The 53,074-nt window shown below is 58.6% G+C and carries 66 protein-coding genes, 1 tRNA gene and 6 pseudogenes (1 of these 73 cut by a window edge); 43 read left to right on the forward strand and 30 right to left on the reverse strand.

The window, feature by feature from the left end; genetic code table 11:
• Positions 1-160: 160 nt before the first annotated feature.
• Positions 161-316, reverse strand: a pseudogene (locus AACY08_RS25490) (SDR family oxidoreductase); the annotation flags it as partial.
• Here AACY08_RS25490 and AACY08_RS25495 point away from each other — a divergent pair.
• From AACY08_RS25495 to rarD, 3 genes and pseudogenes are all read left to right on the forward strand, one after another.
• A pseudogene (locus AACY08_RS25495) lies at positions 314-763 on the forward strand (substrate binding domain-containing protein); the annotation flags it as partial. The pseudogenes AACY08_RS25490 and AACY08_RS25495 sit on opposite strands and share 3 nt — an antisense overlap.
• A gap of 80 nt (positions 764-843) precedes the next feature.
• Positions 844-1,854, forward strand: a complete 1,011-nt coding sequence (locus AACY08_RS25500; RefSeq protein WP_339471942.1) for an aldo/keto reductase — start codon at positions 844-846, stop codon at positions 1,852-1,854.
• 306 nt (positions 1,855-2,160) lie between these two features.
• On the forward strand, positions 2,161-3,042 hold the full coding sequence (gene rarD / locus AACY08_RS25505; protein WP_339471943.1) for an EamA family transporter RarD: 882 nt from the start codon (positions 2,161-2,163) through the stop codon (positions 3,040-3,042).
• A 55-nt stretch (positions 3,043-3,097) separates the two neighbouring features.
• Here rarD and hppD read toward each other — a convergent pair whose 3' ends face one another.
• Together hppD and AACY08_RS25515 are read right to left on the reverse strand one after the other, a co-directional pair.
• Entirely contained in the window at positions 3,098-4,174 is a 1,077-nt protein-coding gene (gene hppD / locus AACY08_RS25510) for a 4-hydroxyphenylpyruvate dioxygenase (RefSeq protein ID WP_339471944.1), read from the reverse strand.
• Between the two features lie 245 nt (positions 4,175-4,419).
• Positions 4,420-5,313 (reverse strand): DMT family transporter, encoded by an 894-nt coding sequence (locus AACY08_RS25515; protein ID WP_339471946.1) that lies wholly within the window; start codon positions 5,311-5,313, stop codon positions 4,420-4,422.
• 107 nt (positions 5,314-5,420) lie between these two features.
• Between AACY08_RS25515 and AACY08_RS25520 the strand changes: the two genes are divergently transcribed.
• From AACY08_RS25520 to AACY08_RS25530, 3 genes are all read left to right on the forward strand, one after another.
• Positions 5,421-6,290: a LysR family transcriptional regulator gene (locus tag AACY08_RS25520; protein ID WP_339471948.1), complete on the forward strand. Its 870-nt coding sequence runs from the start codon at positions 5,421-5,423 to the stop codon at positions 6,288-6,290.
• Positions 6,291-6,388: 98 nt separating this feature from the next.
• The gene (locus AACY08_RS25525; protein WP_339471949.1) at positions 6,389-7,930 is read left to right on the forward strand and encodes an EAL domain-containing protein; all 1,542 of its coding nucleotides are present in this window, start codon (positions 6,389-6,391) and stop codon (positions 7,928-7,930) included.
• A gap of 198 nt (positions 7,931-8,128) precedes the next feature.
• Positions 8,129-8,494, forward strand: a complete 366-nt coding sequence (locus AACY08_RS25530) for a histone-like nucleoid-structuring protein, MvaT/MvaU family (RefSeq protein ID WP_339471950.1) — start codon at positions 8,129-8,131, stop codon at positions 8,492-8,494.
• 112 nt (positions 8,495-8,606) lie between these two features.
• On the opposite strand, the gene AACY08_RS25535 is transcribed toward AACY08_RS25530, so the two are convergent.
• On the reverse strand, positions 8,607-9,143 hold the full coding sequence (locus AACY08_RS25535; RefSeq protein WP_339471951.1) for a DUF4946 domain-containing protein: 537 nt from the start codon (positions 9,141-9,143) through the stop codon (positions 8,607-8,609).
• Between the two features lie 195 nt (positions 9,144-9,338).
• Here AACY08_RS25535 and gloA point away from each other — a divergent pair, with 195 nt between their 5' ends.
• Entirely contained in the window at positions 9,339-9,860 is a 522-nt protein-coding gene (gene gloA, locus AACY08_RS25540) for a lactoylglutathione lyase (RefSeq protein WP_339471952.1), read from the forward strand.
• Positions 9,861-9,911: 51 nt separating this feature from the next.
• Here the strand turns inward: gloA and ahpF are convergent, their stop codons facing one another.
• The 3 genes from ahpF to AACY08_RS25555 form a co-directional block, all read right to left on the reverse strand.
• Complete coding sequence (gene ahpF, locus AACY08_RS25545) at positions 9,912-11,477, reverse strand: alkyl hydroperoxide reductase subunit F (RefSeq protein WP_339471953.1); 1,566 nt, start codon at positions 11,475-11,477, stop codon at positions 9,912-9,914.
• A gap of 123 nt (positions 11,478-11,600) precedes the next feature.
• Positions 11,601-12,164, reverse strand: coding sequence for an alkyl hydroperoxide reductase subunit C (gene ahpC / locus AACY08_RS25550; protein ID WP_339471954.1), 564 nt, complete (start codon positions 12,162-12,164; stop codon positions 11,601-11,603).
• A 145-nt stretch (positions 12,165-12,309) separates the two neighbouring features.
• Positions 12,310-13,242: a site-specific integrase gene (locus tag AACY08_RS25555; RefSeq protein WP_339471956.1), complete on the reverse strand. Its 933-nt coding sequence runs from the start codon at positions 13,240-13,242 to the stop codon at positions 12,310-12,312.
• Positions 13,243-13,412: 170 nt separating this feature from the next.
• Between AACY08_RS25555 and AACY08_RS25560 the strand changes: the two genes are divergently transcribed.
• On the forward strand, positions 13,413-14,420 hold the full coding sequence (locus AACY08_RS25560; protein WP_339471957.1) for a DNA-binding protein: 1,008 nt from the start codon (positions 13,413-13,415) through the stop codon (positions 14,418-14,420).
• Here the strand turns inward: AACY08_RS25560 and gorA are convergent, their stop codons facing one another.
• Positions 14,421-15,779: a glutathione-disulfide reductase gene (gene gorA / locus AACY08_RS25565; protein ID WP_339471958.1), complete on the reverse strand. Its 1,359-nt coding sequence runs from the start codon at positions 15,777-15,779 to the stop codon at positions 14,421-14,423.
• Positions 15,780-15,884: 105 nt separating this feature from the next.
• Positions 15,885-16,724, reverse strand: coding sequence for a UTP--glucose-1-phosphate uridylyltransferase GalU (gene galU / locus AACY08_RS25570; protein WP_046068218.1), 840 nt, complete (start codon positions 16,722-16,724; stop codon positions 15,885-15,887).
• Between the two features lie 307 nt (positions 16,725-17,031).
• Here galU and AACY08_RS25575 point away from each other — a divergent pair, with 307 nt between their 5' ends.
• The 11 genes from AACY08_RS25575 to AACY08_RS25625 all read left to right on the forward strand — a co-directional run bounded on the left by AACY08_RS25575 (position 17,032) and on the right by AACY08_RS25625 (position 25,904).
• Positions 17,032-17,217, forward strand: a complete 186-nt coding sequence (locus AACY08_RS25575) for a hypothetical protein (RefSeq protein WP_049713265.1) — start codon at positions 17,032-17,034, stop codon at positions 17,215-17,217.
• A 515-nt stretch (positions 17,218-17,732) separates the two neighbouring features.
• Positions 17,733-18,242, forward strand: a complete 510-nt coding sequence (locus AACY08_RS25580; RefSeq protein ID WP_339472016.1) for a fimbrial protein — start codon at positions 17,733-17,735, stop codon at positions 18,240-18,242.
• Positions 18,243-18,291: 49 nt separating this feature from the next.
• Positions 18,292-18,852: a fimbrial protein gene (locus AACY08_RS25585; RefSeq protein WP_339471959.1), complete on the forward strand. Its 561-nt coding sequence runs from the start codon at positions 18,292-18,294 to the stop codon at positions 18,850-18,852.
• Positions 18,853-18,871: 19 nt separating this feature from the next.
• Positions 18,872-21,475 carry an outer membrane usher protein gene (locus AACY08_RS25590; RefSeq protein ID WP_339471960.1) on the forward strand — a complete coding sequence of 868 codons (2,604 nt, stop codon included), beginning with the start codon at positions 18,872-18,874 and terminating at the stop codon, positions 21,473-21,475.
• Positions 21,472-22,230: a fimbria/pilus periplasmic chaperone gene (locus AACY08_RS25595; protein WP_339427516.1), complete on the forward strand. Its 759-nt coding sequence runs from the start codon at positions 21,472-21,474 to the stop codon at positions 22,228-22,230. The genes AACY08_RS25590 and AACY08_RS25595 overlap by 4 nt, the downstream gene beginning before the upstream one ends.
• 21 nt (positions 22,231-22,251) lie before the next feature.
• Positions 22,252-22,824, forward strand: coding sequence for a fimbrial protein (locus AACY08_RS25600; protein WP_339471961.1), 573 nt, complete (start codon positions 22,252-22,254; stop codon positions 22,822-22,824).
• Positions 22,825-22,834: 10 nt separating this feature from the next.
• The gene (locus AACY08_RS25605; protein ID WP_339471962.1) at positions 22,835-23,329 is read left to right on the forward strand and encodes a fimbrial protein; all 495 of its coding nucleotides are present in this window, start codon (positions 22,835-22,837) and stop codon (positions 23,327-23,329) included.
• Between the two features lie 13 nt (positions 23,330-23,342).
• The gene (locus AACY08_RS25610; RefSeq protein ID WP_339471963.1) at positions 23,343-23,822 is read left to right on the forward strand and encodes a fimbrial protein; all 480 of its coding nucleotides are present in this window, start codon (positions 23,343-23,345) and stop codon (positions 23,820-23,822) included.
• A gap of 11 nt (positions 23,823-23,833) precedes the next feature.
• Positions 23,834-24,382: a fimbrial protein gene (locus tag AACY08_RS25615; protein ID WP_339471964.1), complete on the forward strand. Its 549-nt coding sequence runs from the start codon at positions 23,834-23,836 to the stop codon at positions 24,380-24,382.
• A 101-nt stretch (positions 24,383-24,483) separates the two neighbouring features.
• Complete coding sequence (locus AACY08_RS25620) at positions 24,484-25,455, forward strand: fimbrial protein (RefSeq protein ID WP_339471966.1); 972 nt, start codon at positions 24,484-24,486, stop codon at positions 25,453-25,455.
• A gap of 167 nt (positions 25,456-25,622) precedes the next feature.
• A complete protein-coding gene (locus AACY08_RS25625) occupies positions 25,623-25,904 on the forward strand; it encodes a hypothetical protein (RefSeq protein ID WP_339471967.1) in 282 nt (93 codons plus the stop codon).
• Positions 25,905-25,913: 9 nt separating this feature from the next.
• On the opposite strand, the gene AACY08_RS25630 is transcribed toward AACY08_RS25625, so the two are convergent.
• Positions 25,914-26,144 (reverse strand): hypothetical protein, encoded by a 231-nt coding sequence (locus AACY08_RS25630; RefSeq protein WP_339416238.1) that lies wholly within the window; start codon positions 26,142-26,144, stop codon positions 25,914-25,916.
• Between the two features lie 269 nt (positions 26,145-26,413).
• A complete protein-coding gene (locus tag AACY08_RS25635; protein ID WP_314567286.1) occupies positions 26,414-26,767 on the reverse strand; it encodes a hypothetical protein in 354 nt (117 codons plus the stop codon).
• A 213-nt stretch (positions 26,768-26,980) separates the two neighbouring features.
• Here AACY08_RS25635 and AACY08_RS25640 point away from each other — a divergent pair, with 213 nt between their 5' ends.
• The 4 genes from AACY08_RS25640 (at position 26,981) to ada (ending at position 29,263) form a co-directional block, all read left to right on the forward strand.
• Positions 26,981-27,283: a DUF1883 domain-containing protein gene (locus tag AACY08_RS25640; RefSeq protein ID WP_027606593.1), complete on the forward strand. Its 303-nt coding sequence runs from the start codon at positions 26,981-26,983 to the stop codon at positions 27,281-27,283.
• A 20-nt stretch (positions 27,284-27,303) separates the two neighbouring features.
• Positions 27,304-27,471, forward strand: coding sequence for a hypothetical protein (locus AACY08_RS25645; protein ID WP_098467678.1), 168 nt, complete (start codon positions 27,304-27,306; stop codon positions 27,469-27,471).
• 4 nt (positions 27,472-27,475) lie between these two features.
• On the forward strand, positions 27,476-28,141 hold the full coding sequence (gene alkB / locus AACY08_RS25650) for a DNA oxidative demethylase AlkB (RefSeq protein WP_339471969.1): 666 nt from the start codon (positions 27,476-27,478) through the stop codon (positions 28,139-28,141).
• 75 nt (positions 28,142-28,216) lie between these two features.
• Entirely contained in the window at positions 28,217-29,263 is a 1,047-nt protein-coding gene (gene ada / locus AACY08_RS25655; protein ID WP_339471971.1) for a bifunctional DNA-binding transcriptional regulator/O6-methylguanine-DNA methyltransferase Ada, read from the forward strand.
• On the opposite strand, the gene AACY08_RS25660 is transcribed toward ada, so the two are convergent.
• The gene (locus AACY08_RS25660) at positions 29,260-29,760 is read right to left on the reverse strand and encodes a CGNR zinc finger domain-containing protein (RefSeq protein WP_339471972.1); all 501 of its coding nucleotides are present in this window, start codon (positions 29,758-29,760) and stop codon (positions 29,260-29,262) included. The genes ada and AACY08_RS25660 overlap by 4 nt on opposite strands.
• Between AACY08_RS25660 and AACY08_RS25665 the strand changes: the two are divergent.
• The 8 genes and pseudogenes from AACY08_RS25665 to AACY08_RS25700 form a co-directional block, all read left to right on the forward strand.
• Positions 29,747-30,430, forward strand: a pseudogene (locus AACY08_RS25665) (alpha/beta fold hydrolase); the annotation flags it as partial. The gene AACY08_RS25660 and the pseudogene AACY08_RS25665 sit on opposite strands and share 14 nt — an antisense overlap.
• Before the next feature lie 109 nt (positions 30,431-30,539).
• Complete coding sequence (locus AACY08_RS25670) at positions 30,540-31,598, forward strand: NAD(P)H-dependent flavin oxidoreductase (RefSeq protein WP_339471973.1); 1,059 nt, start codon at positions 30,540-30,542, stop codon at positions 31,596-31,598.
• Between the two features lie 119 nt (positions 31,599-31,717).
• On the forward strand, positions 31,718-32,476 hold the full coding sequence (modA, locus tag AACY08_RS25675; RefSeq protein WP_339471974.1) for a molybdate ABC transporter substrate-binding protein: 759 nt from the start codon (positions 31,718-31,720) through the stop codon (positions 32,474-32,476).
• The gene (gene modB, locus AACY08_RS25680) at positions 32,477-33,157 is read left to right on the forward strand and encodes a molybdate ABC transporter permease subunit (RefSeq protein WP_339471975.1); all 681 of its coding nucleotides are present in this window, start codon (positions 32,477-32,479) and stop codon (positions 33,155-33,157) included.
• A 5-nt stretch (positions 33,158-33,162) separates the two neighbouring features.
• A complete protein-coding gene (gene modC / locus AACY08_RS25685; protein WP_339471976.1) occupies positions 33,163-34,242 on the forward strand; it encodes a molybdenum ABC transporter ATP-binding protein in 1,080 nt (359 codons plus the stop codon).
• A gap of 78 nt (positions 34,243-34,320) precedes the next feature.
• Positions 34,321-35,358 carry a DNA topoisomerase IB gene (locus AACY08_RS25690; RefSeq protein WP_339427525.1) on the forward strand — a complete coding sequence of 346 codons (1,038 nt, stop codon included), beginning with the start codon at positions 34,321-34,323 and terminating at the stop codon, positions 35,356-35,358.
• A gap of 124 nt (positions 35,359-35,482) precedes the next feature.
• On the forward strand, positions 35,483-37,105 hold the full coding sequence (locus AACY08_RS25695) for an ABC-F family ATP-binding cassette domain-containing protein (protein WP_339471977.1): 1,623 nt from the start codon (positions 35,483-35,485) through the stop codon (positions 37,103-37,105).
• A 69-nt stretch (positions 37,106-37,174) separates the two neighbouring features.
• Positions 37,175-37,879 (forward strand): YoaK family protein, encoded by a 705-nt coding sequence (locus AACY08_RS25700; RefSeq protein ID WP_339471978.1) that lies wholly within the window; start codon positions 37,175-37,177, stop codon positions 37,877-37,879.
• Positions 37,880-38,022: 143 nt separating this feature from the next.
• Here AACY08_RS25700 and AACY08_RS25705 read toward each other — a convergent pair whose 3' ends face one another.
• On the reverse strand, positions 38,023-38,376 hold the full coding sequence (locus AACY08_RS25705) for a hypothetical protein (protein ID WP_065873021.1): 354 nt from the start codon (positions 38,374-38,376) through the stop codon (positions 38,023-38,025).
• Between the two features lie 225 nt (positions 38,377-38,601).
• Here AACY08_RS25705 and AACY08_RS25710 point away from each other — a divergent pair, with 225 nt between their 5' ends.
• Positions 38,602-38,817 carry a hypothetical protein gene (locus AACY08_RS25710; protein ID WP_065873020.1) on the forward strand — a complete coding sequence of 72 codons (216 nt, stop codon included), beginning with the start codon at positions 38,602-38,604 and terminating at the stop codon, positions 38,815-38,817.
• 152 nt (positions 38,818-38,969) lie between these two features.
• Here AACY08_RS25710 and AACY08_RS25715 read toward each other — a convergent pair whose 3' ends face one another.
• From AACY08_RS25715 to AACY08_RS25725, 3 genes are all read right to left on the reverse strand, one after another.
• Positions 38,970-39,281 (reverse strand): AzlD domain-containing protein, encoded by a 312-nt coding sequence (locus AACY08_RS25715; protein ID WP_339416217.1) that lies wholly within the window; start codon positions 39,279-39,281, stop codon positions 38,970-38,972.
• Positions 39,278-39,973 (reverse strand): AzlC family ABC transporter permease, encoded by a 696-nt coding sequence (locus AACY08_RS25720; RefSeq protein WP_339471980.1) that lies wholly within the window; start codon positions 39,971-39,973, stop codon positions 39,278-39,280. The genes AACY08_RS25715 and AACY08_RS25720 overlap by 4 nt, the downstream gene beginning before the upstream one ends.
• Before the next feature lie 71 nt (positions 39,974-40,044).
• A complete protein-coding gene (locus AACY08_RS25725) occupies positions 40,045-40,260 on the reverse strand; it encodes a hypothetical protein (RefSeq protein ID WP_025856028.1) in 216 nt (71 codons plus the stop codon).
• A gap of 177 nt (positions 40,261-40,437) precedes the next feature.
• Between AACY08_RS25725 and AACY08_RS25730 the strand changes: the two genes are divergently transcribed.
• The 4 genes from AACY08_RS25730 to AACY08_RS25745 all read left to right on the forward strand — a co-directional run bounded on the left by AACY08_RS25730 (position 40,438) and on the right by AACY08_RS25745 (position 43,266).
• Positions 40,438-40,794 carry a metalloregulator ArsR/SmtB family transcription factor gene (locus tag AACY08_RS25730; RefSeq protein WP_339471981.1) on the forward strand — a complete coding sequence of 119 codons (357 nt, stop codon included), beginning with the start codon at positions 40,438-40,440 and terminating at the stop codon, positions 40,792-40,794.
• A 19-nt stretch (positions 40,795-40,813) separates the two neighbouring features.
• The gene (locus AACY08_RS25735; protein ID WP_339471982.1) at positions 40,814-42,097 is read left to right on the forward strand and encodes an arsenic transporter; all 1,284 of its coding nucleotides are present in this window, start codon (positions 40,814-40,816) and stop codon (positions 42,095-42,097) included.
• Between the two features lie 13 nt (positions 42,098-42,110).
• A complete protein-coding gene (locus AACY08_RS25740; RefSeq protein WP_339471983.1) occupies positions 42,111-42,581 on the forward strand; it encodes an arsenate reductase ArsC in 471 nt (156 codons plus the stop codon).
• 73 nt (positions 42,582-42,654) lie between these two features.
• Positions 42,655-43,266 carry a LysE family transporter gene (locus tag AACY08_RS25745; protein WP_339471984.1) on the forward strand — a complete coding sequence of 204 codons (612 nt, stop codon included), beginning with the start codon at positions 42,655-42,657 and terminating at the stop codon, positions 43,264-43,266.
• 76 nt (positions 43,267-43,342) lie between these two features.
• On the opposite strand, the gene AACY08_RS25750 is transcribed toward AACY08_RS25745, so the two are convergent.
• Positions 43,343-44,035 (reverse strand): tellurite resistance TerB family protein, encoded by a 693-nt coding sequence (locus tag AACY08_RS25750; protein ID WP_339471985.1) that lies wholly within the window; start codon positions 44,033-44,035, stop codon positions 43,343-43,345.
• Positions 44,036-44,160: 125 nt separating this feature from the next.
• On the opposite strand from AACY08_RS25750, the gene AACY08_RS25755 reads away from it, so the two are divergent.
• Positions 44,161-44,688, forward strand: coding sequence for a DinB family protein (locus tag AACY08_RS25755; RefSeq protein WP_339471986.1), 528 nt, complete (start codon positions 44,161-44,163; stop codon positions 44,686-44,688).
• On the opposite strand, the gene AACY08_RS25760 is transcribed toward AACY08_RS25755, so the two are convergent.
• On the reverse strand, positions 44,660-45,133 hold the full coding sequence (locus AACY08_RS25760) for a GFA family protein (RefSeq protein ID WP_339471987.1): 474 nt from the start codon (positions 45,131-45,133) through the stop codon (positions 44,660-44,662). The two genes, AACY08_RS25755 and AACY08_RS25760, sit on opposite strands and share 29 nt — an antisense overlap.
• A gap of 195 nt (positions 45,134-45,328) precedes the next feature.
• Here AACY08_RS25760 and AACY08_RS25765 point away from each other — a divergent pair, with 195 nt between their 5' ends.
• Positions 45,329-45,610 carry a hypothetical protein gene (locus tag AACY08_RS25765; protein ID WP_339471988.1) on the forward strand — a complete coding sequence of 94 codons (282 nt, stop codon included), beginning with the start codon at positions 45,329-45,331 and terminating at the stop codon, positions 45,608-45,610.
• A 59-nt stretch (positions 45,611-45,669) separates the two neighbouring features.
• Complete coding sequence (locus tag AACY08_RS25770; protein ID WP_339436383.1) at positions 45,670-45,840, forward strand: hypothetical protein; 171 nt, start codon at positions 45,670-45,672, stop codon at positions 45,838-45,840.
• 164 nt (positions 45,841-46,004) lie between these two features.
• Here AACY08_RS25770 and AACY08_RS25775 read toward each other — a convergent pair whose 3' ends face one another.
• The 3 genes from AACY08_RS25775 to AACY08_RS25785 form a co-directional block, all read right to left on the reverse strand.
• Complete coding sequence (locus tag AACY08_RS25775; protein WP_339471989.1) at positions 46,005-46,217, reverse strand: hypothetical protein; 213 nt, start codon at positions 46,215-46,217, stop codon at positions 46,005-46,007.
• 231 nt (positions 46,218-46,448) lie between these two features.
• Positions 46,449-46,820, reverse strand: a complete 372-nt coding sequence (locus tag AACY08_RS25780; RefSeq protein WP_339471990.1) for a hypothetical protein — start codon at positions 46,818-46,820, stop codon at positions 46,449-46,451.
• A 79-nt stretch (positions 46,821-46,899) separates the two neighbouring features.
• Entirely contained in the window at positions 46,900-47,211 is a 312-nt protein-coding gene (locus AACY08_RS25785; protein WP_339439044.1) for a hypothetical protein, read from the reverse strand.
• 122 nt (positions 47,212-47,333) lie between these two features.
• Between AACY08_RS25785 and AACY08_RS30690 the strand changes: the two are divergent.
• Positions 47,334-47,669 (forward strand): annotated as a pseudogene (locus AACY08_RS30690) (hypothetical protein); the annotation flags it as partial.
• Positions 47,670-47,752: 83 nt separating this feature from the next.
• Here AACY08_RS30690 and AACY08_RS25790 read toward each other — a convergent pair.
• Both AACY08_RS25790 and AACY08_RS25795 read right to left on the reverse strand, forming a co-directional pair.
• Positions 47,753-48,028, reverse strand: a complete 276-nt coding sequence (locus AACY08_RS25790; RefSeq protein ID WP_339439046.1) for a hypothetical protein — start codon at positions 48,026-48,028, stop codon at positions 47,753-47,755.
• Between the two features lie 225 nt (positions 48,029-48,253).
• Entirely contained in the window at positions 48,254-48,628 is a 375-nt protein-coding gene (locus tag AACY08_RS25795) for a hypothetical protein (RefSeq protein ID WP_339471991.1), read from the reverse strand.
• Positions 48,629-48,733: 105 nt separating this feature from the next.
• Here AACY08_RS25795 and AACY08_RS30695 point away from each other — a divergent pair.
• Together AACY08_RS30695 and AACY08_RS25805 are read left to right on the forward strand one after the other, a co-directional pair.
• Positions 48,734-48,865, forward strand: a pseudogene (locus AACY08_RS30695) (DUF4224 domain-containing protein); the annotation flags it as partial.
• Positions 48,859-49,035: pseudogene (locus AACY08_RS25805) on the forward strand (integrase); the annotation flags it as partial. The pseudogenes AACY08_RS30695 and AACY08_RS25805, both read left to right, overlap by 7 nt.
• Positions 49,036-49,159: 124 nt before the next feature.
• On the opposite strand, the gene AACY08_RS25810 reads toward AACY08_RS25805, so the two are convergent.
• The 4 genes from AACY08_RS25810 to AACY08_RS30700 form a co-directional block, all read right to left on the reverse strand.
• Positions 49,160-49,246, reverse strand: a tRNA-Leu gene (locus AACY08_RS25810).
• A 220-nt stretch (positions 49,247-49,466) separates the two neighbouring features.
• Positions 49,467-49,739, reverse strand: a complete 273-nt coding sequence (locus tag AACY08_RS25815; protein WP_339471992.1) for a hypothetical protein — start codon at positions 49,737-49,739, stop codon at positions 49,467-49,469.
• Between the two features lie 47 nt (positions 49,740-49,786).
• On the reverse strand, positions 49,787-49,984 hold the full coding sequence (locus AACY08_RS25820) for a hypothetical protein (protein ID WP_339439050.1): 198 nt from the start codon (positions 49,982-49,984) through the stop codon (positions 49,787-49,789).
• Between the two features lie 168 nt (positions 49,985-50,152).
• Positions 50,153-50,323 carry an imm11 family protein gene (locus AACY08_RS30700; RefSeq protein ID WP_445261433.1) on the reverse strand — a complete coding sequence of 57 codons (171 nt, stop codon included), beginning with the start codon at positions 50,321-50,323 and terminating at the stop codon, positions 50,153-50,155.
• A 203-nt stretch (positions 50,324-50,526) separates the two neighbouring features.
• On the opposite strand from AACY08_RS30700, the gene AACY08_RS25825 reads away from it, so the two are divergent.
• Positions 50,527-51,132 carry a cysteine hydrolase gene (locus tag AACY08_RS25825; RefSeq protein WP_339436386.1) on the forward strand — a complete coding sequence of 202 codons (606 nt, stop codon included), beginning with the start codon at positions 50,527-50,529 and terminating at the stop codon, positions 51,130-51,132.
• 70 nt (positions 51,133-51,202) lie between these two features.
• Here the strand turns inward: AACY08_RS25825 and AACY08_RS25830 are convergent, their stop codons facing one another.
• The 3 genes in view from AACY08_RS25830 to pstB are tightly spaced (at most 27 nt apart) and all read right to left on the reverse strand, a layout consistent with a single transcriptional unit that may run on beyond the window.
• Positions 51,203-51,793 carry a hypothetical protein gene (locus tag AACY08_RS25830; protein WP_339471993.1) on the reverse strand — a complete coding sequence of 197 codons (591 nt, stop codon included), beginning with the start codon at positions 51,791-51,793 and terminating at the stop codon, positions 51,203-51,205.
• Entirely contained in the window at positions 51,793-52,491 is a 699-nt protein-coding gene (locus AACY08_RS25835; RefSeq protein ID WP_339471994.1) for a hypothetical protein, read from the reverse strand. The genes AACY08_RS25830 and AACY08_RS25835 overlap by 1 nt, the downstream gene beginning before the upstream one ends.
• Before the next feature lie 27 nt (positions 52,492-52,518).
• Positions 52,519-53,074 carry the 3' portion of a phosphate ABC transporter ATP-binding protein PstB gene (gene pstB, locus AACY08_RS25840; protein WP_339416337.1) on the reverse strand. The gene runs 206 nt beyond the window's last position, so the window shows 556 of its 762 coding nt (coding positions 207-762); its start codon lies off the right edge, out of view; it ends in the stop codon at positions 52,519-52,521.

The raw sequence follows: 53,074 nt of genomic DNA on the forward strand, positions 1-53,074 counted from the left end.
AGAAAGAAGCCGTGATCGGCAGATGCGCGCCTTGGAACGCAAGGCACGCAAACTGGGATTGCAGCTGGTTAAAGCGGCTTAAATTTTAAGAGCAAAAACAATGAGTTAATTTTTGTTTGATAAGAGCAGGCTTGCCTGCTGCCACATGTTTGTCCGGCGTTTACAGCTGGCCGTCGATGTCGATGACGGCGCCGGTCAGAAAGCCGTTCTCCATGGCCACTACATACCCCGCCGCCACTTCTTCGGCCTGCCCTACCCGGCCGACCGGCAACCCACCGCCCGCCTTGGCAAACATGGCCAGACGCTGGTCTTCAGCCTCGTGGCACTGCCGGTGGTGCCCGATCACCACCGCATCCCCTGTGCCAGCCCGGATTACCTGGCACGCCACGGCACGCCCGGAACACCGGCCGATCTGGCGCAACACAACACGCTGCGCTACATGCGTCAGGGCCGGGCCAACAGTACCTGGTACTTTCGCCAGGGTGCGCTGCTTCAGGAGGTCGAGGTCACGGGCGATTACTTGAGCGATGACGGCGAAATCGTCCGGCGCTGGGCGTTGGCCGGTCACGGCATCGCCTACAAAGCCAATCTGGATATTGCCCGCGACATCAAAGCTAGTCGGCTGGTGCCCTTGCTGCCTGATTGGCAAGGCGAACCGACGCCGTTCAACCTGATGTGCCCCCACCGCCTGCAAGTATCGGAACGTGTGAAGGTACTGCATCGTTTTTTACATGTGCGTTGTCAGGCCTTGCTGAGCACATGAAGAAACGCGTAGAGGGCTTGTCCCAGAGCCTTTGAGTCTGGTATTGCAGGGGGCACGTTTCCCGACTTGAGGAGTCACCCATGATTTACCGCACATTGGGCCAATCCGGTTTGAAGGTCAGCGCCTTGACCCTGGGCACCATGATGTTTGGCGAACAGACCAACACCGAAGACTCGCTGCGCATCATCGACAAGGCCTGGGACCAGGGCATCAATTTTATTGACACGGCGGACGTCTACACGGGCGGACGCTCCGAGGAAATCGTCGGCGAAGCTATCACCCGGCAACGTCAAGACTGGATCGTGGCGTCCAAAGTCGGGTTCGGCCCGCCGGACGGCCTTCCCAACCGCAGCGGCCTGAGTCGCAAGCACATTTTCAACGCACTGGAAGCCAGCCTCACGCGCCTGGACACTGATTACCTCGACATCTATTACCTGCACCGCGAGGACCACAACACGCCGCTGGACGTGACGGTGTCGGCGATAGGCGACCTGATCCGCCAGGGCAAGGTCCGTTACTGGGGCTTGTCCAACTATCGGGGCTGGCGCATTGCCGAAGTGATTCGCGTGGCCGAACGCCTGGGCGTGGACAAACCCGTGATCAGCCAGCCGCTGTACAACATCGTCAACCGCCAGGCCGAAGTCGAGCAGATCACCGCCGCGGCGGCCTACGGTTTGGGCGTGGTGCCTTATAGCCCACTGGCGCGGGGCGTGCTCAGCGGCAAATATGCCCCGGACGTGGCCCCCGAAGTCGGCAGCCGCGCGGCGCGCCAGGACAAACGCATCCTGGAAACAGAATGGCGCGTGGAGTCCCTGCGCATCGCCCAGCAGATCCAGCAATACACCCAAGGGCGCGGCGTCGGGATTATCGAGTTTGCAATTGCCTGGGTGTTGAACAACTCGGCGGTGAGTTCGGCGATTGTCGGGCCACGCACCGAGGCGCAGTGGGATGCCTACATAGGCGCCCTGGATGTGAAGATCACGGCGGAAGATGAAGCGTTCATTGATTCGCTGGTGACGCCGGGGCATTCGTCCACCCCCGGCTTTAATGATGTGGGGCACTTCGTCTCGGGCCGAGCAGCGCGCGCTTAGGCTATTGAGCCTTTTTGTGGTGAGCACAAGATCAAATGTTGGAGCTGTCGAGCTTTAGCGAGGCTGCGATGCAGGCGCTGCGGTTCATCAGGCACATCGAGGTGATCCCTTCGCTGCCCCGCTAAAGCTCGACAGCTCCCACATTCCACCTGCTTCGCCTGCAAGACCGGGCTCAATTTATGGGCCGCCGCGAGAAATTTTCCTGAAAACCGCCCCAAAACAGAGCAACCCTCTCCCGCCAAAAGCACCATAATCTCCCTCCTGAAATCCCCCCTCTTGTGTATCAATGGTTTTCGCGAGGACAGTGTGTCTAAAGGTGTTGTGTTATCGGTCTTGGCCTCGGTGTTGTTTGCCGTGATGTATTACTTCACATCATTGCTGACCCCCTTGAGCGGCCTGGAAATTTTCGGCTGGCGCATGTTGCTCACCGTGCCCTGCATGACGGTATTCATGATCGTCAGCGGCGAATGGCGACGGGTGTGGGAGTTGGTGCGGATGTTGGCGGACCGGCCGCGCTTGATTGCCGGTGTGTTGGTGTCTTCGGCCTTGCTGGGCGTGCAGTTGTGGCTGTTCATGTGGGCGCCGTTGAACGGGCGCAGCCTGGATGTGTCGGTGGGTTACTTCCTGTTGCCACTCACCATGGTGCTGACCGGCCGCCTGGTGTGGGGCGAGCAGCTTTCGTACTTGCAGCGGGTCGCGGTATTTTTTGCAGGCCTTGGGGTGCTCAACGAGTTGTACCAGGCCGGTGGTTTCTCTTGGGCAACGTTGGTGGTGGTCATCGGCTACCCGGTGTACTTCGTCGTGCGCAAATACCTTAAGACCGATCATCTGGGTGGGCTCTGGCTGGATATGGCGCTGATGCTGCCGGTGGCCTGGTGGTTTGTGCAGAGTGGCGAGCAAGGTTTTGCGGTGTTGGATGCCTACCCGAAGTTGTACGCGTTGATTCCACTGCTGGGGCTGATCAGTGCGTCGGCGCTGGTGAGCTACATCATCGCCAGTCGTTTGCTGGCGTTCAGCCTGTTCGGGCTGCTCAGCTACGTAGAGCCGGTACTGTTGCTCGGTGTGGCGCTGATCTTGGGCGAAGGGATCAAGGGCGGCGAATGGCTGACCTACATTCCGATCTGGCTGGCGGTGATGGTGCTGGTGTTTGAAGGGTTCAAGCACTTGGTACGTCATCGCAGAGCCTGATTGGCAGGCATTAAAAAGCCCGGCCGAGGTTGTCCTCGGCCGGGCTTTTTTACACTTAGTCGGCGGTCAACACACCACGGCGTACTTGGTCGCGCTCGATCGACTCGAACAACGCCTTGAAGTTGCCCTCGCCAAACCCATCGTCGCCCTTGCGCTGGATGAATTCGAAGAACACCGGTCCCATCAGGGTTTCCGAGAAAATCTGCAGCAGCAGGCGCTTATCGCCCTCAACCGAAGAACCATCGAGCAGGATGCCGCGTGCTTGCAGTTGATCCACTGGCTCGCCGTGGTTCGGCAAGCGGCCTTCAAGCATTTCGTAGTAAGTGTCCGGCGGCGCGGTCATGAAGCGCATGCCGATCTTCTTCAATGCGTCCCAGGTCTTGACCAGGTCGTCAGAGAGGAACGCCACGTGCTGGATGCCTTCGCCATTGAACTGCATCAGGAACTCTTCGATCTGCCCGGCCCCCTTGGACGACTCTTCGTTCAGCGGGATGCGGATCATGCCGTCCGGCGCGCTCATGGCCTTGGAGGTCAGGCCGGTGTATTCGCCCTTGATGTCGAAGTAGCGCGCTTCACGGAAGTTGAACAGTTTCTCGTAGAAGTTGGCCCAGTAGGCCATGCGCCCGCGATAAACGTTGTGGGTCAGGTGGTCGATGACCTTGAGACCGGCGCCTTGCGGGTTACGCTCAACACCGTCGAGAAACACAAAGTCGATGTCATAGATCGAGCTGCCTTCGCCGAAACGGTCGATGAGGTACAGCGGCGCGCCGCCAATGCCTTTGATCGCCGGCAGGTTCAATTCCATCGGGCCGGTTTCGATATGAATCGGCTGCGCCCCCAGCTCAAGCGCGCGGTTATAGGCCTGTTGCGAGTCCTTGACGCGGAACGCCATGCCGCACACCGACGGGCCGTGCTCGGCCGCAAAGTACGAGGCAATGCTGTTGGGTTCGTTGTTGAGGATCAGGTTGATCTCGCCCTGGCGGTACAGGTGCACGTTCTTGGAACGGTGGGTCGCGACTTTGCTGAAGCCCATGATCTCGAAGATCGGCTCCAGGGTGCCTGGCGTCGGCGACGCGAATTCGATGAATTCAAAGCCCATCAGGCCCATTGGGTTTTCGTATAGATCTGCCATGATTTGGCGCCTCATCATTCTTGTTTAGTGACGGTTTCAATTGCCAGCAAGGATGAGAGGCACGGGCGGCGCACAGGAGAGGCCTCGCACACTGCGGGCGAGGAAATCACCAAAGATGAGGGGGGAGCCGAGTAGCTTCATGGTGTCATCAGTCTCTGACGGCCGAGGCTTGCGTGAGCGCAAGTCATATTCTTGTATGCGTAAATCGATTCTACACAGCGTAACCGTATTTGTCCGTACTCTTATCAAATCCCCAACGCCCTGGCACGTGCAAGGGGTTTATTGCACAGATAGATGCCCAGCAGGATCACCGTACCACCGGCCAGCATCGGCGCAGTCAATGGCTCGCCCAGCAGCAAAGCGCCAGAGATCACGGCTGTCAGCGGGTTAAGCGCGATAAATACGCCGGAACGTGTCGCGCCGATTTGGCGGATGCCATCGTAATAGCCGATATAGGCCAGCGCCGAACCCAGCACGCCCAGGTACGCCAGGCTCAGTACTTGCGGGGCATGCAGGCTGCCAATCGCCTCGACCGAGACGCGGCCCATGATCAGCGTGGTCGCGGTGAGCATCAGGGTGCCCAACAGTATCGACCACGTCACCGTCTGTAGCGGCCCGAGGCTCTGGTTCAACCCTCGGGAAAACAGCGAGTAGACGCCCCACCCCACTACGCACCCGAAGATCAGCAAATCCCCGCGCCAAGTGTTGTTCGCTTCGCTCAGCACGTGAGGATTGCGACTGACGATGACCAGGGCGGCGCCCGTCAGGCATAACGCGATACCCAGGATTTTGCGGGTGTTCAGGCGATCCTTGAATAACCACCAGGACGCCAGGCCGATCACCGCCGGGTTCAACGCCACGATCAATGAAGCCCGCGACGCATTGATGTAGTGCAACCCGTAGAAGAAACACACGTTGTAGAAAAAGATACCGAAAAAACCCAGCATCACCAGTTGTCCCATCTGCCTTGGGCTTGGATGGGCCAATGGGATGCGCGCAAATCCCATGAACACCAGCAATGCCAGGCTGGCCAGCAGAAACCGCAGGCTGGCCGCCAGTAGAGGGTCGACCGCCGCGCCCAGGTAGCGACCGGCCACGAAGGTACCGCCCCAAATCATGGTGACGGCAGCGAGCTTCATATAAGTGATGCGATCCGGGGGTAAATGCACAGGCTGAGGCTCTAATGGCTTGAGGGTTGGCCCATTCTTCTGGTAATACATCATCATCGTAAAATGAGTAATTACTCATGACCCTGACCCAACTCGAAATATTCTCCCAGGTGGCCGAGCTGCAAGGCTTTACCAGCGCGGCCCACCGACTGGGTATCAGCCAGTCGGCGGTGTCCCATGCAATCAAGGGCCTGGAACAGGAACTGGGTGTGGCGTTGTTCAGACGTCACCAGGCTCAGGTGGAACTCAGTGATATTGGCGCGCAATTGCTCGGACGCGCCCGGGCAATGCTTGGTCTGGCGAACACCTTGCAACAGGAAGCGGCGGATGCGCGGGGCATGAAACGCGGGACGCTGCGCATCGGTTCCTTTGGACCGACGGCCTCGAATCACCTGTTGCCGAAGATCCTCAGCCAGTTCCGCCTGGCGTACCCAGGCATTGAAGTGCATGTGGACGAAGGGCCGGACAGGCAGGTTATCCAATGGCTCGACGAGCGCCGTATCGATATTGGCTTTGTGGTGCTGGAACAGGAACGCTTTGATACCTTCGCCCTGTTCGAGGACCAGATGGTTGCGCTGCTGCCCGCCGACCATCATCTGGCCGCGTGCGAACAGGTTAGCCTCAAGGACTTGTGCAACGAACCGTTCGCCCTGACTGAGGCCGGCTCCACTGAAATGGTGGTGCGGCTGTTCAACGAGGCGCGGCTGACGCCAAACGTGCGCTATCGCTGCTCACAGTTGCTGAGCACGCTGGAAACCGTCAGCCGGGGTGAGGCCGTGAGCGTGGTGGCACAAGCCTCCTTGCCGAAGGGGTGCGACCAGCGTTATGTGCAGTGCGCGCTGTCACCGCGTGTGCCACGCCACGTGGGCCTGGCGGTACTGGACCGGCGCCAGTCTTCCCCCGCAACCCTCGCCTTTATCCGCATTGCCCAAGGCCTGGAACTGTAGCGCTGGCTACTGGCCAAATGGCTAGGCACCACGAGCTTATTTGGGCCAAGCCAACTATCATCGACTGAATCTGACCCAGGCAACAGGCCGTTCACTTCATGCCCCTGACCGTTAACGGCCCGCGAAAACGCGCCACGCGTTACTTGATCACGTCCTTGAGTGCCTTGCTGCCGATTGCACTCGGGGTGGTCATCCTGCACTGGCAAGCCGAACGCACCCTGCAGCAAAGCACCGCCCAGACAGCCCAGGAAGCCCTGCGCCAATTCGACTTGATGCTCGATAACACCGCACTCGCCGCCCAGGCCTTGCTGCCTTTGGCGGGGCAACCTTGTGACAGCAGTACGCAGTTGGCCCTGCGCGAACAGGTCACGCGTCGGCCGTTTGTGCGCGCGACCACCTTGTCCTGGCAGAAAAATATCTATTGCAGCTCGCTGTTTGGCGATAAATACGCGTCACCGGTCAATCCGGATGACTACGTCGACGGCCGCTTATGGCTGATGAATGGCAACCCGGTGACGCCGAATACCGCTCTACTGGTTTACCGGTTGGTCGACGGCGACAAGGCCGCTTTTGCGTCGATTGATGGCTATCACCTGACCAACGCTCTGCGCTTGATCAGCCGTTACGCCTACCTGGTCCTGCAAGTTGGCCCGAATTGGCTAGGGGCTGATGGCAAGGTGCATAACACCGCCATACCCTTTTTTGCGGTGGCGCATCATGAATTGGTATCCGATCGCTATCACTACCGCGTCACCGCTGGCATGCCGACAGGTGAAGTGTGGCGGTACATGCAGGCCCGGTATGCGGCCTTGTTCAGCCTGGTGGTGTTCTTTGGCGTGCTGGCGGGCGCATTGGCGCATTGGCTGCAAAAGCGCTCTTCAGCGCCGACCCAGGAACTGCAACGGGCGCTGGGCGCCAATGAATTCATTCCGTATTTCCAGCCAGTGGTGCGCGGTGATACGCGCGAGTGGGCCGGCTGCGAAGTGTTGATGCGCTGGCAACACCCTAAGGAAGGCCTGGTGCGTCCTGACCTGTTCATCCCCCTGGCCGAGCATTCGGGCCTGATTGTGCCGATGACCCGCGCCCTGTTGCGTCAGACCGCCGCGCAACTGGCGCCGCAGGCCGCGCGCTTCACCCCTGGCTTTCATATCGGCGTAAATATCACCTCACGCCATTGCCAGGACCTGGCACTGGTGGATGACTGTCGGGAGTTTCTCGCCGCGTTCCCCGTGGGCCAGGTAACGCTGGTGCTCGAACTGACCGAACGTGAGTTGATCGAGCCCAGCGATATCACGCGGCGCTTGTTCGACGCGCTGCATGAACTGGGCGTGATGATTGCCATCGACGACTTTGGCACCGGTCATTCCAGCCTGGGTTACTTGCGCAACTTCAATGTGGACTACTTGAAGATCGACCAGAGTTTTGTCGCCATGATCGGCGCCGATGCACTATCACGGCATATTCTGGACAGCATCATAGAACTGTCTGGCAAGCTCGACTTGGGCATCGTTGCGGAGGGTGTGGAAACCGCTGAACAGCGTGATTATCTAGCCACTCAAGGTGTGGATTTCCTGCAGGGCTATCTGTTCGGAAGGCCTTTGCCCTGCGATGAATTTATTAAATCCCTGGCCAGCCATTGAATAGCCGCACACGCGATGCTCTGAAATAATGTTATTTAGACAAAAGACATGATTTACTCGCAGCGGATTAACTACTACAATTTTTCCTGCCTGTGCAGAACTCGCAGGACGACTTCTTTCTTGGGTCGCCTTAAAGCGCTTGGCTTATAGCTTTGTCTGCAGTTGATATCAGCCAACAACATTATTGGAGTACAGATTTTGTCCAGACTCGCCGAATTTCGCGCAGCAGAAAAAGCCCTTCAAGAGCAGCTTGCCCAGCTGGAATCCCTGAAGAACGACGCCGGCCTGAAGAAAGAAATCGAATTCGAAGAAAAGCTTCAAGCCCTGATGAAGAGCTATGGCAAAGGCCTGCGAGACATCATTTCCATCCTTGATCCAAACCCTGGCAAGTCCAGCGCTGCTGCCGCTACCGCACCAAAACAGCGCCGTGCACGCGTGGTCAAGGTTTACCAGAACCCGCACACCGGTGAGCTGATCGAAACCAAAGGCGGCAACCACCGTGGCCTCAAGGCCTGGAAAGAACAGTACGGCGCCACCACTGTAGATTCCTGGCTGCGCGGCTGATCACACCGCACTAACAAAGAGCCCCGCTTATGCGGGGCTTTTTTATTTCAGCGGCTCGAAACCGAACTTAAATAACGTTTCATCATGTTCATGATCGATGGGCATTACATACTTAAAGTTTCAGGCTATCGCGCACCGAACTGACTTCGTCCTTGCTTGCTTCGTATGCTTCGGCCTGCCCCGCGTATGAAAAAACATACGCCTTATCGGCATCAACCGCGCCGACCAATGTTTGCGAAAGCACGTGACGCCCGTTTTCGGTTATCACACAAGTAGTTTCCAGCGCTTCCAGACGGCTCAATGTTGTAGGGCGCATCTTGCTGCATACACTTTGATAACCGCCCTTGGCAAAATCTTTCTGAATCGACTTGCGCATCTCCAGCAGTACACCTTGAAGATTAACAGTGTGCCCCGCGTCAATCGGTGTGCCGGTCAACTCCATGACCATCAAGGTCGCGCCATTTTCATCGTTCTTGATCGCCCGTTGCCGAGAGACAGGCCGAGGTTTACCGGGCGTGTCGCCATCGTGCGTCACCTCTTCGATTTGCCAGCCGCTGGGCCAATGGACCTCAGGGTCGGCCGCCAGTACGAAAGGACTGCCCAACAGCAAACACACAGCGCTCAACAACGGTTTACGAAGTTCGATCATTGCGAAAAACACCCAAGGTTCAAGCGCCAAAGTTTGAGCCCCAGCCCCACTGGTCGCAAGGCCTGCGTGGCCTTTTTCATTTGGCGCGCGGCGCAGGCCTTGCGTATCATGGCCTGGCTGCACGGATGCCAGCCGCAAGCCAAGGACCTGCTCACATCTTAGAGCCGCGTTTGCCCCATTTTTTCTGGAGGGCCCATGAGCCTGCACGAACTGAACACTTTCCCGGGCGTCACTGCCCAACCTGACACCGCCACCACGAACTTTGTGTTCAACCACACCATGCTGCGGGTCAAGGACATCACCAAGTCGCTGGACTTCTACACGCGCGTCCTGGGCTTTTCGCTGGTTGAGAAACGCGACTTCCCGGAAGCCGAGTTCAGCCTGTATTTCCTGGCCCTGGTGGACAAATCCCAGATCCCGGCCGACGCTGCCGAACGTACCCAGTGGATGAAGTCGATCCCAGGTATCCTGGAGCTGACTCACAACCACGGCACCGAAAACGACGCCGACTTCGCCTACCACAACGGCAACACCGACCCGCGTGGCTTTGGCCACATCTGCATCTCGGTACCGGATATCGTCGCGGCCTGTGAGCGTTTCGAAGCCCTGGGCTGTGACTTCCAGAAGCGCCTGAGCGATGGTCGCATGAAAAGCCTAGCGCTCATCAAGGACCCTGACGCTTACTGGGTTGAGATCATTCAGCCAGCACCGATGTAAACGAAAAAACCCCATGATGGCTCATGGGGTTTTTCATTTTCGGGCTGGAATTTACGCTGGCGCAGAGGTACGAATCAGGTGATCGAAAGCACTCAGCGAAGCTTTGGCGCCCTCGCCCACTGCAATCACGATCTGCTTGTAGGGCACAGTCGTTACGTCGCCGGCAGCAAACACACCTGGCAATGAAGTCTCTCCACGCGCATCGACGATGATCTCACCGCGGGGGGTCAGCTCTACGGTGCCTTTGAGCCAGTCGGTGTTGGGCAGCAAACCGATCTGTACGAAGATACCTTCGAGGTCGATAGTCTTGAACTCGCCGCTGTCGCGATCCTTGTACGCCAAACCGGTGACTTTCTGGCCATCGCCTTTCACTTCACTGGTCAGTGCACTGGTGATCACGTCAACGTTCGGCAGGCTGTAAAGCTTGCGCTGCAATACAGCGTCGGCGCGCAACTTGCTGTCGAACTCAAGCAAGGTCACGTGGCTGACGATCCCGGCCAGGTCGATGGCCGCTTCAACGCCGGAGTTACCGCCGCCGATCACTGCCACACGCTTGCCCTTGAACAACGGACCATCGCAGTGCGGGCAGAAACACACGCCTTTAGCCTTGTATTCCTGCTCACCCGGCACACCCATTTCGCGCCAGCGAGCACCGGTGGCCAGGATCACGGTTTTGGACTTGAGGGTCGCACCGCTTTCGAAGCGAATCTCATGCAACTCACCGGCGTTTTTCGCAGGGATCAGGCTGCTGGCACGCTGCAGGTTCATGATGTCCACGTCGTACTGACGGACATGGGCTTCAAGCGCACTGGCCAGTTTCGGGCCTTCGGTTTCCTGTACCGAGATAAAGTTCTCGATGGACATGGTGTCCAGTACCTGCCCACCAAAACGCTCAGCCGCCACGCCGGTACGAATGCCTTTACGTGCGGCGTAGATCGCAGCCGCAGAACCGGCCGGGCCACCGCCGACAACAAGGACATCAAAGGCGTCTTTGGCGCTGATTTGCTCGGCGGCTTTTTCGATACCGCTGGTGTCGAGCTTGGCGAGAATCTCTTCCAGGCCCATGCGGCCCTGGCCGAAGTTCACACCATTGAGGTACACGCTCGGCACTGCCATAACCTGGCGTTCGTCGACTTCAGCCTGGAACAACGCCCCGTCGATAGCGACGTGGCGGATGTTCGGGTTAAGCACAGCCATCAGGTTCAGCGCCTGGACCACGTCCGGGCAGTTTTGGCACGACAGCGAGAAGTAAGTTTCGAAGCTGAACTCGCCTTTAAGGGCGCGAATCTGTTCAATCACTTCGACACTGGCCTTCGACGGGTGGCCACCGACTTGCAGCAGGGCCAACACCAACGAAGTGAATTCATGGCCCATGGGGATACCGGCGAAACGCAGGCTGATCTCGGCACCCGGGCGGTTGATGGAGAACGAAGGCTTACGCGCATCATCGCCATCGGTTTTCAGGGTAATCAGCGTAGTGAGGCTGACGACGTCCTGTAGAAGAGCAAGCATTTCCTGGGATTTCGCGCCGTCGTCGAGGGAGGCAACGATCTCGATCGGCTGGGTAACCCGCTCCAGGTATGACTTCAACTGAGCTTTAAGATTGGCGTCCAACATACGGGCGATTTCCTTGAATTCTGGGTATAAAAAAACGCCCGAGCGAATCTCGCCCGGGCGTTTTTGAGGGCGGTTGCAGCTTACTGGGTAGGTGCGGAATACCGCCCTTGATGCTTCACAGACTTAGATCTTGCCGACCAGGTCCAGGGACGGAGCCAGAGTGGCCTCGCCTTCTTTCCACTTGGCTGGGCACACTTCGCCCGGGTGGGCAGCCACGTACTGAGCGGCTTTGATTTTGCGCAGCAGCTCGGAAGCATCACGGCCAACACCACCGTCGTTCAGTTCAACGATCTTGATCTGACCTTCTGGGTTGATCACGAACGTACCGCGGTCTGCCAGGCCAGCTTCTTCGATCAGTACGTCGAAGTTGCGGGAGATGGTCAGGGTTGGGTCGCCGATCATGGTGTACTGGATTTTGCCGATGGCTGGCGAGGTGTTGTGCCAGGCAGCATGGGCAAAGTGGGTGTCGGTGGAAACGCTGTAGATCTCAACGCCCAGCTTTTGGAATTCGGCGTAGTTGTCAGCCAGGTCTTCCAGCTCGGTTGGGCAAACGAAGGTGAAGTCGGCTGGGTAGAAGAACACAACGGACCATTTGCCTTTCAGGTCAGCGTCGGTCACATCGACGAAGCTGCCGTTTTTGTAGGCGGTCGCTTTGAACGGTTTTACTTGGCTGTTGATGATAGGCATCGTTGACTCTCCGTCAGGGTTTGTAGAAGGGCTTAGTAAGTTGATGAGGTGAATCCTACCGACTCTCTCTGACGATGGCTCATTGGCAAACCTCATGCTGACGATTGGTTTTCCCTATCAGGTGACTGTATTAATAGAAGAAATCTCAAAGCAGCGGTTGTGTCGCCAAGGTCATGCCAAGAAAGGGCGTCGCTTCAACATAGCGCATGGCAGATTTCATGTCGCTCCAGCCGACGTAACTCATCAACGACTTCAAATCCCAACCACTGCGATGCGCCCACGTGGCAAAGCCTCGGCGTAATGAGTGGCTGGTGTATTGCTCGGCGGGGATGCCGGCGCGCTCCAGCGCCTGGCGCAACAATGGAATCACGCTGTTGGGGTGCACCCCCTCCGCCCCCAGGTTGCCCCAGCGATCAATGCCGCGAAACACCGGGCCACGGACCAGGGCCGAGGCGCTGAGCCATTCACTGTAGGCTTGCACTGGGCACAAACGCAGCAGCGCCGGGGTGTGATAGGTCTTGCCAAGGTTGTCGCGGTCGCTTTTGCTGCGCGGTAGATAAAGGCTAATGCCGGCACCGGGTGTAGCCTGCACATGCTCGATATCGAGGCGACACAGCTCATCGCTGCGAAAGCCCCGCCAGAAACCCAACAGGATCAGCGCAGTGTCGCGCTTGGCACGCAGCAACCGGGGCTGATCCTGTGCCTGGGCTGCCTCTTTCGCGTCGACCTCAAGAGATGCAACCACCTGTTCCAAATGCTTGAGCTGCAACGGCTCGGCTTGTTTCTCCTGCGCCGGGTGCACGGCACGAATGCCCTTGAGCACCTTGCGCACTACTGGCGCTTTAGTTGGGTCGGGAAACCCCTGGCTCGTATGCCATTGCGCCAATGCCGACAGGCGCAGCTTCAAGGTGTTGACGGCCAACACGCCTGCGTGAGCGACCAGGTAGCGCGCCACGCTGTCGCTGGTCGCAGGCAGGAACCCGCCCCAACTCACTTCGAAGTGCTCGATGGCTGCGCGATAACTGCGTCGGGTGTTGTCGCGGGTGGCGGCGTTGAGATAACGATCGAGATCGCTCATAGAAGGCCTATTCGTACTGCTGACAGGTGGATTCGCGATTAAAAAGCTAATGACACGGGATAATACGCCAATATCCCATCTGTTAACTCATGATTTTCAACACGTTTTAATGCATGATATAGTACGTAAATACATACTACGTACCACAGTACTAAATCGACGGAGACCCCATGGCTCGCGGCGGCATCAATAAAGCAGTAGTTCAAACAGCACGCCTGGCGCTCCTCGCCCGCGGCGAAAACCCCAGCATCGACGCCGTACGCATCGAAATGGGCAACACGGGCTCTAAAACCACGATTCATCGGTATTTAAAGGAGTTGGACGAAAGCGAAACCCGCCTCACCATCACCGAAGCGCCGATAGACGACGAGCTTGGCGAACTGGTGGCGCGGTTGGCTCAACGCCTGAAGGAGAAAGCCCAGGAGCCTATCGACCTGGCCCTGGCGCAATTCGAGCAGCAGAAAGCCGCTCTGCTCGCTCAGATCGAAGCCCTCAAGGAGGCTCACAGTCAACTCAAGCAACAATTCGATATCCAATCCGCGGCCCTGGCAGAAGAAAGCGCAGCGCTGCAAACGGCCAGCACCAGCCTGCAGACGGAGCAAACCCGTAACGCCGGGCTGAGCCAGGCGTGCAGCGATTACGCGCTACGGATTAACGACAAGGAAGAACAGATTCGTTCGCTGGAAGAAAAGCACCTGCACGCCCGCGACGCCCTCGAGCACTACCGCAATGCGATCAAGGAACAGCGCGAACAGGAACAGCGCCGCCACGAAGGGCAACTGCAACAGGCACAAGCCGAATTGCGCCAGGCCCAGCAGAGCGCAATGGTGCGCCAGGATGAGATCACCCAGCTGCATCGCGACAATGAGCGGTTGTTGATCGAACATCGCGCAACCGCGAAGGAGCTGGCTGCGCTGCAGGAGCAATTGCGCAAGGATCAGGCCCAGCAGCTCAAGCTGAGCGAACAGGTAAGCTTGATTGAAAGCGAGCGCACCCTGCTTCAGGAGCGCCTACGGGTTGCCGTGCTGGAGAGCCAGTCACGCCAAGAAGCGCTGACCGAACACCAGCACACCAACAAAACCCTGGAACTGGACCTGATCAAGGCTCAAGCAAGCATTGAGGCGTTGCGCCTGGCCGCCGCCATTGCAACGGCGCCAGAGGCAACACCCGACGCTTGATCAGCTCGCCACAGGCGTGCGCATGGTGACGAACTCTTCCGCCGCCGTGGGATGCACGCCGATGGTCTCATCAAAATGTTGCTTGGTCGCGCCCGCCTTGAGCGCAATCGCCAGCCCCTGGACGATCTCGCCAGCATCCGGGCCGACCATGTGACAACCCAGTACCTTGTCGGTGTCGGCGTCGACCACTAACTTCATCAGGGTCTTTTCCTGACATTCGGTCAGGGTCAACTTCATCGGCCGGAAACGGCTTTCGAAGACCTGCACCTTATGGCCCTTCTCTTTCGCTTCTTCTTCGCTCAGCCCAACCGTGCCGATATTTGGCAGGCTGAATACCGCGGTCGGGATCATTGCGTAATCAACCGGACGATATTGCTCAAGCTTGAACAGACGGCGCGCCACGGCCATGCCTTCGGCGAGGGCAACCGGTGTCAGTTGCACGCGCCCGATCACGTCGCCGATGGCCAGGATCGAGGCTTCGGCGGTCTGGTACAGATCATCCACTTCAACGAAACCGCGCTTGTCGAGTTTGACTCCTGTGTTCTCCAGCCCCAGATTGTCCAGCATCGGACGGCGACCCGTGGCGTAAAACACGCAATCAGCCTCCAGCACGCGACCGTCCTTTAACGTGGCTTTGAGGCTGCCATCCGGCTGTTTGTCGATGCGCGCGATGTCGGCATTGAATTGCAGGTCCAGGCCGCGCTTGGTCAACTCTTCCTTCAGGTGCGTGCGCACCGAACCGTCGAAGCCGCGCAGGAACAGGTCACCGCGATACAGTAACGAGGTCTGGGCGCCCAGTCCGTGGAAAATCCCGGCGAATTCAACCGCGATATAACCGCCGCCAACCACCAGCACGCGCTTGGGTAACGCCTTGAGGAAGAACGCCTCATTGGAGCCAATCGCGTGTTCACGCCCTGGAATCTCAGGAATCTGCGGCCAGCCACCGGTGGCGATCAGAATATGTTTGGCGGTAAAGCGCTCACCGTTGATTTCCACCTGATGCGGATCAACCAAGCGTGCATGCCCCTCATGCAGGGTTACGCCGCTGTTGACCAGCAGGTTTCGGTAGATGCCATTCAGACGGTTGATCTCACGGTCTTTATTGGCGATCAGGGTCGCCCAATCAAAGTTCGCCTCCCCCAAGGACCAGCCAAACCCGCTGGCCTGCTCGAAATCTTCGGCAAAATGTGCGCCGTACACCAACAGTTTTTTCGGCACGCAGCCGACGTTGACGCAGGTACCACCCAGGTAGCGGCTTTCCGCCACGGCCACCTTGGCACCAAAACCAGCGGCAAAACGCGCTGCGCGAACACCGCCGGAACCGGCGCCAATTACATACAGGTCAAAATCGTAGGCCATTTCACTCTCCTCGGCAGGACATCAGCATACCGACTTAGATGGGGCTGAAAAACGAAAAAGCCACCCGAAGGTGGCTTTCTCTTACAACAGGCGGGCTAACGTGGATCAGTAAGCCTTGCCGGTCTTGTAGAAGTGCTCGAAGCAGAAGTTGGTGGCTTCGATGTAGCCTTCAGCACCACCGCAGTCAAAACGCTGGCCTTTGAACTTGTAGGCAATCACGCAACCATCTTTGGCTTGCTTCATCAGGGCGTCAGTGATCTGGATCTCGCCGCCTTTGCCTGGCTCGGTTTCTTCGATCAGTTTGAAGATGTCCGGCGTCAGGATGTAACGACCGATGATCGCCAGGTTGGACGGCGCATCTTCAGGGGCTGGCTTCTCGACCATGTCACGAACGCGGATCAGGCCGTCGCCAATGTCGTCACCGGCAATCACGCCGTATTTGTTGGTTTGCGATGGATCGACTTCCATGACCGCAACAATGGTGCAGCGGTATTTCTGGTACAGCTTGACCATCTGGGTCAGCACGCCGTCGCCGTCGAGGTTCACACACAGGTCATCCGCCAGTACCACAGCGAAAGGTTCGTCACCGATCAGTGGGCGGCCGGTCAGGATGGCGTGGCCGAGGCCTTTCATCTGAGTCTGACGGGTGTAGGAGAACGAGCACTCATCCAACAGTTTGCGAATGCCGACCAGGTATTTCTCTTTGTCGGTGCCTTTGATCTGGTTTTCCAGCTCGTAGCTGATGTCAAAGTGGTCTTCCAGCGCGCGCTTACCACGGCCGGTCACAATGGAGATTTCGTTCAGACCGGCATCCAGTGCCTCTTCGACGCCGTACTGAATCAGTGGCTTGTTCACCACCGGCAGCATCTCTTTGGGCATGGCCTTGGTCGCTGGCAAGAAGCGAGTGCCGTAACCGGCTGCTGGGAACAAGCATTTCTTGATCATATGGGTCCTTACAGAGGGCTGTGCGTACGGAATTCGGCGCAGTCTAATGAGGCCGCAGGCACCTTACAATGGGTCCTGCTGGCGTTGCGATGTCATCATAGAGAAAAAATGTCAGCGTAAGTTCCGCTGGTGTTGTGAAGAGCGCCACCACCGACACGGCAAAAAACGCTTGCACCTCAGAGTTTCTATGGGCTGCATCCTTTTTAGCATGCTTTTGCGATCAGAACACTGACCTAGAATAACTTGCCCGTCCCTGCGACATTTGGCGCTATCATTATGCCCTTGAACCACACCACGAGATTGATAGATGTCAGAACCAAAAGGCGTAAACGGCTACCTGATCACGCAGCGAGCGGACGGTTGGCACCTGATCAATTTCCACGGCGACAGCGTCGCCGGGGCCTTCGCCACCGAAAGCCAAGCGATTGCGGTAGCCGAAGTATTTGTAGATGAAGCGGGTCACGCGTCGAGCAAACGGCCGAAGGGCAAGTAAGTTCCGCTGCGCTGCGCATGAAGCCCCGTTGTACGGGGCTTTTTTGTGGGCGCCACTCTTTGGCGCCAACTGTAATTTCGGTCACGCAGTTACAGGGCGATACGGGACACTGCTGTATTTCGGAAAAATGTAGCCCTATTCTTACAGTCATTACAACAACTGGAAACGCCCGCCAAACTAAATGTAGTTTATTTCTTACAGACAATTATCGTTTTTTGGCAAATTGCCATATCCCTCTTACATATTTCGACATATCCAGGCTACGCAGCCAGAAGACTTAGACGACTTACTTTCTTCATTACAAGCCTGACAATTGCCTGAGTTCAAGCGTACTCCAGAGTAGCAATACAATTAGTTGGAAAATTAAGTTATTTCCCTGGTTGCAACTGGGTGCGCGACGAGCTGAGTTCCCTGCACGTTCTTTATATAAAAGAAGCGACGGTTCAATCCACGTCTGCCTGCAGGTTTCCTATATGACGTTGTTAACAGATGGGTCTTTGCTGATGAAAGTTGAAATGAAAACTGCGTTGCTGTCTATCGGCTTGCTGGTGGGTTCGATGTCCGCGGCTCAAGCAGCGGATGGAACGGTCACGTTCCTGGGTTCGGTTCACTCGGGGGCCTGCTCCATCAAGCCTGAGTCCGTGGATCAGACGGTTCACCTGGGAGCCATTGCAAAGCATCAATTGCAAACGAGTGGGAAATCCGAGCCCCGTTCTGTATTGATCGAACTTGAAGGCTGCGATCTCACCGGTCTTACCGACAATACGGTGACCACTACCTTCACGGCTGCGCCATCTGCTGTCGTTCCAGGTGCGATCGGCACCATCGGTGGCGCGGGCGGCATAGGCATCATGATGACACACGGCAGCCAACCCATTGAGCTGGGTGTGGCGACGACCCCGCAGGCGATTGTCGCCGGTGACAACACACTCCAGTTCGGTGCCTACGTACAAGGCGCGGCTACGGCCCCCATCATTCCGGGTGATTTCAGCGCGGTCACCAACTTCACCTTGGCTTATCAGTAAGTCTCTCCCCCGCCATTCAGGTGGCGGGGGAAGCTGACGGGAGATAACGGTGAAAACATTCATGCACCTCGCTATTACGTCTTCATTGGCAATGTTCATCAGCCCTGGCGCGTTCTCGCAGACGCCTGCGCAAGGCGATGGCGTGGTCACTCTAGGTGGTGAAGTCGTTGACTCAGCATGCGGGTTGGAGTTGGCCAGCGCCGATCAGTCCATCGATATGCCCGCCGAGCCAATCGGCCGGATTTTGCGCAATACGATCGGAGATCCACACCCGTTCCAGTTGCGGCTGGTCAATTGCTCGCTGAGTCGGCCGGACCCGCTGCGCCCAGGCGTCAGCCTGCCTGATTGGGAACATCTGCGGGTGACGTTTGACGGGGCTCGTGACCGAGAGGGCCGCTCTTTTGCCGCCTCAGGTTTTTCACAAGGGGTCGCTTTTCATATTTGGGATGCGGCGGGCCAGGAAAGTATTCCCGGTGAACCCATGGCGCTGGTACCGCTGACTGAAGGTGACATGACCGTTCATTACACGCTTCGCCTGGTCGGCAACGGGTTGCAACTTGTGCCAGGGGCTCACAGTGCCGCGGTGCGGTTCACGTTGGACTACTTTTGAACATTGATGGGTTGCTTTCATGCTGAATGCGTCGAAGATCAAAAATACCCTCCGCCCAGGCCTGTTTGGCGGGTTGATATCCGTGGCGGGAACTGCATTAGGTGCCGGGGGGATTGAGTTTAATACTGATGTTCTGGATCTCAATGACCGCACCAATATTGACTTGTCTCAGTTTGCCCGCAGCGGTTTTATTCTGCCCGGCACCTATTCAATGGTTGTGCACATAAACAACCAGTCTCTGTCTGAGCAATCGGTAGCGTTCTACCCTCCCGACGACGACCCCAAAGGGAGCGAAGCCTGTTTATCTGCCGATCTTGTGGACCAGTTAGGCCTGAAGGAATCCGGCGCCGCCGAACTGACGTGGTGGAAAGGCGGAGCGTGCCTGGATATTCAGAGCCTGCCAGGTATGGAGGTCAGCGCAGACCTGGCCACCGCCACGCTGACCATCAACCTTCCCCAAGCCTACCTTGAGTACAGCGCTATCAATTGGGACCCACCCTCTCGCTGGGATGAAGGGGTACCTGGCCTGTTGATTGACTACAACATGACAGCGCAATCGAGTCACCAGAAGAAAGACAGTGCCCGCAATGACATCAGTGGTAACGGAACACTGGGGGCCAATGCCGGGGCTTGGCGCTTGCGCGCCGATTGGCAGGCCCGTGTCGACCAGAACCGCGAAGTGTCAGCCAGGCGCTCGAGACTGGAGTGGAGTCGCTACTATGCCTATCGCGCACTCCCTGCACTGAAAGCCCGTCTGGTGGTGGGAGAGAACTACCTGTATTCGGACCTGTTCGACAGCTTTCGCTTTACCGGTGCAGCACTCAACTCGGATGAAAGCCAACTGCCACCCAACTTGCGTGGGTATGCGCCAGAAGTGGTCGGCGTCGCCAAAACCAACGCCAGAGTCATCATCAGCCAGCAAGGACGTGTGCTGTATGAAACGCTGGTCGCCGCAGGCCCTTTTCGGATTCAGGACCTTAACGACGCCGTGTCCGGCAGGCTGGATGTACGGGTGGAAGAGCAGGATGGTTCGGCCCACACCTTCCAGATCGATACAGCAGGCGTGCCCTACCTGACGCGCCCGGGCCACGTTCGCTACAAAATGGCCACTGGGCGGCCCTCCAATCTTCAATACGGCGGCGATGGCGACTTGTTCGGTACGGGCGAGTTCTCGTGGGGTGTCAGCAATGGCTGGTCGCTGTTTGGCGGCGGCATAACGGATAACAACTACCGCGCCTTGTCTGTTGGGATAGGCCGTGACCTGTTGGCATTTGGCGCACTCTCGCTGGATGTTACCCAGGCCCGCGCAAATGTGTGGAATGAGACACTGTCGGGCAAGTCCTACCGTCTTCAATACTCCAAGAACTTTGAACAGTACGACAGCCAGATCACCTTTGCCGGCTACCGGTTCTCTGAGGAGAACTACTTGAGCATGAGTGAATACCTGGACGCGCGCCATTATGGAAAGAACGGCGAGCTTGCGGGGCGCTATCAGTACGATGGATACACGCAAGACTGGAAACCTATCGGCGGCAGCAAGGCACTTTATACCGCGACCATCAACAAGCAGTTCCGTGATTTAGGCGCCACCGTGTACGCAAGTTACAACAAACAAACCTATTGGGAGCGGCCGCCCACTCAGCGCTGGAACTTATCAGTGTCCCGTTATTTTAATGTCGGCACCGTCAAGAACATAAACATGTCCCTGAATATTCACCGCACCCTGGAATACAACTATAAAGATAACGGTATGGCGCTGACGGTCAGCCTGCCCTTGGGGCGTACTGGCACATTGTCGATGGACGCTAACAGGGCCGCAGGCGATAACCGCTTTGCTACGCGCTACAGCGATCGGCTGGATGAACGTAACAGCTACCAACTCAGTGCCAGCAACAACGCTGCCAGCGGTTACCTGAGCCATATCGGTGACCAGTCAGACATCGATATCGCTGCCAGCACCCAAGAAGGCAGTTACACCACGCTCAGTGTGTCTGCGCGCGGCGGCGGCACGCTCACGCCTTACGGTGGCGCACTGCATCGGACCAACAGCACGGGCGGCACCCGCTTGATGGTCGATACCGGCGGGGTGCCCGACGTACCTGTGCGGGGTTACGGCACACCGACCCGAAGCAACGCCTTTGGCAAAGCGGTCATTTCCGATATCGGCAGCTATCAACGCATGGCAGCCAGTGTGGATCTGGAGAATTTGCCGCGCACTGTCGAAGCCACTCAATCAGTCACGCAACTGACGCTCACCGAAGGCGCCATCGGCTATCGCTCCCTGTCGGTGATTTCCGGCGAAAAGGCCATGGCTGTCCTGCGCCTGCCAGACGGCAGTTCGCCACCCTTCGGCGCGACAGTGAAAAACCTGAAACAGCAGGACACAGGCATCGTGAATGACGGCGGCAATGTCTATCTGAGCGGCATACAGCCTGGCGCAGAGATGACTGTCAGCTGGGGCGGTTCCGAGCGTTGCATCCTCACGCTTCCCGTCGTCCTGCCCGCTGACAGCTTGACCGATGCCCTGCAATTGGGCTGCCGGATGGTAGCCATTGATCAACCCCTGCCCGAGCCAGATGCACTGACCGGCCAGCGTAACGATACGGAGAATACCCCTTCATGATGCTCAACACGCGCTTCACACAAACCTGCGTGATGCTGGCTCTCGGCTTGAGCCAGAGCGCCTACGCCGCCATCGGGCTGGACCGCACCCGAGTGATTTTTGATGGTGGCAAGGATGCCACCAGCGTGAACATCACCAACAACAACACCCAGTTACCGTATTTGGCGCAAGGCTGGATCGAGGATGAAGCCGGCGAGAAAATCACCACGCCCTTGATCGTGCTACCGCCGGTTCAACGCGTGGAGCCCGGCAAACAAAGCCAGGTGAAAGTTCAGGCGTTACCGGCGGCCAAGTCTTTGCCGCAGGATCGAGAGACCGTCTACTACTTCAACTTGAGGGAAATTCCGCCGCGCAGCGATAAGTCCAACACCCTGCAAATTGCGCTGCAAACCCGGATTAAATTGTTCTACCGACCGCAAGCCATTGCGCCAAGCCAGCAAGACCTGTCCACACCCTGGCAGGAAAAACTGACCCTGACGCGCGACGGCGAGCACTACCGCGTGAGTAACCCCACGCCTTACTACGTGACCCTGGTGGATGCACGCAGCACCAAGGACGGCAAGACCGCGTCGGGCTTTGAGCCTTTGATGGTCCCGCCCAAAGGCACGCTGACCCTGGGGCCAACCGCCAAGGCGCTCGGCTCTGCCCCCTATTTGGCCTACGTGAACGATTACGGTGGGCGTCCGTTGATAGCCTTCACCTGCAGCGGCGGCACCTGCAAGGTGAACTCGCAAGCATCGACATCAGGTGAGTAGCGCATGCCGTGGGAGAAAGCCATGAAGTCGCACACCGTGAAGGTCCTGAGCGGACTGCTATTGGCCTCTGTGGAAGGCGCACACGCCGAGGATGTCGAGGGCATGAATGGAATGCTGAACATTTCCGGGAGCCTGCACGAAATCCCCTGCGTGCTGGAAATGACCTCCCTCCATCAAACCATCGACCTGGGCGCCGTATCGACCAGTCAACTGCAACGCCCCGGCGATCAAGCCAGGCCCGTGGCATTCCAGTTGCGTTTTACCGATTGCCAACGCACCGCCGGCAGCATCCGCAGCGAACGTACGGGAAACCTGACGTGGAGCGCCTTTCAACCGGTGCTGTCGGTCGCGTTCTATGCGCCCGCCGATACCGATGACCCACGGCTGGTCAAGGTGCAAGGCATCACTGGCATGGGTCTGCGCTTGACCGATGCCCTGGGGCGGGATGTTCAGTTGGGATCAAGGGGCGAACCTTTGTTTTTGCCACTGGGCGGTAATACCCAGACGTGGACTGTTCAGCCCACACGCACCTCTGCACCGTTGACAAGCGGGGCATTTCGGGCCGTGGTGGATTTCAGGCTCAACTATGAGTAAGGGCGTGATAATGGTTAAGCCTACCGGCCTGCGGGCCATTTTTATCAGTGGCGGCCTGCTGTGGGTTGCCAACCAGGGCGTACAGGCCGAGACCAGCCTGGCGATCCGCGCGGTCATCATTGCGCCTCCACCCTGCGTCATTAACGGCGGCAGTACGCTTGATGTGCCGTTCGGAAACGACCTTCTGACATCCAGGGTCGACGGGATTAATTATCGTCGAGGGGTGCCTTATACCGTTACCTGCAACTCCCCGTTCAGCAACGCGTTGACACTCGAACTGAAAGGCACGGCGGCTGCGTTTGACCATCGCGTGCTGATGACTCGCAAAACGGATCTTGGGGTAAAGCTGTTCGTAAATGGTGCCGACTGGCCACTCAATACAGCGGTGAACTTTACCTATCCGAACTTTCCGGTGGTGCAGGCGGTGCCCGTCAAACGTGCTGGCAGCAAGCTCACGGGAGGCGCCTTTGATGCGGCCGCCACCTTGGTGGTCGATTATCAATGAAGAGGAAAGATCAATGACATGTTGGCCGCAGCGAGCATTGCTCGCGTTGTGCTCCATAGGCCTGTGCACGGGTGCATCGGCCAACCTGACGTTCAGCGGAACATTGAACGAACCGCCACCCTGCACGATTGATGCAGGCAACACGATAGAGGTCGACTTTGGCGATGTCGGGATCAGGCGAATCGACGGCGTGCAGTACCGCAGGGGTGTTGGTTACACCATCAACTGCGGCGCCGACACACTCCCCTGGGAGCTGAAACTGAGCGTCAACGCTACAGCAACAGCGTTTGATGGCTCGGCGGTGCAGACCAACGTACCTGACCTGGGTATTCGGGTTTTTCAGAATAACGTGCCGTTCCTACTCAACACGCCAATGGACATAACCCTGTCGTCCCCACCGACCTTGGAAGTCGTCCCCGTCAAGCAGCCCGGTGCCGTGCTGACCCCCGCGAGTTTTACCGCGGTGGCCACGTTATTGGCCGAATACGAGTAGGAGCTGAGCTTATGCAACATGCGATGAACCCTAAAGCACGGCCATATGCCTGCGTGGCGTTGCTGCTGAGCTTCAGCCTGGTGCCCGCGGGGCATGCGGCGGATAACCTGAGTTTCAAAGGCAACCTGGTTGAAGAGGCTTGCACCATCCGCCCGGGTGACGAGGCAATCACCCTGGAACTCTGGGACGTGACCAGCAAGCACCTCTACATCAATACGCGCACACAGGGTAAGGGTTTCAAGGTTCACCTGGAGGACTGTGACACCACGGTTGGCAACACGGTCACCATCACGCTTGGCGGTAGGGAGAACGCGGCGCTACCTGGATTGTTCGCGCTTGATGTTGCCAGCGGGGCCTCAGGCATTGGGCTTGGTATAGAGACGCCGAACAACAAACCGTTACCCCTGAATACAGCCAGCGACGAACAGGTGTTGAGCGATGGCAGCAATGTGATCGAGCTCAAGGCCTATGTGCAGGGTGAGCCGGAAGCGATCAGGGATCAAACCATCGGGCACGGCAGGTTCACGGTGACCTCGACTTTTACGCTGGACTATCCATAACCGCCTCAGATAAACCTCAACTCTATTTCCTGGGCGGCTTTAGCGCACGGACCGAAAGTTCGTCGGGCGGTGCCTGGATAGAGGAGCAGCGAGAGATCAAAATGAAACGACTCTATGGCGCCATGGCGCTTTTCGTCCTGATGGCTGCTGCGATGAATGTGAAGGCAGCTCAATGCCGTGTGAATAACGGCCCCTGGCAGCAAGTAGACAATGGCGGGACGCTAAACCTCCAGGTTCCCGTAACGGTCCAACTCGGTTCTGACGCAACCCGCATCATCCTGGATGGCGTGAGGCTGGAGTGCAGATTCACGCCCTACCCCAGCACCCCGACTTGGTGGGAAGACTATTGGGCGACGTCCATACAAGCCGGCCCCGCCTGGACGCCCGGCCCAAAATTCGTCAGCCAAGGCACAGGTTTGCGTATAAACGGGGTTTTCCGAAACACCCCGGTTCCGGATGGCATTCGGATTTCGACCATGCGCAACAACGCTGTGGGTGTACCCGTGGATGTAACGCCCTATATTTTGATACGCAATAACCCAACAAACCCTATCGACGTTCGGATAGGGGACGTCCTTGGTGTGTTGCGTCTAAACCAGACGAATAATTACAACGCACAGCGGACGGGGCTCATGGTCACGTACACGGCCGCCAACAACTTCTCGGTCTCACCCTCTACGTGCACGATCAACAATAACAATCCAATCGAGATAAATTTCGGCAACGTGAATCAAAGGGAAATAGGCACTAACCCACTGACGACGCCCATCAACAGCAACCGCAGGCTCAATTACTCATGCCCGACCGGCGGCATCACCACGCCGATCACCATTACCTACAAAGGTATCCCGTCGTCGTTCGACACACGGCTTTTGACGATGACCAATCCTGACGTCGGCACGGCCCTGATCCGGGCGGGGTCAGCGGTTCCGGTCAACGGTTCATTCCTGACCCAGCTCACCAACAGCGTGGGGGGCGATGACGTGATCTTTTCTCTCGTCTCGCGCGCTGGAACCCTACCCGCGGCAGGGCCCATAACGGGAAGCGGTGTGCTCGTAATGGGGGTGCCATAACCCACGCCCAAGGCTGAAACCGAAGACATCTTGCGTCACTTTATGGACTACGCAGTCACAGATATTATTTCTGCGACTGCGCATAAGGTGGCATTTAGCTATAAACTTGCGCCAACGCCTCACGACTGTGTCTGCGCTCCCTCCAACACCCTCGACGATGAACCCATATGAACAAGTTTCTGGCACTGATAGCGGTACTGGCGCTCGCCGGGTGCACCACCACCTCTGACGTCTACCTCAAAAACGGTGAGCAAGGCCTGACCATCGACTGCTCGGGCGAGGCCAATTCCTGGGCCAGTTGCTACGAAAAAGCTGACGCCTCCTGTGCGGGCACCGGCTACCGTATCATCGGCACCGAAGGCACACCCTCTCTCAAGGAAAGTGACAAAACCCTGGGCCAGGACGTTGGCAACTACAAAAGCCGCAGCGTGGTGGTGGTCTGCAAGTAGGCATTACGCCTACATCTGAATGTCAGCAAACTTGATACCCAGGCCGCGAATGGTCTCTACCAGATCATCCAGGCGCGCAAAGGATTCGACTTCATCCTGATCGTCCACCAGGAAAAAACTGCGGCCGCCGCTTTTCTTGAAAAATACGATCCACTCCCCCAGGGCAGCAGGGTTCTGGATGATGTGAGTGGCCGATATCTGGCCTTCGGCCTGGCGAGCACTGACGTGTTCACGCTTCATGAAAGACTTCCCCAAAAAGACAAATGCCGCACAAACCGAGGGTTTGCGCGGCATTTTTGCATTGATCGGCAGACAGTTTAACGGATGCCCTGCCCTATCAGCACGCCCCTACGATCTGACCGTAGAAATTGACACCGTCATTGGTGGGAAACTTGACCCAGGTTTTCTCCCCACGGCCCTCGCCCGTCAACGCGCGGTAAAAATCGGCATCACACTTGGGGGCCAGGCTTTTTCATCGGATGGAAAGTTATGGGGTGAAACGGGCCAGATCAGCCGGAAATGCAATCCTCGCCGGCCTTCTTCACGTCACCCGGACGGATCGGCACATTGGACATGCTCTCGTAGAGCTTGATGCTGCTACCACTGGAACGTTCATCAATCTCGAAGATTGCCGAAGGGTCGGCCGAAAACTTCTGCGGCACAATTACTTGCATACCACCTTCCTTACGCGGCTCGATCTGCGGCGGCCGGCGGGTCGCCGACAGTTTCTTCACCACACACGCGGCATATTCCTGCGGTTTCTTCCCGGAAATGACCGCCAGGGTCGGAGGGGTCTGCTTGATATCTGCAACCGAAGCACACCCACCAATCGCCAGGGCCAGAACCAACACACTCCACTTCATACTAAAACCTCCGATAAAGACCCTACGACAGCGGGGATGGTAAATTTCTCCCGCCCAAGTAGGATTTATCCCTGATAACTCGGTAAATAACTGTTTTAAATTGTCGACGTCGTTGAAGACGACCCGATAATAAACGCGCTGGGGCTGATAAACTCCATCTTAACCTACGTATCGTTCTGATTTTTCAGAAAAAGCCCTTCTGGAGACACCCTCATGAAATTCATCCACCAGCGCGAGCACCTCAACGAGGGAGACATTGTCGTCATCGAATGCTCGCAGACTTGTAATATTCGTCTGATGAGCGACGCGAATTTTCGCAGCTTTAAGAACGGTGGTCGCCACACCTATCACGGCGGCGCCTTCGACACGTTCCCTGCCAAAATCACCGCACCGAGCACCGGGTTCTGGAACATCACCCTGGACGTGGTCACGCGCCGCGCAATCAGCGTGACCCGCAAACCCGCGCTGTCCCACAAGATTCGCATTGTGCGCCGTACCAGCACCAAACTGAGCTGAACACTCGACAGGAAATAGCCGTGACCGCTACCACCAAGTACGTAATCAAATACAAGCTCAACGGCGAACGCCGCTTTGAGTTCGCTCAACTGCACACCAACAGCGTGGAAGAAGCCAAGCAAGCCCTGGCGAAAATTCACGATGCCAGTGATGAAATCACCGACATCAACGTGAGCAAGGCACTGTAAGCCGATGCCTGGCCCCACGACCGATCTGTTCGCCGATGACGCCTTGCAGCAACCCGCAGGGCGCGAGCAAATTGGCGAACAGTCCTACGTGCTAAGAGGCTACGCCCTGCCTTGGGTTGAGCGTCTTCTGCCGGAACTGCGGCGGGTCCTGGCTCAATCACCGTTTCGACACATGGTGACACCTGGTGGTTTTACAATGTCGGCTGCATTGAGCAGTTGCGGCGATCTGGGCTGGACCACTGATGCCTCGGGCTATCGCTACTCGCCATTGGACCCGCGCAACCTGCAGCCATGGCCGCAGATGCCGGACGCCTTGCGCCAATTCGCCGTGTTGGCAGCGGCAGAGGCCGGTTTTCTCAACTTTGCGCCCGACGCCTGCCTGATCAACCGTTATGTACCCGGCGCGAAAATGGCCCTGCACCAAGACAAGGATGAGCGCCGCTACAGCGAACCGGTGGTGTCGGTCTCTCTTGGGTTGCCGGCGATTTTTCTGTTTGGCGGGCACGAGCGCAGTGACAAGCCCCAGAAAGTCTCGCTGTTCCATGGCGATGTGGTGGTGTGGGGCGGCGTGGACCGCTTGCGCTTTCATGGGGTGATGCCGATCAAGGAAAGCGTGCACTCGGTCATGGGCGCGCAACGCATCAACCTCACCTTTCGCACTGCCGGCTGATTTGACCGCAAGCTTCAGAGTGCCAGGTGCTCGCGGCGCGACTAATCTGGCCTGGCCCCGTCAAGAGTGCCAACCATGACCACCGAACACGACCCCCGCTGGGCAGCCATTCTGGCCCGTGACCCCAAAGCCGATGCGCTGTTCGTCTATGGAGTGAAGACCACCGGCGTGTACTGTCGCCCTAGCAGCGCTTCACGCTTGCCACGCCCGGAAAATATCGAGTTCTTCGACACAGCGGCACAGGCCGAAGCCGCGGGCTATCGCGCCAGCAAACGCGCTGCCGGCGACCAGACCCAACTGGCAGCACACCATGCACAACTGGTGGCCGACGCCTGCCGGCATATCGAACAGGCCGACACCCCGCCCAGCCTGAACACGCTGGCCACGCAAGCCAAGCTGAGCCCCTTCCATTTTCACCGCGTGTTCAAAGCCGTCACCGGCCTGACCCCCAAGGGCTACGCCAGCGCCCATCGTTCACGCAAAGTGCGCGATGGCCTCAAGGGCCCGCGCTCGGTGACCGATGCGCTGTATGACGCAGGCTTCAACTCCAACAGCCGCTTTTATGAGTCGGCCGACCAGCTGCTTGGCATGAAGCCCAGCGACTACAAAGCCGGCGGCACTAACACTGCGATCCTGTTTGCCATCGGGCAATGCTCGCTGGGTGCAATCCTGGTGGCGCAAAGTGCCCGTGGTGTGTGTGCGATTTTGCTCGGAGATGACCCGGATCGATTGGCGCGTGATCTGCAGGATCAATTTCCCAACGCCGAGCTGGTGGGCGCCGACCCGCACTTCGAACAGTTGGTCGCCCAGGTCGTGGGGTTTATCGAAGCGCCCGCTCTTGGCCTGGACTTGCCGCTGGATCTGCGTGGTACCGCGTTTCAGGAGCGGGTGTGGCAAGCCTTGCGCGATATTCCACCGGGGAGCACGGCCAGCTACGCGCAGATTGCAGCGCGGATCGGTGCGCCTAAGTCGTTCCGCGCGGTGGCCCAGGCCTGTGGCGCTAACAGCCTCGCGGTGGCAATCCCTTGCCACCGCGTAGTGCGCAGCAATGGCGACCTCTCGGGCTATCGCTGGGGCGTGGAGCGCAAGCAGCAGCTGCTGGAGCGTGAGAGCAATGTCTAACCCTGCTTGCGCTTGCGGAACTCGGCGACTTTATGACGGTTGCCACACAGCGCCATGCTGCACCACCGACGCTTATGCGCCTTGGTGCGGTCGTAGAACCACAGCACGCATTCAGGGTGTTCGCAGGTGCGGATCAGGTTGAAATCTGCCTCCACGAGCAAGGTAGCGGCAGCTTCGGCGATCGGCGAAAGAAACTGCTCCGGCGTTTGCAGTTTGCGCTGACGCACCAGGTGCAATTCACCCGGTGCCGGCCAGGACAATTGTGGATGGCTGACGGCCTTGCGCAAAAAGCCATTGAGGGCAGCCGGATCAGCCTGCTCGCACGCCTTGCGTGCCTCCAGCAAGGCCCGGATCACTTCCCGCAGCGTCTTCGCCGTTGCCAGTAACGCCCCATCCTCGAACGCAGGCGTCGCACCCTCCTCGACCCAGCCCAAGCGTACCCACCAGCGCGCAACATCGGCGTCAGCCTGCCAGAACTCGAAGGGCTTCGGCTTCACCGAGGTGCCGGCCGAGCGCGATTACCACTACAGCTTCGATAACCTGGCAATCACGGTTGGGCATTTTGTCGATGCGCTGGCCCTGAGCCGTTACGCGCTGTATGTCTTCGATTACGGCGCACCGGTGGGTCTGCGCCTGGCGGTGGCGCACCCGGAACGGGTCAGCGCGCTGGTTTCGCAAAACGGGAATGCGTACTTGGAGGGCCTGGGCGACGCCTGGGCACCGATCCGCGCCTACTGGGCCGAACCGAGCCAGGCCAACCGCGAAGTCATCCGCAACGCGGTGATCAGCCTGGAAGGCACGCGCTACCAGTACCTGCACGGTGTGAACCAACCCGAGCGCGTGGCGCCGGAAGCCTACATGCTGGATGTCCTGCTCATGCAGCGCCCCGGCAATGACGAGATCCAGCTGGACCTGTTCCTCGACTACCGTAACAACCTGACGCTGTACCCGGCGTTCCAGGCCTTTTTCAAGGCGACGCAAGTGCCAACGCGGGTGATCTGGGGCCAGAACGACCCGTTCTTCCTACCGCCAGGCGCACACGCCTACAAGGCCGACAACCCCCACGCCGTGGTGGAACTGCTCGACACTGGCCACTTCGCCCTGGAAACCCATGCGGCACATATCGCCGAGCGAATTCACGCCGTCGTGGGCCACGCCATCGACTGATGGCACATCACGAAACTGCACGTTCGTCCAGTGAATAAAACAGACTGGCCGGGTGCCAAGGGCCCTGTTAAAACAGCGTAAAGCCTCACTAACGCTGGAGACGCATCCCATGAGCACCTGGCCAGACACCCGCCTTCTCGACCTGCTGGGCATCGAAGTGCCGATCATCCAGGCCCCAATGGCGGTAGGCACCACCACTGCCATGGTGATCGCCGCCAATAATGCGGGCGCGCTAGGTTCATTGCCGGCCGCCGCACTGAGTATCGAGCAACTGCGCGAAGCGCTGACCGCTATCCGCCAGGCCAGCCCGCGCCCTGTCAACGTCAATTTCTTCTGCCATCAACCCCCGGAACCTGACGTCGCACGCGATCGACGCTGGAAAGAATTATTGGAACCCTACTACCGCGAATTGGGGGCCGACTTTGATGCGCCAACACCGGTGTCCAACCGTGCCCCCTTCAATGACGCCGCCTGCCAGGTGGTCGAAGCATTCCGCCCCGAGGTCGTCAGTTTTCACTTTGGCCTGCCGGAAAAGTCCCTGCTGGATCGGGTAAAAGCCACCGGCGCCAAGGTGTTGTCCTCGGCCACCACGGTGGAGGAAGCTATCTGGCTGGAACAACATGGCTGCGATGCAATCATTGCCATGGGCATTGAAGCAGGCGGGCATCGCGGCTTGTTTCTCAGCGAAGACCTCAACACCCAGATCGGCCTGTTCGCGCTGTTGCCACAAGTCGTCGACGCCGTCCGCGTGCCGGTGATTGCTGCCGGGGGTATCGGCGATGCACGTGGGATGGTTGCAGCATTTGCCCTGGGCGCCTCGGCCGTGCAGATCGGTACGGCGTACCTGTTTACCCCAGAAGCCAACGTCACGGCTTCGCACCACCATGCGCTGCGTCATGCCCAGGCCAGCGAAACGGCACTGACCAACCTGTTTACCGGCCGCCCGGCACGCGGCATCGTCAACCGCGTGATGCGTGAGCTGGGTGCGATCAACCCGGCCGCTCCGGCGTTCCCGACCTCGGGCGGTGCGCTGATGCCGCTCAAGGCCAAGGATGAAACGGGCTTCAGCAACCTGTGGTCCGGTCAGGCACTGCGCCTGGGCAAAGACACGACCACGTATGAGCTGACACGCGAACTGGCGGAGCAGGCCCTGGCCAAGCTCAAGTAGAGCCCCCATCCGTGGCAACTTTGCACTGTACCTGCACTGGCCAACCGCTATATATTCCGATACATAGCGGTTAAGCTTTCTACCGACAACAGGCCGCACACCCTCAAAGGAGCTGCTTCATGAAGATTCACGCCTCACGCCTGGCCGTTCTGGTCGCAGCCTTCGCCTTTGGTTCGGCGCATGCCGATGAAGTCCAAGTAGCCGTGGCCGCCAACTTCACCGCACCGATCCAGGCGATTGCCGCCGACTTCGAAAAAGACACCGGCCACAAACTGGTCGCTGCCTACGGCGCCACCGGCCAGTTCTACACCCAGATCAAGAATGGCGCGCCGTTCGAAGTGTTCCTGAGCGCCGACGACACCACCCCGCAAAAACTCGAAACCGAAGGCGATACCGTCAAGGGGTCACGCTTTACCTACGCCGTCGGCACCCTGGCCCTTTGGTCGGCGAAGGACGGTTATGTCGATGCCAAAGGTGAAGTGCTGAAGAAAAACCAGTTCAAACATCTGTCGATTGCCAACCCGAAAGCGGCACCTTACGGCCTCGCTGCCACCCAAGTGTTGGCCAAGCAAGGGCTGACCGAGCAGGTCAGAGACAAGCTCGTTGAAGGCCAGAACATCACTCAGGCCTATCAGTTCGTGTCCACCGGCAACGCCGAGTTGGGCTTTGTGGCCTTGTCGCAGATCTATAAAGACGGCAAAGTCACCAGCGGTTCGGCGTGGATCGTTCCTGCCTCCCTGCACGACCCGATCAAACAGGACGCGGTCATCCTCAACAAGGGCAAAGACAGCGCCGCTGCCAAGGCACTGGTTGAATACCTCAAGGGGCCTAAAGCCGCTGCCGTCATCAAGTCCTATGGTTACGAGCTGGCCAAATAAATGCCGCTGTCGAGTGCCGATTTTTCCGCTATCTGGCTGACCGTCCAGCTGGCGTCACTGACCACCGTGATCCTGCTGATCATCGGCACTCCCATTGCCCTGTGGTTATCGCGAACCCGCTCCTGGTGGCGCGGCCCCCTCGGCGCCATCGTCGCCTTGCCGTTGGTGTTGCCACCCACGGTGATTGGTTTTTACCTGCTGTTGGCCATGGGCCCCAATGGTTACTTTGGCCAGTTCACGCAATGGCTGGGCCTGGGCACCCTTACCTTCAGCTTCGCTGGGCTGGTCATCGGTTCGGTGATCTATTCCATGCCGTTTGTAGTGCAGCCCTTGCAGAACGCCTTCTCGGCCATTGGCACGCGCCCGCTGGAAGTGGCCGCGACCTTGCGCGCCAATCCTTGGGATACGTTTTTCACGGTGATTCTGCCCTTGGCACGACCAGGATTTATCACCGCTTCCATTCTGGGTTTTGCGCACACCGTCGGCGAATTCGGCGTGGTGTTGATGATCGGCGGGAATATCCCGGACAAAACCCGGGTGGTTTCCGTACAAATCTACGACCATGTCGAAGCCATGGAATATGCCCAGGCTCATTGGCTGGCCGGCTCCATGGTGGTGTTCGCTTTCCTGGTGTTGCTGGCGCTCTACTCCAGCCGTAAAACAAAGATGGGCTGGAGCTGATGTCAATGATTGATGTGCGCCTGCAACTCAAGTATTCGGGCTTTGCCCTTGAGGTAGACCTTCACCTGCCAGGTCGCGGCGTGACCGCGCTCTACGGGCATTCCGGTTCCGGCAAGACCACCTGCCTGCGTTGTATCGCCGGGCTGGAGCGCGCCGAAGACGGTTTCATCCAGGTCAATGATGAGGTCTGGCAAGACAGCCGCAACGGGGTGTTTGTACCACCGCATAAGCGTGCATTGGGTTACGTGTTTCAGGAGGCCAGCCTGTTTGCGCATTTGTCGGTGCGGGCCAACCTGGAGTTCGGCCTCAAGCGCATTCCCCGCCAGCAACGCCGTGTGGACATGGCCCAGGCCACGGAGTTATTGGCGATCGGCCACCTGCTCGACCGCAACCCCCAGCACCTTTCCGGCGGTGAGCGCCAACGCATCGGTATCGCCCGCGCCTTGCTCACCAGCCCGAAATTGCTGTTGATGGACGAGCCCCTGGCCGCCCTCGACAGCCAGCGCAAAGGTGAAATCCTGCCGTACCTCGAACGTCTGCACGACGAGTTGGATATCCCGGTGCTGTATGTCAGCCATGCTCAGGATGAAGTCGCGCGCCTGGCCGATCACATCGTCTTGCTCAGCGACGGCAAGGCCCTGGCCAGCGGCCCCATTGGCGAAACCCTGGCGCGCCTCGACCTGCCCCTGGCACGGGGCGACGACGCTGGCGTGGTGATCAACGGCACGGTCAGTACCTACGACGAACATTATCAGTTGCTCACGCTGCAACTGCCCGACAGCGCCCTGCACATGCGCGTGGCCCATGCACCGCTGGCCGTGGGCAAAGCGTTGCGCGTCAAAGTCCAGGCACGTGATGTGAGCCTCAGCCTGCAGGCAGAAGAACACAGCAGCATCCTCAATCGCCTGCCGGTGACGGTGACCCAGGAAATTCCGGCGGACAACAGCGCACATGTGCTGGTTCGCCTGGACGCAGGTGGCACGCCGTTGCTGGCGCGTATCACACGGTTCTCCCGCGACCAGTTGCAATTGCACCCCGGCCAGACACTGTGGGCGCAGATCAAGGCGGTGGCTGTGTTGGCGTAAGTAAGCTTTTGGCACGACCGCAAACGGCTGCGGTCAATCAGACATACCGGCCTGATTTGTTGCCAAGGAACCCGCACCATGTCCGACTCTGCGCTACCCCGCGACCTGCATTATGTTGACGACACCCAGCCCGGCATCCGCCGCAAGACGCTGCGGGGCAAGTTCCAGTACTTCGACCCTAAGGGTGAGCGCATCCGCGATCCCGACGAGATCAAGCGCCTGAACGCCCTGGCCGTACCGCCGGCCTACACCGATGTGTGGATCTGTTCTGACCCGCGCGGCCATCTGCAAGCCACCGGCCGCGACGCCCGTGGGCGCAAGCAGTACCGTTACCATCCGCGCTGGCGTGAGGTGCGTGACAGCGACAAGTACTCTCGGCTGCAGCAGTTCGGCATCGCCCTGCCAAAATTGCGCAAACAGCTGGAAGCAAAAATCGCCGAACCTGGCTTCACCCGCGAAAAGGTATTGGCCACCGTGGTGATGCTACTGGACGCTACGCTAATCCGCGTCGGCAATACTCAATATGCGCGGGACAATAAATCCTACGGGCTGACCACGCTGCGTACCCGCCATGTGGATGTGAAAGGCAGCGAGATCAAGTTCCAGTTTCGCGGCAAGAGCGGCGTCGAACACCAGATCAGCGTTAAAGATCGGCGCTTGGCGACGGTGGTCAAGCGCTGCCTGGAATTGCCGGGGCAGAACTTGTTCCAGTACCTGGACGAAAGCGGCGAGCGGCACACCGTGAGCTCACAGGACGTGAATGAATACTTGCACAGCCTCACCGGTGCGGACTTCACCGCCAAGGATTACCGCACCTGGGCGGGCACCGCCATGGCGCTGGCGGTGTTGCGGGAATTGGAGTGGCAGCCCGAGTCCGATGCCAAACGGCACGTGGTGGCAATGGTCAAGGACGTCGCCAAGCAGTTGGGCAACACCCCGGCGGTATGCCGCAAGTGCTATATCCATCCTGCGGTGCTGGATCATTTCAGCCTCGGCGAACTCTCCAAGCTGCCCAAGCCACGGCTGCGTAAAGGGCTCAAGGCCGAAGAAGCGGCATTGGCGATGTTCCTTGAGCAACTGGCGGCGGATTTGCCGAAAAAGGCCAAGGTGGGTTAGGCTCTGCCTCCCTTCTGACTCACGGGACGAGCGCCGACGTGAACAACTAAGCCTTCCAAAATGTATCTGCAACAGGGCGCCTGGCGCGCCTGTTGGCCTGTCCGACATTTTTTTGGAGGTGCTGATGACTGACGTCAACCGGCTGCCCGCCCTCGTTTCCCTGCAACACCTGTGTTTTCAGTTCGCCAATGGCGAAACCTTGCTGGACGACCTGAACCTGTCCATCGATCACACGCCCACCGGCATTGTGGGGCGTAACGGCCGCGGCAAAAGTGTCCTGGCGAAGTTGATCGCCGGGCAGCTGTCGCCCTCCTCTGGCACGCTGAATCGACCGCCCGATATGGCTTACGTCGCGCAGAATTTCGTGATGGCGCCGGGCGAAACAGTCGCTCATCTCACCCGGACCGCGGCGCCATTGGCAGCCCTCGAACGCATGGCCCAAGGCGCCGCGCAGGACGACGACCTGGCGTTGATCGACGACCGCTGGAACCTCGCCGAGCGTTTGCGCAGCGCGTTGGATGCGGCGGGTCTTTCTCAGCTTAATGTTGATACCCCTGTCGACCAACTCAGCGGCGGCCAGTTGGCCCGCGTCGCGGTCATCGGAGCGCTGTTGGCCGCGCCACACCTGCTGGTGCTCGACGAACCCACCAACCACCTCGACAGCGACGGCCGTGCCTGGCTGCTGCGAGTGCTCGCTGATTGGCGTGGCGGCTTGGTGGTGGTCAGCCATGATCGGCAATTGCTCAACGCCATGGGGCGCATCATCGAGCTGTCATCCCTCGGCGTCCGAGTGTATGGCGGCAACTACGATGCTTATCGCCTTCAGCGCGATGCCGGGCAACAGGCTGCCGTCGCCGCACTGGAACACGCACGCCTGGCGCGCAGCCGCGAACGGCGGCGCCTGCAAAAGGACCATGACAACCTGCAACGCAATGCCGCCCACTCACGCAAACAGGCGCAAACAGCCAACGTCGACCGTTTCACCAAAGCGCGCTGGAAAGGCGCCGCCACGGAAATCCTCAGCAGCGTGCGCAGCGCGCATGGGCAACACAAACAGGCGTTGGATGCCCAGGTGCGCCAGGCCTACGAAAAGGTACTGGACGAAACGCCAACGCTGTTGGCATTGCCCGCCTCAGCGGTGCCCAATGGCCGGCAGGTGCTGGCGTTGGTCGACGCGCAATTGCCATGGCTGCCCTCGACCTGCCTCAACCTGCACCTTGCCGGCCCGGTACGCGTCGCTGTGCGTGGGCCGAACGGGTGCGGCAAATCCACGTTACTCAAGGTGCTGGCGGGTGAATGGCAAGCGGTCAATGGCGTCTGCAGCGTGCAGGTGCCGAGTGCCTATATCGACCAGCCTCTTGCGCTGCTGGACGACCAGCGTTCCATCGTCGAGCAGCTCAACCTGCTCGACACGCCACTGACCGAAGCCGAATTGCGCACGCACCTGGCGTTGCTGCAACTGGACACCTTGCGCGTGACCCAACCCGCCGGGCAACTCAGTGGCGGCGAACGCTTGAAGGCCGCGATGGCGATTGCCTTGTGGCGCGAAATGCCGGCGCAACTGTTGTTGCTGGACGAGCCGACCAACCACTTGGACTTGGAATCGGTGATGGCTTTTGAACAGGCGCTGCAAGGGTTCACGGGGGCGATGATGGTGGTGTCCCATGACGCGGATTTCGTGCAAGCGATCAGGCCGACCCACTTTTTCACCTGGCAGCCTACGGGCTGGTGCCTTGAGTGTGTCTGAGGTCATTGCGTGCGCCCTAAAAGCGCCCTACGGTAGTGGCCGGATAATCTCACCGAGGAACCCGGTCCTATGCTGCCTTCGCCGCGCAAGCCCAACGCCAATGCTGTACTGGCCCATCGACAGCGCTGGCGTGGCCGGGTCGGGCTGATGCTGGTGGCCAGCCTGTCGGTGCTGGCGGGAATGACTGACGCCATCGGCTTCATGGCCAGCGGTGACTTTGTGTCGTTCATGAGCGGAAACACCACACGCCTGGCGGTGGCGATCAGCGCTGGGGATCTTGGCCTGACCGGACGGCTGCTGTTGCTGGTCGCGACCTTTGTCGTCGGTAACGCCTTGGGCGTCTTGGTCAGCCGGCTGAGCCGCCGCCATGCACTGCCTTTGCTGTTGTGTATTGCCGGCTTGTTGTGCGGCGCTGCAATGCTGCCCTTCGCCGATACGTTGCCCGCGCTGCTGGCGGCGATCATCGCGATGGGCATGCTGAATGCCGCTGTGGAAGAGGTCAACGGATTGCCGGTGGGCCTGACTTACGTCACCGGCGCGCTTTCACGGTTTGGTCGCGGGCTGGGTCGCTGGCTGCTCGGGGAGCGTCGCAGCGGCTGGCGCGTGCAACTGATTCCATGGGCCGGGATGTTCGTGGGGGCGGTGATTGGCGCGGTGCTGGAGCAGCAGATGGGCTTGAGGGCGCTGCTCGTCAGCGGCGTCTTGGCAGGTGTGCTGGGGCTGGTGTCGCTGAAGATTCCCCGGCGCTGGCACCTTGGCTACATGCCGCGCTGAGGAAAAAAGGTGCTCGCCCGGCGTTTAAGCCTCGACGTCCGTGTACCGGTAAAGAGCCATCATGTCGGGCGAGCGGGTGAATCATAATCCAATGCCTCGCAGCTGTCGTGCCAGCCATTTCCTAAAACGACTAAAGCAATGGACTACAGGCAAGTCGCGAGTGCGGCCAAACGCCGCTTGGCCGGCATATTGTCTTCTGCCGCGTAGTACTTGATGGTGGAACCGGCACCCGCGCTTTGCACATCGACAAAGTAGTCGCCGGCGGTGGTGTACACGGTAAAACCGCCGGCACCGATGGGTTCCTTGAAGCCGCCGGCGTCAACGCCGAACACGCTTTCATCCTGCCAGCCGAACTGCACGCATTCGGCAACCACCAGTGTGGCCTTGTCTGAAGCCAGGGTTTTGTAGGGCGTGCCGGCGCGCGCCTCTTTCATCTTCGAACCTGCACAACCGGCCAGGGCTGCCAGTACCAGTGCGCCAATTACCACCTTGTGCATGCCATTGCTCCGTTGGGAAAAAACGCGACTCTATCATTAGCAGGCGACACCCAAGGACTATTACGTCACGCAGGCGCCTATAAGTGGATTCGCTGCATCCTCAAGGGCGAGAGCACGCCCAGCTGACTGGGTGCTTGAAGGTGGCGCCTACTGACACATGGCATTATGATGCCGCGGCTGATCTCACTGAGGAGATCAACGGGATACCCTCAACAAGGAAGCGTCATGAAAGATTTCGTCATCAGCGTCAACAACTCCGTTCTCTACATCGCACTGGCCTTCGTCTGGCTGATGGGTTTGGTGACGATGTTCAGCGCAAGCTTTTTGTCGGGCCTGGCGGTATTGGTGGGCGGTACTTTGACGTGGTGCATCATTTCCGGCTTCTGGTTCGTCCAGTCGGCCACCTATGAAGAACTGCGCAAGCTCAACGCAAAAAGCTGATGTGCCTGGGCAGCCCAATCGGGCTGCCTTGCTGTGTGCAGCATGAATTTAGTTTCACTGTGAAGGGCGCCGGGGCTGCCTATATTGGCCACGCTCATTTTTAGAAACCTCCCTTCTGCCCGCCCTCCCGCGGGCTTTTTTTCGTCCGGGTGTCAAAGCAACCAGCGCAATAGGTAAAACAACGCCATGCTCAACAGGACGGTGATCAACACATTGCGCGTCCAGAACATCAACGCCACCGCGCTGAGCCCCGCCAGCAGGTAAGGGTTGGCCGGGCTGAGGTTGAGTTGATGGTCGGCCAGGAAAATGATCGGCCCGCAAATCGCCGTGAGCATGCCTGGCACGGCGAACCCGAGAAACTCCCGCGCGCCACGGTTGAGGCGCACCGGCAGGCGCGGCTCGATAAACAGGTAACGGTTGAGAAATACCACCAGGCCCATGGCCACAATCATGATGTAGATCATCGCTGCCCTACTCCCAGTCGTTTGCAGGCATACCCCGCGCTCATGCCCAACACCCCGGACACCACCACGGCCGACTCCCAATGCATAAAGCTCAACCACACCGAAAACAGCAACGACACGGCCACGCAGACCACCGTGGGGATGTCACGCACCACCGGCGTAATCAACGCGATAAACGTGGCGGCGATGGAAAACTCCAGCCCCAGTTGATCAAGGCCGGGAATGCTTTTGCCGAGCACGATACCGGCCAGTGTGAACAGGTTCCAGATGATATAGAACGTCAGGCCGACGCCCAGGGCGTACCAGCGGTTGAAGGTCTCGCGGTCAAAATGGCTGACCAGTGCGAAGAATTCGTCGGTCAACAGAAAGCCCAGGCTCATGCGCCAACGCGTCTTGAGGGGCGACAGGATCGGGCGTACATGCATGCCGTACAGCAAATGCTGGGACGTCAGCAGCAAGGTGGTCAGCACGATGGAAATCAGGCTGGCGCCACTCTTGACCATACCGATGGCGACCAGTTGCGCGGCCCCGGCAAACACGATGGCGGACAAACCTTGGGCTTGCAACGGGGTGAACTGTGCATCAATGGCCATCGAACCGGCCAGCAGTCCCCACGGCGCACAGGCCAGGGACAAGGGAATGACGGCGATGGCGCCGCGAGCGAAAGCGTAATGAGGTAAGGCAGTGGGCATGGAAACGGCTCATCGACAGACAGTCGACAAGCATGCCAGCGCAACAAGGGGATTGTCTTGAACGATCTTGCTCAGGCGAGCCTTACCGACACCTGCTCCACCGAATCGCGCGCTTCGCGCAGTTCGTGGGCGTCCTGGTTAAGCCGGTGAATGGTGTTGAGCAAACGCTGGCGCAACACTTCATCGCCGAGCTTTTCGACGGCACGCATCAGGTCGAAGGCCGCGGTTTCGTTATTTTCCGCGACGGAATCCAGGGTCTTGCGCAGGTTGCGAGTGGCACGGGTCACGCGGGTTATTCCTTCATCAGCAATGGGCAGGCACTTTAGGACATTCATGTTTCATTTTAATTTCAAACACTTGTGGCGGTTTTCAAGGCATTTGATCCATATCAATTGAAACAGCGTTTGACCGACATATATGGAAATACGTATATTCGAATAACCCCATATACCAAGACCTGGGCCATGCCAGACACCCTCTCCCCACCCACCTTGTTCAAATGCCTGGCCGATGCCACCCGGGCACGCCTGACGTTATTGATCCTGCGTGAAGGCGAACTTTGCGTGTGCGAACTGATCCATGCCTTGGACGACAGCCAGCCAAAAATCTCCCGCCACCTGGCGCAATTGCGCAGTGGCGGGTTGCTGCTGGACCGTCGCCAAGGCCAATGGATCTACTACCGCATCAACCCGGCATTACCCGATTGGGTGACTGACGTGCTGCACACCACCCTGCAAGCCAACCAGCCCTGGTTGCACAACGACGCACAGCGTCTGAATGCAATGGGCGACAGACCACAACGGACCAACACCTGCTGCTGAATCCTCGGAGCGTTCATTCATGCTTGTCGCACTTGCGATTTTTATCTTCACCATCGTATTGGTCATCTGGCAACCCAAGGGCCTGGGCGTCGGCTGGAGCGCAACCCTGGGCGCCATTCTGGCCCTGGCCTCTGGCGTGGTCAGCCTGGCGGATATCCCGGTGGTGTGGCACATCATCTGGAATGCCACAGGGACCTTTGTCGCACTGATCATCATCAGCCTGCTGCTCGACGAAGCCGGGTTCTTTGCCTGGGCGGCCCTGCATGTAGCGCGCTGGGGGCGTGGGCGCGGCCGGCGTTTATTTGCCTATATGGTGTTGCTCGGCGCATTGGTCTCGGCGCTGTTTGCCAATGACGGCGCGGCGCTCATCCTCACGCCGATCGTGATGTCGATGCTGTTGGCCCTGCGCTTTTCCCCGGCGGCGACCCTGGCCTTTGTCATGGGCGCAGGGTTTATCGCCGACACGGCCAGCTTGCCACTGGTGGTCTCGAACCTGGTGAATATCGTCTCGGCGGATTACTTCAAGATCGGCTTCAACGAATACGCCGCGGTGATGGTGCCGGTGAACTTCGTCAGCGTCGCGGCGACGCTGGCGGTGCTGCTGTGGTTCTTTCGCCGCGACATTCCGCAGACCTACGACCCGGCCGACCTTGAAGACCCCGCCAGTGCTGTCCACGACCGCGCCACCTTCCGCGCCGGCTGGTGGGTGTTGGGCATCCTGTTGGTCGGTTGCTTTGCCCTGGAGCCGCTGGGCATTCCCATCAGCGCGATTTCCGCCGTCTGCGCCGTGCTTTTACTGGTCATCGCCGCCAAGGGCCACACGATCTCCACGCGCAAAGTGCTGAAGGAAGCGCCGTGGCAAATCGTGATCTTTTCCTTGGGAATGTACCTGGTGGTCTACGGCATGCGAAACGCCGGCCTCACCACCTACCTGGCGACCTGGCTCGATACGTTCGCCACTTACGGCGTGTGGGGCGCGGCGATGGGCACGGGAGTGCTGACGGCGCTGCTGTCCTCGGCGATGAACAACTTGCCGACGGTGTTGATCGGGGCGCTGTCCATCGAATCCAGCCATGCCGTGGGCGTGGTCAAGGACGCAATGATCTACGCCAACGTGATCGGCAGCGACCTGGGCCCTAAAATCACCCCGATTGGCAGCCTGGCCACCTTGCTGTGGCTGCACATCCTGGCGCGCAAGGGCATCACCATCACCTGGGGCTACTACTTCAAGGTCGGGATCGTACTCACGCTGCCGGTGCTGTTGATCACGCTCGCCGCCCTCGCCTTGCGCCTGAGCCTTTGAAGGAGATACCCCAATGAAAGTCCTGTTCATGTGTACCGCCAATAGCTGCCGCAGCATTTTGTCCGAAGCTGTGTTCAACCACTTGGCGCCGCAAGGTTTTGCGGCGATCAGTTCCGGCAGCTTTCCCAAGGGCGAGGTCCTGCCGCGCAGCCTCAGTACACTGCAGGCGGCGGGTATCAGCACTGAAGGGCTGTACAGCAAAGGCAATGACGCTTTCGAAGGCAGCCCGCCAGACGTGGTCATCACCGTGTGCGACAAGGCTGCCGGTGAAGCGTGCCCGCTGTATTTCGGGCCGGCAGTGAAGGCGCATTGGGGGTTGGAAGATCCATCTGATGTAAAGGGCAACGACGCAGACATCCAGGCGGCCTTCAACACAACCCTGGACATTATCGCCAAACGCTGCAGGGCGTTTTTCGCCGTGCCTTTTGATTGCCTTAGCCCTGCTGAAATCAAAGCGGAGTTCGACCGTATTGCGCTGATGTGAGCATCGCTTAGCGATGTGGATTCGCCTGCCGGTGCCAGCGTATGCTTTCGCACTTTCCTGAAAGGACGCGGGCATGCTGACGATCTTTTTCTACGCACTGATATTCGGTTTCGTGTTTTGCCTCTCTCCCGGCGCCGTGCTGGCGGAGACCCTGCGCCGTGGTTTGCTCCATGGCTTCACGCCGGCCCTTCTGGTGCAGTTTGGCTCGCTGGTGGGCGACGCGGTGTGGGCGGTGATCGGCCTGACCGGGATCGCCCTGCTGATCCAGCATGACGCAGTGCGCGTGCCACTGACGGTAGTCTGTGCGTTGTACCTCGCCTGGCTGGGTGTGCGCAGCCTGATCGATGCCTGGACGCTGCCTGAATCAGACGACGCACCCGCCAGCACTCGGCAAAATGCGCTGGCGGTCGGCGCAGCGATCTCCCTGGCCAACCCGAAAAATATCGTTTACTGGGGCGCGCTGGGCAGCGCGTTGTCAGGCATCGTCGGCGCCACGCCCAGCCATGGGCAAACCTTGATGTTTTTCGCCGGGTTCATGCTGGCTTCGGTGTTGTCATGCTTTCTGATTGCAGCGCTGGTCAACGTGCTGCGCAAGAACGCATCACCGTTGGGGCAGCGCATCAGTTATGGCAATTGCGGTGTGGTATTGATCTATCTGGCAATTCTGGCCGCGCAAGGGATATGACGTTATAGCAACGTGTTATCGGTGTGGGTGGCCTTATCGAGGGCCTACTCTCGCAAACCTGGAGGTCAGCGTCCAATCAGGCCTTGGCCTGTTGTTTCAAGTGCAGCTGCAATTGCGGATCGATTTGCAGTTGACCTGCCAAGTCGTCCAGATAATTGCGTTCGGCGTCCTGCTGATCGTCCACCAGCATCACACTGGCCAGGTAAACCTCCGCCGCCACTGCCGGGTCGCTGGCGAACTCGGCGAAATCCGCAGCGTCCAGGGGCTTGGCGACTTCAGCGTCGAGCCACGCTTGCAGTTGCGAATCGTCGGTATGCCGGCCCAGTTCAATGGAAATCAGTTGCTGCTCTTTTTCATCGATGTGGCCATCAGCTTTCGCGGCGGCGATCAACGCACACAAAACGGCATGGCTGTGGGCTTCGGCTGCGGGACCGTCAAGCTGGTCGACCGTCTGGAAGGCTTGCTGCGGAGCACTGCCTTGCTGGCGTTGCCAGGCTTGGTAGGCCTGGAACGCCGCCATGCCCAAGGAAGCCAGCGCCGCGTAGTTCATCCCGCCAGCACGTCCCTGGGCTGGACGCGCGCCAGCGGCACCGCCCAAGAGGCCGCCAAGCCCACCCAACAAGCCACCCAGACCAGCACCGGCCCAGGCATTGCCGGTGCTAGTACCTTTCAATAAGCCGCCGAGCAGTCCGCCCAAACCGCCACCCGAGGAGGCACTGGCCCCTTGCCCGGCGCGCAGCAGTTGTTCCAGTAAGTCGCTGGTGTTCATGATCTCACCCTCCCAGGGCGCAGCGTTGGCGTCTAACAACCATAGCCCGGCCCTGCCGGTACACCATGACCGCCGGGCGGGCACGGCCTATCATGGCGTCACCGTGCCTCTGAGAGAAAACCCAAGTGAACCGGATTGAGCATGTCGTGCTGATGGCCCGCTACAACCAGTGGATGAACCGCAAGCTCTACGAAGCGGCCGGCACGCTGTCGGACGCGGAGTTGCTCATGGACCGCAAGGCGTTTTTCGGCTCGATTCTCGGCACGTTGAACCACCTGGTATTAGGCGACACCGTCTGGCTCAAGCGCTTTGCCCTGCATCCTGCTGGCTATGCGGCACTGGCTCCGCTGAACGCGGTCGCCACACCTGTTGATTTGACGCAGTTGGCCTTTGCCAACGTCCGAGAACTGGCCGCCCGCCGAGCCTGGCTGGATCAACTCATCCTCGACTGGGCGCAGACCGTAGAGGCGCCCGACCTGGATCAGCGCCTGCATTACCGCAACATGCGCGGTGTGGCCGCCGATAAAAACTGCTTTAGCCTGCTAGTGCACTTTTTCAATCACCAGACCCACCACCGGGGCCAGGCAACCACCTTGCTGAGCCAGGCGGGGCTGGACGTGGGCACTACGGATTTGCTGGCGTTAATCGACTGAACTCGGCGTACGCCTGCATCAAGCGCGGGAACGCCGCGGGCTCGGGCAACTGCGCAAAGCGTTCAACGGCCGGGGTGGAGGCCCAAGGCAATTTCTCGCGGGTCCAGGTCTCCATGAAGGGTACATAACTGCTGGCATTGTCCAGCAACGCCGCGCGCACGTTGACGAACTCATCAATGCCATGAGGGCGGGTGAACAGCCAGCTCATGCAATGCGGGCAAAAGTAGTGGCGGTCCACCCCCTGCAGGCCGCCGATCACAGGGCAGCCCTGGGTGATCGTAAAACCGCTGGCCGGAATCAATGCGCTCAGGGAGAAGGCGCTGGAAGACATCTTCTGGCAACCGGTGCAGTGGCAGGCCATGGTGATCACTGGGGCTGCACTCACGCTGAAGCGCACACGGTCACAACGGCAGCCGCCTTCGTACGGCAGGGTGTCGACGCTCATCATTGCTTCCTTTTATTGATGGGTAGCGTGGCAGATTAGCGTCCGGGCGCAGAGTTGAACAGGCCAGCCCCAAAACCGAACGCTGCATCGTCACTGGGGTCGTAAACCTTAGGTGTCGGGATTTTTGCTGCACCCGCCCTCCCCGCGTGCATTGGGAGTCTACCGATGCGCGTACCCCGAGAAGGAGACGCTTACATGGTCATTCACTTCAAGGTCGCAGGTCATTTAGCCTGTGGCCACCACGGCACCAACCTCCCTTCCAGCGTCGAGCTGAACCGAGTCAAGTGCCGTACCTGCCGCAACACCGAAGCCTACAAGGAAGCGCGCCGCACCCAGCGCAATGCTGCCCGCCGCGCCAATCGTAACGCCAAGACCCGCACCGTGATCGACTGGCGCAGCGCGTGGACGCAACGCCTCACCGACCAGCCCGGTTTGCAGCGCTTGCCACGGGGCTTCAGCGGTCAGCCCTTCGTGTAAGCCACACAAACAAAAGCCCCGGCAAAACCGGGGCGCTTGGGTGTTAGTCGATCATCACTGTGCGCCACTGTTTCGTAGGTGTGTCGTTCTGGGGCTTCGGTGGTTCTGGATATGTCACTGATCTGACCAAGGCCCAGGTGGTCACCAAGGACGGTGCTTGTGATCACCGCGACACCGACATTCCGTGGCCAAAGGCCTACATCGATGCCCAGGCCCGACGCCTTGTTTAGCGTGACGACGTAAATATCAAAGACGCCCTGCGCGGCACAGGTATCAAGCTGGCCAAGCCGAAGGGGCCAAAAATGATGGTGTTCAATTGCGTTGGCTACCTCCGATTCATCAGCGGCGCGCAGCGCTGTCGGGAAGACTGCCGGACAACGCACCTTAAGGAGCGTTACCGTGCGGGCCTAATGCTGCCTTGCTGAGCGAATTGTTCAAACTCGGCGAGCATCATAACCGCCGTGAACTGCAGCTCCCCGTACTGAGCGGCTATCTCGTCAGTCTGGAACGGCCAGTAGTTCTTGTAGAAGTCTTCCGCCGCAGCCTCAGCTTCGTCCTTTGCAAGTTGAAGCTCATGAAGGCCTGCTTCGTAGTTGTCATCACGCATATCCGCGCCACGAAATCGTGATTGATGACAACGTGGCGCACCAACTCTACAGCCACGGCCAGCGCCAAGCATTACGGCTCGACGCCGAAGAAGTATAACCAACCCTACTCACTGAATCAGGTAACCGGGGGGTAGCGTCTGCGCTGGACTGCGGGAAAGATGAAGTCGCGACATGATCTGGTTGATCATAAATCGATGGATAAGCGAGCGGCGACCATCTAATCGTTCTGATTACTGGGCGCTAGCGCTAGGAACCCATAAAGTGCATGACGTCGCAGCTTGGGCAATGAGCCAATCGTGATCTCGCTTTGCGAATGGCCGAGGCATTCCGGAAGATATCCGAAGCGCAAAGTTATAGGAGCCACTGACTTCGTTTGCGGTGGGTGTTGCTTCTTTCAATTTCGTGTTGGTTTTGAGTCCTTCCACAGCCCCATGTAGAGCAAGCGTCTGCTTGAAGGTGTCTGCGCTTGCCTCCAAGATCTGTACCGCGATAAAGGCCGCATTCGAGCAGCGATCCATCTTTTCCCACTGTTTCATCTGGGCTTCATCACCGAGCGCCACTGCTGAGGTGAGCAACATCAATGAGCCAATCAAAAAACGCATTGCTTTGATCCTTCAAATAAATTTCCGCACTAATACCCCAACACACGCCAAATTGCCACCGGGCGTAGCAGCCTGGCGATCACTTGGACGAAACGTGCTCATCCACTCGCTCACCGGTGCCCGTGTCGACAATGATCATGTCCCACCAAGTGTTAGCAGGGAGTGTTGTGAGCTTGTACGTGCGGCCAGCCACAAGAATAACTTCACGGAAATTTCGATCCAGAGAAATGGAGGTGCCTACCCAACGCCTGAGTTCCAGTCGATGTCTACCGGCAGTGAGTCGATATTCTGTTTGGGTAGCGAGCGCGAAATTGGTTTTCCTGCCATCAACTGTGGCGATGAACAGTGACTTGTCGGTTAGATTGATGCGGGCAACGTCAGAATCCGGCAAACCCTCCGCTGCCTTTTCGGTATCTCAAGCCGGATGACCTGGACATCGGTGAAGCGCTCGACGACGGGACGCTGGTATATGCCGCCGACGGGCTGACCCCGTAGGAGCAGGACCAGCCAACCTGGAATCCAAGCATCCACATGCCGCGCTGGGCCTGCCGCATCCTGCTGGAGATCACCGACGTGCGCATCGAGCGGTTGTAGGACATCAGCGAAGAACAGGCCAGGGCCGAGGGATGCTTCCACGGCGGCCGGGGTATCCGTGAAGCAACCGAGAGCGAATACCCTGCCAGCAAACACCAGCAGCGCCCAGGGTGGATGTGGGAAAAGACGAACAGCCATGAGCAATGCCTCGACTCGGCCCGCTACGCTCTCGGCAATCTGCGGAACTCGGTCGGCGGCAACTGGAGCGCCAACCCGTGGTGCTGGGTCGTGGAATTTAAGCGGGTGATGCCATGATCGCCACCCTCTGGTTCGCCTACGTATTCATTTACAAGGGGCCAAGGCCGTGGCTGTAAATTCCAGCAAGCGCGAAGCCTCCGTCACTTTCTTGGAAATAGCCATCTCAGAGCGACCGAAAGAGCCGCTGCTATGAAGGAAGCAGCAATTTTCGAAGATGAATGAATCACATTGAGAAAATCACCAAAGGTCGCCGTCTCCGGATCAGCGTCAAAGAGAAATAATACGATGAAGCCAACATAGCAACCTAGAGCACACCCCAAAAAAGCCTTCATTTCAGCGCGCGCAAAAGCCATGGAGCGTTGAGTTAACAAAATACCGCTGTGGGCGGCGCTTCTTAGCGACTCGTTGAAACTCATAGCCTGGTTCCTTGCATTGATTGCTGGCTGATCAATAGTAAATCAACGCAAATAAAACCCCAATCCCCCTACATGCCTGCCGGTGAGCGGCGGGCGAGGAGTTCCTGTGCTCAAACAAATCGGAAAACTCATCACTGAACCGCTCCGCAAGGGCGAGAAGAGCTGGCCACTGCGCTGGCGTATGGGGATGCGGCTGAACCACATCCATAACGACCTGCACTCCCATCACACAAAGCTCTGGAACGTCATCGTGATGTCCGCCAGAGCCCTGATCTGCAAGCCATTCGGCCATCGCTGGACCAGGTTCGAAGCCGTGAAGTACGGCGACTTTGGAAGCTCCCGGATCTGCAAGCATCGCGCATCAGTCACGGGCAACACCGTGGCGTCGACACCTACCACGAAACCCATCGACAGGGCGGCTTGAAAAAGATCGCCAAACCCTAATCCACCTTCTGCCGCCCAGCGCGGCAAGGACACCACATGTTCGCAATCAAACTCACCCTGATCCTGCTGGACGCTTTGCTGTACCTGGTCGGCAGCGGATGTTAGTTCTTTTGGATCACCCCCCCGCCTTCTGGCGGAAGGCGAAACGGCCGACATCCTCTACGCCTTCGCCGGCACCTGCGGATGGATGCTGATCACGTTCAGCCTGGTTATTCACATTATCAAGACAGCGCGGCTCACTACGGGCGCACGGAGCGATCCATGAGCGGGGTTCAATTCCTATCGCATGAAGAGGTTTGCGAGCTGACCGGCGCTCGGACAAAGGCTGGCCAGATCCTGAACCTCAAAAGGAACGGCATCAGGCACACCATCAAAATGAACGGGTGGCAATGTTGCGTAGGAGATTTGATATCGCGCGGGAAGCTGCTGGGGTGGCTAAGCCGGAGTTTCAAATGCGTGATCTGCGCGCCAAAGCCGGTACGGACAAGGCCGAGTCAAGCGGCGATATCATGCAGGCCAAAGATCAACTTGGGCATACGACTGTCGTGATGACCGAGCAGTAAATCCGCAACCGCAAAGGCAAGAAAGTGTCACCAACAAAGTGAATTGCGGACCAGTTGTTTTATTGCGGACCGGAAACAAACAAGGGCTTGCATCAGCTTTCGCCCGCAAACCCTTGATTTTAGATGGTGCCCGAACCCGGAATCGAACCGGGACGCCCTTACGAGCGGGGGATTTTAAGTCCCATGCGTCTACCAGTTTCGCCATTCGGGCGGCAGCGCGTGTTGCAGGGTTGGGAATATATAGATCCAGTCGCGTCGACGCAAGGTCGCAAGGCAGCTTTCTTGCACCACGACACGGGCGAAAAAGCTCGTTAGATCAGTGATCTAGATGAGGATAACGAAGGAAAAACTGAGATTTCCGTGCCTCGATGCGTCGCCCACTGTGCAATCTTCACGCCCTCGCAACGAAATGCAAGCAACGCAGAATGGACTCACGCAGGGATCGCAATCGCCACAGCCTTCTGCCCTCCCAGAGCAACAAGGATGTAATGGCTGATGAATAACGCCCCTGCCTGGGTGAAAATACTCTCCAGATGTGTGACACCCGATAAGACCGGAGAAGGCCTGGCTGATTTGCTCTTCTCTGGCGTATTGGCCGCTGTGGGTAGTGGCTTGTGGATACTTGGCAGGTACATCCGCACTTCGAAGTTGAGGCCGCCGTCGAAGCCTTCCTCCACTGAGGTTTCATAGCGCTCAACGCACACATAACAATCCCGACGCAAACGGCGGGATTGTTGTGCTGAGAGGCCGCTCAGTTGTCGGGATGCTCGCTCGCTACCGAATCGGCAGCATCCACGTCAGACATATCTTCTTCAAGAGGTGCCTCGTCGTCCGGCGGCAGCGGGATATTGTCCTCATCACGCTTCGGGTCGTACCCTGCTTCATTATCTGTTCCGCGGGTTACGTCCTGCTGTGAAATGTTCCCGGGGGCATTTTTGTCGATTTCCATGTTGGCTCTCCGTTCTAGGCTCGGAACATCCGCGCGTCAACATAAGAGTGGGCCGGTCACGGCGAGTGCCAAGGCTTGGACGAACGGTGACGTCGGGTTCCTCGATAATGAATCGCTCCAGCTACCGACACGCACTGTTTTTGCTCATCACTTGTGCGGCCAGGTGCTTCAGGCACTCCCACCTATGTCGTCACCCGACACGGATTCAAATAGCATCCCTACGGCACCGACCGTCTCAAGCCGGCACTTGACCTCTTCACTGACCACTATCTCGCCCGAATATTTTTTCACTCTGAAAATGTGCTGACCACCGATTAATACTTCACACGTATTCTCCAAGAGCCCTTTTTATTAACCGAGCGCAGCTTAAAAGGACCACCTCGCTAAGACAGCGTGACTCAAAAACCTGTTCCGACGGGCGCAGATATGCTCAGATGGCTCTACGCTCCCAACGCATCATCTTATGCGTCGACGTCCCCCACTCACCGTGTGGTGAGTCATTGGCGTTGAACACCAGCCGCTCCCCTATTTGGAGACTCACCATGAACCCACACGCCACCGCCCTTGTCTTGATCGAATTCCAGAACGATTTCACCACCCCTGGTGGCGTGTTCCATGACGCAGTCAAAGAGGTGATGCACCAGTCAGACATGCTGGCCAACACCGCAACCACCGTGCAGCAAGCGCGCAAGCTGGGCGTGAAGATCATCCACCTGCCGATCCAGTTCGCCGAGGGCTATCCGGAACTGACAACACGCGATTACGGGATTCTCAAGGGTGTTGCCGACGGCAGCGCCTTTCGCACCGGCAGTTGGGGTGCAGAGATCACCGACGCCGTGACGCGTGAGCCCGGCGATATTCTCGTGGAAGGCAAGCGCGGACTGGATGGCTTTGCCACCACTGGCCTGGACCTTGTGCTACGCAACAATGGCATCCAGAACCTGGTGGTGGCGGGGTTTCTAACTAATTGCTGTGTCGAAGGCACGGTTCGATCCGGTTATGAGAAGGGCTACAACGTAGTGACCTTGACCGACTGCACGGCGACGTTCACCGATGAGCAACAAAAGGCCGCTGAAAACTTCACGTTGCCGATGTTTTCGCAGGCATTGCGGCATACCGCATTTCTCGGGGCGTTGAGCGCCAAATAAGCAAAAAGGGGGCGACTGATTGATCAGTCGCCCCCTTTGCTTAACGCTCGGCATGCACCGCCATTCCAACTTACCCGTTTAACGTCAGCCCCCGATAAGCCGGCACTGGCAGCTTGTACCTCTGCGGTTGTTGCCGGGCGAGTTGTGCCTGCAGGTGTGCGACGGCATCCAGCACGCGTTGCGCCCATTGCTCGTCTTCCGGGTCCACGACCACGACGCGGAACCCGTGATCGACACCTTCAAGCTGAACGCCCTCGGAATCATCGACATGCAAGTCGATGTCGAACGCCGACGGCAATTTTGACGGGGTATTCAACAGTCCGCGCTCGGTGAGAGCCTGGTTGTGCCGCACGCTGTTGACCACGCCGTCGATGTGGATGCCATACAGCAACAACCAGCGGCGTATGTAGGACGGGGTGCGCCCGGATGAGGTGTAGACCCAGACGCTGCAGCCTTGGCGACGCAGTTCCCGGGTCAGTGCGCGGGTTCCGCTGCGCAGCGGCTCGCCCAGCCAACGGTGTACACACGCCGGCAAACGGCTGTGTTCGGTCGCGCTGTGGTGAAGCTGGCAAGCCAGCGTGTCATCGATATCGAACGAGATACGGATGCGCTGGCGCTTGAACACACGCTTGATTGTGTCGAGCACTGGATACGTTCCCATTAATGGCCCCCCTGATGGACGGGCGCTGGTGTGTCGCTCAGGAAAAACTCCATTGGATCAGGGGCATTATCTTCCAGGAACGCTGCATACTTTTTCTTGATCTTGGGCAACTCATACAGCGCCATGACGCCATGCTTGGCGGAGTTGCGTATAACCGAGGACGGGTTGAAGTAGCCCTCGGCGTTGTCCAGTGTCAATACGAAGGGCGGCAACCCCTCGCGCATCAGCAGGTAGCTGACGATCAGTGACCCACTGCGGTGATTGCCTTCAATGAACAACTGCGGCTTGCTGAGTACTCGCACGTAGACACCCGCTGCGCGCTTCCACACCGATTCACTGTGGTGCTTGCAGTACCAGTTATACAAGTCCTTGATGCCGCCCTCGACATTGTTGAAAAAATGCACTTCGGTAGCCAGCAGGTGCTGCGCGTATTCCTGCCGGCGTAGCGGGTCTTTGCCACAGAGCACGGTGGCATTGATCTCCAGCATCAGGTTCAGTTGCTGAAGGTCGAACAGGTCGACACCCCGCGCCACATAGTCGTCAATCAGGGCATAGCCATCAAGCACATTCTGCAGCACTTCGTCTGTCAGCGGGTCGCGTGGCTCGGTAAAGTCCTGGCTGAGCTGGGCAAAACGGCTCTGTACCTTACGCAGTGCGCGTTCGATCGCGGGCAAATCAAGACGACGTGTTGCAGTCATTGGCAATCCTGAAAAACGGTGCATGGGTCAGCTGAACTTGCCGCTGATGTAATCCCCGGTCATTTGTTCGCGCGGATTCTCGAAAATCTGCGCGGTGGGGCCCATTTCCACCAGATAGCCGGTGCGGGTGCCCTGGGAGATGTCCACCGAAAAAAACGCGGTGGTATCTGCCACACGAATCGCCTGCTGCATGTTGTGCGTCACCAGGGCGATGGTGTAATCCTTCTTCAACTCAACCATCAGCTCCTCGACACGGCGAGTGGCAATCGGGTCAAGCGCCGAGCACGGCTCATCCAGCAACAATACTTCCGGCTCGGTGGCGATGGCGCGGGCGATACACAGGCGTTGCTGCTGGCCGCCGGAGAGCGACAGGCCGCTGACCTTGAGCTTGTCCTTGACCTCATCCCACAAGGCAGCGCCTTGCAGCGCGTGCTTGACGCGGTCGCCGATGTCGCCCTTGTAGCGGTTGAGGCGAAGGCCAAAGGCTACGTTGTCGAAAATGCTCATCGAGAACGGGTTCGGCTGTTGGAACACCATGCCGATGTAGCGGCGCACGACCACCGGGTCAACGCCCTTGCCATAC

This window comes from Pseudomonas sp. EL_65y_Pfl1_R83, assembly GCF_963970695.1.
In the GTDB taxonomy this organism is placed as follows: Bacteria; Pseudomonadota; Gammaproteobacteria; order Pseudomonadales; family Pseudomonadaceae; genus Aquipseudomonas; species Aquipseudomonas tritici.

Excerpts from the sequence above, each read along its gene's own strand:
- ahpC (WP_339471954.1), bottom strand. The coding sequence starts at position 12,164 with ATGCCTATCATCAACAGCCAAGTAAAACCGTTCAAAGCGACCGCCTAC.
- galU (WP_046068218.1), bottom strand. The coding sequence starts at position 16,724 with ATGATCAAGAAATGCTTGTTCCCAGCAGCCGGTTACGGCACTCGCTTC.
- AACY08_RS25590 (WP_339471960.1), top strand. The coding sequence starts at position 18,872 with ATGCTGAATGCGTCGAAGATCAAAAATACCCTCCGCCCAGGCCTGTTT.
- AACY08_RS25795 (WP_339471991.1), bottom strand. The coding sequence starts at position 48,628 with ATGTCGGCCGTTTCGCCTTCCGCCAGAAGGCGGGGGGGTGATCCAAAA.
- AACY08_RS25555 (WP_339471956.1), bottom strand. The coding sequence starts at position 13,242 with ATGAGCGATCTCGATCGTTATCTCAACGCCGCCACCCGCGACAACACC.
- gorA (WP_339471958.1), bottom strand. The coding sequence starts at position 15,779 with ATGGCCTACGATTTTGACCTGTATGTAATTGGCGCCGGTTCCGGCGGT.
- AACY08_RS25575 (WP_049713265.1), top strand. The coding sequence starts at position 17,032 with ATGTCAGAACCAAAAGGCGTAAACGGCTACCTGATCACGCAGCGAGCG.
- AACY08_RS25790 (WP_339439046.1), bottom strand. The coding sequence starts at position 48,028 with ATGAGTTTCAACGAGTCGCTAAGAAGCGCCGCCCACAGCGGTATTTTG.
- AACY08_RS25745 (WP_339471984.1), top strand. The coding sequence starts at position 42,655 with ATGCTGACGATCTTTTTCTACGCACTGATATTCGGTTTCGTGTTTTGC.
- AACY08_RS25720 (WP_339471980.1), bottom strand. The coding sequence starts at position 39,973 with ATGCCCACTGCCTTACCTCATTACGCTTTCGCTCGCGGCGCCATCGCC.
- AACY08_RS25625 (WP_339471967.1), top strand. The coding sequence starts at position 25,623 with ATGAACAAGTTTCTGGCACTGATAGCGGTACTGGCGCTCGCCGGGTGC.
- AACY08_RS25520 (WP_339471948.1), top strand. The coding sequence starts at position 5,421 with ATGACCCTGACCCAACTCGAAATATTCTCCCAGGTGGCCGAGCTGCAA.
- AACY08_RS25615 (WP_339471964.1), top strand. The coding sequence starts at position 23,834 with ATGCAACATGCGATGAACCCTAAAGCACGGCCATATGCCTGCGTGGCG.
- AACY08_RS25695 (WP_339471977.1), top strand. The coding sequence starts at position 35,483 with ATGACTGACGTCAACCGGCTGCCCGCCCTCGTTTCCCTGCAACACCTG.
- AACY08_RS25605 (WP_339471962.1), top strand. The coding sequence starts at position 22,835 with ATGGTTAAGCCTACCGGCCTGCGGGCCATTTTTATCAGTGGCGGCCTG.
- AACY08_RS25750 (WP_339471985.1), bottom strand. The coding sequence starts at position 44,035 with ATGAACACCAGCGACTTACTGGAACAACTGCTGCGCGCCGGGCAAGGG.
- AACY08_RS25535 (WP_339471951.1), bottom strand. The coding sequence starts at position 9,143 with ATGATCGAACTTCGTAAACCGTTGTTGAGCGCTGTGTGTTTGCTGTTG.
- modA (WP_339471974.1), top strand. The coding sequence starts at position 31,718 with ATGAAGATTCACGCCTCACGCCTGGCCGTTCTGGTCGCAGCCTTCGCC.
- AACY08_RS25765 (WP_339471988.1), top strand. The coding sequence starts at position 45,329 with ATGGTCATTCACTTCAAGGTCGCAGGTCATTTAGCCTGTGGCCACCAC.
- AACY08_RS25835 (WP_339471994.1), bottom strand. The coding sequence starts at position 52,491 with ATGACTGCAACACGTCGTCTTGATTTGCCCGCGATCGAACGCGCACTG.
- AACY08_RS25700 (WP_339471978.1), top strand. The coding sequence starts at position 37,175 with ATGCTGCCTTCGCCGCGCAAGCCCAACGCCAATGCTGTACTGGCCCAT.
- AACY08_RS25780 (WP_339471990.1), bottom strand. The coding sequence starts at position 46,820 with ATGCGTTTTTTGATTGGCTCATTGATGTTGCTCACCTCAGCAGTGGCG.
- ada (WP_339471971.1), top strand. The coding sequence starts at position 28,217 with ATGACCACCGAACACGACCCCCGCTGGGCAGCCATTCTGGCCCGTGAC.
- AACY08_RS25690 (WP_339427525.1), top strand. The coding sequence starts at position 34,321 with ATGTCCGACTCTGCGCTACCCCGCGACCTGCATTATGTTGACGACACC.
- AACY08_RS25710 (WP_065873020.1), top strand. The coding sequence starts at position 38,602 with ATGAAAGATTTCGTCATCAGCGTCAACAACTCCGTTCTCTACATCGCA.
- AACY08_RS25730 (WP_339471981.1), top strand. The coding sequence starts at position 40,438 with ATGCCAGACACCCTCTCCCCACCCACCTTGTTCAAATGCCTGGCCGAT.
- hppD (WP_339471944.1), bottom strand. The coding sequence starts at position 4,174 with ATGGCAGATCTATACGAAAACCCAATGGGCCTGATGGGCTTTGAATTC.
- AACY08_RS25760 (WP_339471987.1), bottom strand. The coding sequence starts at position 45,133 with ATGAGCGTCGACACCCTGCCGTACGAAGGCGGCTGCCGTTGTGACCGT.
- ahpF (WP_339471953.1), bottom strand. The coding sequence starts at position 11,477 with ATGTTGGACGCCAATCTTAAAGCTCAGTTGAAGTCATACCTGGAGCGG.
- gloA (WP_339471952.1), top strand. The coding sequence starts at position 9,339 with ATGAGCCTGCACGAACTGAACACTTTCCCGGGCGTCACTGCCCAACCT.
- AACY08_RS25595 (WP_339427516.1), top strand. The coding sequence starts at position 21,472 with ATGATGCTCAACACGCGCTTCACACAAACCTGCGTGATGCTGGCTCTC.
- AACY08_RS25515 (WP_339471946.1), bottom strand. The coding sequence starts at position 5,313 with ATGAAGCTCGCTGCCGTCACCATGATTTGGGGCGGTACCTTCGTGGCC.
- AACY08_RS25560 (WP_339471957.1), top strand. The coding sequence starts at position 13,413 with ATGGCTCGCGGCGGCATCAATAAAGCAGTAGTTCAAACAGCACGCCTG.
- AACY08_RS25640 (WP_027606593.1), top strand. The coding sequence starts at position 26,981 with ATGAAATTCATCCACCAGCGCGAGCACCTCAACGAGGGAGACATTGTC.
- AACY08_RS25825 (WP_339436386.1), top strand. The coding sequence starts at position 50,527 with ATGAACCCACACGCCACCGCCCTTGTCTTGATCGAATTCCAGAACGAT.
- modC (WP_339471976.1), top strand. The coding sequence starts at position 33,163 with ATGATTGATGTGCGCCTGCAACTCAAGTATTCGGGCTTTGCCCTTGAG.
- AACY08_RS25830 (WP_339471993.1), bottom strand. The coding sequence starts at position 51,793 with ATGGGAACGTATCCAGTGCTCGACACAATCAAGCGTGTGTTCAAGCGC.
- AACY08_RS25525 (WP_339471949.1), top strand. The coding sequence starts at position 6,389 with ATGCCCCTGACCGTTAACGGCCCGCGAAAACGCGCCACGCGTTACTTG.
- alkB (WP_339471969.1), top strand. The coding sequence starts at position 27,476 with ATGCCTGGCCCCACGACCGATCTGTTCGCCGATGACGCCTTGCAGCAA.
- AACY08_RS25620 (WP_339471966.1), top strand. The coding sequence starts at position 24,484 with ATGAAACGACTCTATGGCGCCATGGCGCTTTTCGTCCTGATGGCTGCT.
- modB (WP_339471975.1), top strand. The coding sequence starts at position 32,477 with ATGCCGCTGTCGAGTGCCGATTTTTCCGCTATCTGGCTGACCGTCCAG.
- AACY08_RS25670 (WP_339471973.1), top strand. The coding sequence starts at position 30,540 with ATGAGCACCTGGCCAGACACCCGCCTTCTCGACCTGCTGGGCATCGAA.
- AACY08_RS25740 (WP_339471983.1), top strand. The coding sequence starts at position 42,111 with ATGAAAGTCCTGTTCATGTGTACCGCCAATAGCTGCCGCAGCATTTTG.
- AACY08_RS25500 (WP_339471942.1), top strand. The coding sequence starts at position 844 with ATGATTTACCGCACATTGGGCCAATCCGGTTTGAAGGTCAGCGCCTTG.
- AACY08_RS25600 (WP_339471961.1), top strand. The coding sequence starts at position 22,252 with ATGAAGTCGCACACCGTGAAGGTCCTGAGCGGACTGCTATTGGCCTCT.
- AACY08_RS25635 (WP_314567286.1), bottom strand. The coding sequence starts at position 26,767 with ATGAAGTGGAGTGTGTTGGTTCTGGCCCTGGCGATTGGTGGGTGTGCT.
- AACY08_RS25580 (WP_339472016.1), top strand. The coding sequence starts at position 17,733 with ATGAAAACTGCGTTGCTGTCTATCGGCTTGCTGGTGGGTTCGATGTCC.
- AACY08_RS25715 (WP_339416217.1), bottom strand. The coding sequence starts at position 39,281 with ATGATCTACATCATGATTGTGGCCATGGGCCTGGTGGTATTTCTCAAC.
- AACY08_RS25610 (WP_339471963.1), top strand. The coding sequence starts at position 23,343 with ATGACATGTTGGCCGCAGCGAGCATTGCTCGCGTTGTGCTCCATAGGC.
- AACY08_RS25630 (WP_339416238.1), bottom strand. The coding sequence starts at position 26,144 with ATGAAGCGTGAACACGTCAGTGCTCGCCAGGCCGAAGGCCAGATATCG.
- AACY08_RS25775 (WP_339471989.1), bottom strand. The coding sequence starts at position 46,217 with ATGCGTGATGACAACTACGAAGCAGGCCTTCATGAGCTTCAACTTGCA.
- AACY08_RS25820 (WP_339439050.1), bottom strand. The coding sequence starts at position 49,984 with ATGGAAATCGACAAAAATGCCCCCGGGAACATTTCACAGCAGGACGTA.
- AACY08_RS25735 (WP_339471982.1), top strand. The coding sequence starts at position 40,814 with ATGCTTGTCGCACTTGCGATTTTTATCTTCACCATCGTATTGGTCATC.
- AACY08_RS25705 (WP_065873021.1), bottom strand. The coding sequence starts at position 38,376 with ATGCACAAGGTGGTAATTGGCGCACTGGTACTGGCAGCCCTGGCCGGT.